Source organism: Shewanella sp. SR44-3, assembly GCF_014163735.1.
In the GTDB taxonomy this organism is placed as follows: domain Bacteria; phylum Pseudomonadota; class Gammaproteobacteria; order Enterobacterales; family Shewanellaceae; genus Shewanella.
The window spans coordinates 1-57,671 of sequence record NZ_JACJDV010000009.1; the positions used below are offsets into that span (position 1 = coordinate 1).

Here is a 57,671-nt window from a genome sequence, read left to right on the forward strand (position 1 = left end):
CTCGGATGGGTTCATGATAATACTCCTAGATAAATGCCTAATTGGCAGGGTCTAGTAAGTATTTATGATGAGTGGATAGCGGTGAGCTTTATCTTTACTGCCGCAAAGCGGCTTCGTTCAACAAGGCGTTTAAATGGAACAAAAACAGTGGATTACGTTTCGCTCCACTACACATTATAACCCACAATTTTTGTCCGTTTAACGCGGCGTTAGGCATACAGGGAGTGTTCAGTGTCAATTTCAGATAAAAACCGAAAAATACTTTGGGGTAAGTCTGGAAACAAATGTGCGACGTGTAGGCACACATTAGTTTTTGATAGTACTCAAAATGACAATGAATCTGTTGTGGGAGAAGAATGCCACATTATTTCAGGTGCTAACAAAGGTCCGAGAAGTAACTCTGACTTTCCTAGAGAAAAGATTAATGATGTAACAAACCTCATATTGCTCTGTCGTATCCACCATAAACAAATTGACGATCAGGTTGAAACTTACACTCCTGAATTATTGAGAACAATAAAAAGCAACCATGAGAAATGGGTTGAAGATAAATTAAAAGATCAACCTGAAATACCAAGAGTCCGAATAAAAAGAATTAAAGAAGAAATTCCAGATAAATTACCTGTGATTAATTCAGGGAAAGAAATGTTTAATTTAGCCGCTGGAGCATGTGCTTTTTATAACGATTACAGTGATGAGCTAACGGATGAAGAGTTAGATGCGGTTAGTAGTTTTATTCAAAATGTTAAAGACTGGGCTGAGTTAGCTCAGGAGATGGAACCAATCCAAAGAATTAATGCATCAAGAGATCTAGATAAAGAAATAAAGGCATTACGCCAATTTAATATTTTCGCTTTTGCCGCAGTAGAAAAACAAAAAATGGTTGGTGGCATCGGTGGTGAATCATCATTTCCTGTTCTTCATCTTTCAGTAAATAAAGCAAATGATTCAAATGTAGTAACTGGTGAGTAATCAGTAATGTATGCCTAACAAGGCACTCAAAAGGACAAATAACAGTTGGTTTTTGCTCCTTCGTCGCTTATTTTAACCAACTATTATTTGCCTCTTAGTGAGGCGTTGAGGCTGTAGAATTTCTCCCTAAAAGACGTTTTCAGCGACTTTTTACAAATAAAGATAATTGGTTGTTTTTTGAGCTTGTGGCGTGTCGATGTCTGTGATCTAATAGATATTATTCACCTACAGTAAATTGTTATGGCCAACTACAAGCCTGACTTATCCTGCCAAAGTAAATTCATTCCCATCAATTTTTCTGAGCAAATACTGCCTGGTACGTTTGAGTATGCCCTTTGTTATATTATCGAAAACAAACTCGACTTATCAGGGTTTGATGCCTGGTATCACAATGATAAAACGGGTGCAGCAGCGTATTCACCGGCTGTGATGTTGAAGATTATTTTACTCGGATATGCCCATCAATAAATGTGGACACCCACAATAAATAGCGTGTTTTAGCATCCTCTACTAGACTCAGTAAAAGTGTTAATGAGGAGAACTTGCTATGCCACGCCCTAGAAGAACTCAGATCAGTGTCGAAGACACTCCTTTCTATAGTTGTTGCAGCCGCGTTATTCGCCGCGCCTTCCTCTGCGGTGATGATCGCTATTCGGGTAAAAATTATGATCATCGTCGTGGCTGGATTGAATCGCGACTGCTTGAACTCGAAGCTGTTTTTGCCATCGATGTGGCAGCCTTTGCAGTGATGTCTAACCATCTTCATGTGGTGTTAAGAATTGATATTGAAATCGCAAATCGCTGGACAGATCGTGAAGTGCTTGAGCAGTGGCACAAGCTATTTAATGGTGATGAAATAACCCAAAAATTTGTTAAAGGTGAAGTCGTTGAAGCCCATGAAGTGCTCAGATTAAAGCATTCTATTGCCACTTATCGAAGCAGACTGTGCGACATCAGCTGGTTCATGCGCTGTCTTAATGAGCCAATTGCACGGCAAGCAAATCAAGAAGATAACTGTACCGGCCGCTTCTGGGAAGGCCGCTTTAAATCGCAGGCCCTGCTAGATGAGGCCGCAGTATTGGCCTGTATGGCTTATGTCGATCTCAACCCTATCAGAGCAAAGATTGCTGACACTCCAGAACGATCAGATCACACCAGTATTCAGCTCCGGATTAAGGCAGCCTTGAAAGGCGAACAACCTAACAGTTTATTACCTTTCATTGGCAATGAACGTCAACATCAGCCCAAAGGTATTGCATTTTCGGTGCAGGATTATCTCGAGTTGGTTGATGATACAGGACGAATTATTCGCAATGATAAGCGGGGTGCTATCAGTGCTAACAGCGCTAAGTTACTCACGAGATTGAACATTCCACAGGATAACTGGCTCAAACTCACCACTGAGTTTGGCAAGCTCTTTCACGGCCCAGTGGGCACACTTCAAGAGCTTACCCGCTACTGCGAGCATCTAGAAAAGCGTCGACGACATTTCGCCAGCTGTTGCCAGCACTTAAAAGCAGGCTAATCTCACACACCTGTTTATTATAGTTTCTTTCAAATCTGCCTAATCCCCTAATGGGATGGGTCATCATGGGTGGGAATCGCTACTTCTTAATGAAATTCATCTATTTAGCTAATCAGCTTACATAATTCCATGTCGTATTAACCGTCTAGTAGGGAAATCCCGCTAACTTGCTTGAGCACATGCCGAAAGTGCATTATGTTATTGTTTTATAATGGCTGGCCGATTTATTACCGTCTCTCTCTTCTTTATTATTCAAAATATAACAAAGATTTACCTACTGTTGATGACTGTGTTAGTACATGTCAGATTGCCATTCTTATCCTAATGCCAATAGCCATTTTCAGAGTTTAAGCTCTAAAATGTTTCTGTCCGAGCACGGTTTAGAGTGACCGCTCTAAGTTGTTATTGCCCGTGCGACGTGAAGTCGTATGAAGCGCTGTGCACCGCTTGATTTTAACGGTGCCACACATCGTTAAATTATTATTTTGATCTTTAAATCGAAAATCACACACTGAAGCCCAAAAGGTGAACCATGGTGATTTGCGAGACGACCGTCTGAGACAGGACGTCGAAGCGAGCTACATGGAAGTATTCACGCGTGTCGGCAAGTGAACACCCTGGCAAGCCTGTACTGGAATTATTTAGATAAATGCTATTTAGTCTTTAAGGCACGCTTAAATTTAGTGAGTGACAAATATCTATATTAGCGATTATCACCCATTTTATTTTGCTCTTTTGGCCGATTTCAAAGATCAAACTCAGGTTCAATCCCTACTCGGGCTCACCTTTTACTCAGGATCATAGTCAAGCACTGGTGCTAACCAGCGCTCGGTTTCTGCGACGCTCATTCCCTTACGTGCTGCGTAGTCTTCCACTTGATCGCGACCTATGTTGGTGACGCCAAAGTAGCGGGATTTGGGGTGGGCGAAGTACCAACCGGACACCGCTGCGGTGGGGAACATGGCATAGCTTTCGGTGATATTAAGTCCTATAGTCTCATCGGGTTTAAGTAGTTCCCATAACAAGCCTTTTTCTGTGTGATCAGGGCATGCCGGGTAGCCGGGTGCGGGGCGTATGCCCTTGTATTTCTCGCGAATTAACGCTTCATTATCTAAGGTTTCATCAAAAGCGTAACCCCAGAATTCTTTACGCACGCGCTCGTGCATTCTTTCTGCAAAGGCTTCTGCTAATCTGTCAGCTAAGCATTTAAGCATGATAGCGCTGTAGTCATCGTGATTGGCCTCAAAACGGGCCACATGCTCATCAATACCGTGGCCTGCGGTGACCGCAAACCCGCCCATGTAATCGGCAACGCCTGACTCTTTTGGCGCGACAAAATCGGCGAGGCAAAAGTTATCATTGCCCACACGCTCAAGCTGCATGCGCAGGTGATGGGTGGTCATGATTGGATTGCTTCGGTCCTCATCAGTGCCGTCACAAGCGTATAGCTCGATATCATCAAAGTTCACCGTATTGGCGGGAAACAGCCCAATGACCGCCTTAGCGGTGAGCCACTTCTCAGTGATGATTTGTTCTAGCATGGCTTTGCCATCCTCGAACAGCTTTTGGGCTTCAACGCCGACGATTTTGTCGTTTAAAATGTCAGGATAACGACCATGGAGCTCCCAACTTCTGAAAAAGGGGGTCCAATCGATACGCTCAACTAAATCGTTTAATGGATAATCCTCAAACACTTGGCGGCCCAGTATTTTAGGCTTAATCGGGGTGTAATCTTGCCAGTCGTGTTGGCAGCGGTTTTCTCGCGCTTTCGCAAGGCTGGTGATGGTTTTACGCTTAGTTTGCGATAAACGCTTTTCGCGCATCTCTTGGTATTCCACATAGGTGGCATCGATAGTGTCTTGGCGAGTTTGATTGCCAATCAGCTTTGCCACCATGGGCACAGCGCGGGAGGCATCGGCAATATAAATGGCGCCAGGGGGATAATGCGGGGCGATTTTCACTGCGGTGTGAATTTTTGAGCAAGTGGCGCCGCCTATGATAACCGGCAAGCTTAAGCCCTCGCGCATTAAGGTTTTTACGTTGTGCACCATCTCATCCAAACTTGGGGTGATAAGCCCAGACATGCCGATGATGTCGACCTTTTCAGCCCGTGCTACCTCGATGATTTTCTCAATGGAGACCATGACCCCAAGGTCTATAACCTCATAACCATTACAGGCCAATACCACGCCGACAATATTCTTGCCTATGTCGTGCACATCGCCTTTTACCGTTACCATCAAGATTTTGCCGTTGGACTGACCCTCAACCTTTTCAAGCTCAATATAGGGGTTTAAGTAGGCCACGGCTTTTTTCATTACCCGTGCGGACTTGACCACTTGCGGCAGGAACATCTTGCCCGAGCCAAATAAGTCGCCCACCACATTCATGCCATTCATCAAGGGGCCTTCGATGACGTCCAGCGGCCGCGCGGACTCAAGGCGGGCAGCTTCTGTGTCCTCATCGATAAATTCTGTGATGCCTTTAACTAAGGCATAAGATAAGCGTTCGGCCACTGGCAGACTGCGCCAAGCTGAGTCCTCTTTTTTGACCTCTTGACTGCCATCGCCGCGAAACTGCTCGGCGATGTCTAATAATTGCTCTGTGTTGCTGGAGTCCGCCACAGGGCAGGGCAAGTTAAGCACTACGTTTTCAACCCTGAATTTAAGCTCGGGGTCGATATCATCATAAATCGCCAGCTGCCCCGCGTTGACTATGCCCATGTCCATGCCCGCTTGAATGGCATGGTATAAAAACACTGCGTGTATGGCTTCGCGCACCGGATTGTTGCCGCGAAATGAGAAGGACACGTTGGAGACGCCGCCGGAAATCATCGCATAGGGCAGGCTCGCCTTAATGTCTTTGATGGACTCGATAAAATCCACCGCGTAGTTATCGTGCTCATCTATGCCGGTGGCGATGGCGAAAATATTAGGGTCAAAAATAATGTCTTCGGGGGGGAAGCCCACCACATCCACCAAAATGCGATAGGCGCGGGTGCAAATCTGGGTTTTACGCTTGCGGGTATCTGCTTGGCCGTCTTCATCAAAGGCCATCACGATAGCGGCGGCGCCATAGCGCTTCACTAAGGTGGCTTGTTTAATAAAGGCCGCTTCACCTTCTTTCATGGAAATGGAGTTAACGATGGCCTTGCCTTGCACGCACTTAAGCCCGGCTTCTATGACCTCCCATTTGGAGGAGTCAATCATGATGGGCACCCGTGAGATATCGGGTTCAGAGGCAATTAAGTTTAAAAACTGACTCATGGCCGCCACGCCATCTAGCATGCCTTCATCCATGTTGACGTCGATGATCTGGGCGCCGTTTTCGACTTGCTCGCGCACCACATCTAAGGCTTCTTCGAATTTCTCTTCTTTGATTAAGCGCAAAAACTTGGCAGAGCCCGTGACATTGGCGCGCTCGCCCACGTTCACGAATAAGGAGTTACTGTCTATGGTCAAGGGCTCAAGGCCAGATAAGCGGCAGGCGATGGCAATATCAGGCAAGGCTCTGGCATCGAATTTATCCACCGCCTCTGCGATAGCGCGAATGTGAGCTGGGGTACTGCCGCAGCAACCGCCAACGATATTCACCAGCCCCTCTTCGGCCCATTGGCCTATGATCTCGGCCATTTCCGCTGGGGTTTCATCATAGCCGCCAAACTCATTGGGCAGGCCAGCATTAGGGTGTACTGAAATATAGGTTTCTGAAATTCTTGCTAACTCTTCGACATAAGGGCGCAGCTCTTTTGGCCCTAGGGCGCAATTAAGGCCGATGGAAATGGGCTTGATGTGACGCAGTGAGTGATAAAAGGCCTCTGTGGTTTGCCCTGTGAGGGTACGGCCCGAGGCATCCGTTATGGTGCCAGACACCATCACAGGTAAGCGCTCACCTAAGACATCGAAGGCTTTTTCGATAGCAAACAGCGCCGCCTTGGCGTTTAAGGTATCGAATATGGTTTCCACCATGATGATGTCGGCGCCGCCTTGGATTAAGGCTAAGCAGGACTCAAGATAGGCCTCAACGAGTTGATCGAAACTCACATTGCGAAAGCTTGGGTCGTTCACATCTGGGCTGATGGAGCAAGTGCGATTGGTGGGCCCAAGGACGCCAGCAACATAACGGCGAATACCGGTTTGTGCGCTAATTTCATCGGCGGCTTCCCGTGCAAGGCGGGCGCCCACTTGGTTTATTTCAGCCGCCAATGACTGCATGTCATAGTCGGCCATGGCGATAGTGGTGGCGTTAAAGGTGTTGGTTTCTATGATGTCACTGCCGGCTAGCAGGTAATCTAGGTGAATTTGTTTGATGATCTGCGGCTGAGTTAACACCAATAAGTCATTGTTACCTTTGACATCGCAGTGCCAGTCTTTAAAGCGCTCGCCGCGATAATCCGCTTCTTCCAGCTTGTAGTCTTGGATCATGGTACCCATGGCGCCATCCAGCATCACTATGCGCTGAGCTAATAGTTCAGTGAGTTGGACTAAGGTGCTGCTGTGTGCTGCTGTTGCCATGAATTGTCTACCTTTTACTGCATAAAATAAGTGGCGCGATAACGACGCAAATCTAGCGACTTTATACTGTTCAATTGCATCTAGTGTCATTGGTATCACTGACGCTGCTGGGGTTCAGCAGGTCAGGCAAGATTGAATGTGATCTAGGATTTACGATTTAAAACTTTGATTCACAATTCATCAATTATCGCGGATTCATAGACATCTAGATGGCTATATTAATCAGCTTTTAACCCTAAGGGCAAGCACAAACTGTAATATTTACATGCTTTAGGTTTGTGCCTATTTAATATTAGTTGAAGGGATAAGTTTTAAGTCATCATTTATTAATGACTTGCATGGCATATCACGTACACTTAGGCCCAAGAGAGCCATGAAGCACGCATGGTTATAATGTACTCGCTAAAACACGGTTGATAGCACTTGGTTAATAAGGGGGCTGTTAATAAGATTGCTGTTTATCAGAGCGCGATTAAAAATAATGCAATTTATTACAAAAAGAGTGCGGTTAATTAAAAGGGGCCAAAGAAAGCCAAATGAATCACGGCGAACCATTAGCTGAGCTTGACCAAGCTAGCCTATTGAAAGATAAAGTATTAATAGTATCTGGACTCAGTTGGCAGGCAGGGCATAAGCAGGTGCTGGATAATCTGAATTTTAGCCTAGAGTCTGGCAGTATGCTGGGGCTTATTGGCCCCAATGGCGCAGGGAAATCCAGCTTATTACGCTGTCTGTATCGGTTTATTAAGGCAAGTGAGGGCCGTATTGAGTTGTTTGGCCGAGAGCTTGGTCAGTATTCTTCTCGAGAGCTTGCCAAGATGATTGCCGTGGTGCAGCAAGAAGCCACAGGCTCAGGGGAGTTAGCCATGAGTACAGTGCAGATAGTAAGCCTTGGGCTCACGCCCCACAAAGGTTTGTTTGATGGGCTAACTTCTGAAGATAAACAACGGGTAGACCAAGCTTTAGCTAAGGTTGGGCTTGAGGCTCAAGCTGAGCAACAGTTCAATCAATTGTCGGGTGGTGAGAAACAGCGCGCCTTGATTGCCAGAGCTATAGTGCAACAGCCCAGACTGCTTATCTTAGATGAGCCCACCAATCATTTAGACATACGTTATCAAATCCAAATCCTTGAGCTAGTCAAAAGCTTAGGGATTAGCGTAATGGCTTCCATTCATGATTTAAACCTTGCCAGCGCCCTGTGCGATAAACTGCTGCTTATTCATCAAGGTCGCCTCGTCGCCCATGGAAAGCCCGATGAAGTACTGACTCCCGCGCGCATAAGTGAAGTGTTTGGGGTTTGCAGCGATATTCGCCCTCACCCTCAACATGGTCAACCTTTGATCAGCTACTTTTATGGCTACAACGCCAGTGCTGATGCGTTATCCACTGCGACGGCCAATCTAAGGGCTGCCGAAAGGGACGCTGGTTTTGATGGAGCAGAGCAATGATGACTCAGGGCTGGGGTAAATCAATCATACTCTTGCTGGCATTCTTGCTTGTAATAGTAAGCCCGCTATTAGCGGCGAGCTTCGGCGCGGCGGATATTAGTCTTAGCCAAGTGATTGCGGCTTTAGCTCACAGTCTGTTGGGTCTTGGCGAAGTGAGCCCGTTAATCGAGCGCATCGTGATAGATTTGCGTTTACCGCGAATAGTATTGGCCATAGTGGCAGGGGCAGGATTATCCCTTGCGGGCAGTGTGTTGCAAACCGTGACCCGCAATCCCTTAGCTGATCCTTATTTATTTGGCATAAGCTCAGGGGCGGCGTTCGGCGCAGTAGTGGTGATGAGCTTGATGGGCACCTCCTTGCTGGTGGTGGGCGGCAACGTATTAAGCTGGAGCCACCTTTCTTTGTCTTTGGGGGCTTTTGTTGGCGCGAGTCTGTCGATTCTTTTAGTGCTCAGTTTGTCAGGTTTTGGCAGGGGCAATCAAATTGAGCGCATGTTACTCTCTGGGGTGGCAACCTCGTTTATGTTTGGCGCCTTGACCAGTTTGGTGTTGTATTTTTCAAGCCCGCAAGCCGCCGCATCAGTGCTGTTTTGGAGTCTAGGCAGCTTCACCAAAGCTTCTTGGTTATCCCTTATATTGCCAAGTGTTGTGGTGCTGTTGTGTGGTTTGGTGTTTATTGGCCTTAAGCGGCAGCTATTGGCGCTACAGGCGGGAGATGAAACGGCCCACACCTTAGGGGTGAATGTGGTTAAGCTGCGCCTTGGGGTTTTACTGCTATGCTCATTGATCACTGCAACGCTCGTAGCCAGTTGTGGCGGCATAGGTTTTGTCGGTTTAATGGTGCCGCATTTAGTGAGATTGCTGCTGCCACGGAGCCAAAGTTTGGTTTTGATTGCGCTTGTTGGTGCGCTGTTTATGTTGTGGGTGGACGTGTTTGCTCGCTGCATTTTAGCTAATCAAGAGTTGCCTGTAGGCATTATTACTGCCGCCATTGGCAGTGTGTTTTTCTTGGTGGTTTTACGCGGGCGCCGCTGAGTTGAGGCGTGGGATGAAGAGGCCACTTCAGTAGAGGCAAAGTTCATGCTAGGCATTATTATAATCGGTTGAAGTATTAGTAAAAGTAATGAAAAAAAGCTGAAATTGTTGAGTAATTAGGCGGCTTTACTTGTAAAATACTGCCGCTTAAGCAGATGGTTGAAAGTCTAGTGTGTCATCAATTGATCATCATTGCAGTACTAAAATAAATTGTAAGAATAGCAAAGCCGCCACAGCGTTAACGTGGTGGCTGAATAACTAAAAATAACCATCTTTATCTAAGCTTTACTGCTGTTTAACTAAGGAACACCTTGAATGTCGAATGAATATAACTGGTTAAGACAGTTGAATTTATTTTTTGTTGCTATGGGCTTTTTTACCCGTCTACCTATTCCTGCTTGGGTGAGGGCGGATGATAATGAGCTTAAGAAATCTAGCCGTTATTTTGGCTTAGTCGGGCTGCTAATCGGCTTTATTTGTGCGTTAGTGTATTGGTTTACTCAGCAATGGTTACCTACCAGTGTGGCTGTTTTATTGGCTATGGTCGCAGGCTTATTGGTGACGGGAGGCTTTCATGAAGATGGCTTAGCCGATACTGCTGATGGTTTTCTTGGCGGTAAGACCATTGAGGATAAGCTCAGGATCATGAAAGATGATCATTTGGGGAGCTATGGTGCCATGGTGCTGGCGTTAGCATTATTGCTTAGATGGCAGCTGCTGGTGGAATTGGCCTTATTTAGCCCGTGGGCAGCGATTACAGGTTTTGTTGTGGCTCACACCTTGAGCCGAGTGTTGGCATCAAGCTTAATCTTCAGTGTTAAATACGTCACCGACCTTGAGCTTGCTGAAGGTAAGCGCTTAAGTCATGACCAATCATTAAATGATTTATTTATTTTGCTGGCCAGTGGTATTTTTGTGCTGTTTTGGCTCAATGGTTTAGCGGCCTTTGTGCTGTTTATTTCCTTGTGGGCATTGCGCTTCTGTCTGTGTAAATATTTTAGAAGCCAGATTGGTGGTTACACTGGAGATACCTTAGATGCAGCCCAGCAAGTGAGTGAAATCATGTGTTACTTGGTGATCCTTGCTGTAGGCTTAAGTGCCTAAGGTTGAGTGCTTAGATTTGAGGGGTTAAGTTTAAGTGCCAAAAATCTCATCGACTCAACTGAGTCGTCAACACAAACATTAATAGCGTGCTCAAATGTACGCTATTAATGCCCACCTTATTTAGTGATAAACAAAGCAAGGAGCCGCCAGTGAGTTCAAACCAAGACAGGCATTCAAGCCCAGAAGCACTCGAGCTAGAGTCGGCTCCTGAAACAACGCCAGATAGCACCATGAGCACAATATCTGTGGATACTCATGCCGAGCGTCATAAAAAGCGCCAACAAAAAGTAAAGCTTGCCGTTGATGCTAAAGTCGCCGCCGCCCAAGACAGAAAAGGCATCTTGTTGGTGCTCACTGGCAACGGTAAGGGCAAGTCCACTTCAGGATTTGGCACCGTTGCCCGCGCCGTCGGTCACGGCCACAAGGCTGGGGTGGTGCAATTTATCAAGGGTAACTGGGAGTGCGGCGAACGTAACCTACTTGAAGGGGCTGGGGTTAAGTTTCATGTAATGGGTACAGGTTTTACCTGGGATACTCAAGATAAAGCCAAAGACACCGCCGCCGCGTTAGACGCGTGGCAAGCCGCTGAAGTGATGCTTAAAGATAAGAGCTTAAATGTGGTGATGCTCGATGAGCTGACCTACATGATAAGTTATCACTACTTGCCGCTTGAGCGGGTGATTGAAGCCTTAAATAACCGCCCCTCGATGCAGCACGTGATCATCACAGGTCGCAGTTGCCACCGCGCCTTAATCGAACTTGCCGATACTGTCAGTGAAATCGTTGCAGTCAAACATGCTTTCGATAACGGCATCGCCGCTCAGGAAGGCTTTGATTATTAGAGTCATACTATTCCCTGTGTCTGCACTATGTCACTGACCTATTCTGGGCATATGGGCTATATTACCTAGGCAAATTACCTAGGCAAAAAGTGTTTATAGCCCAAAGTTTCAGTCAAAAAAATGATTGTCTAGACTCCATCAGTATAAAATCTAACATTACGCTGTCTTTAATGGCAGCCCATTGGATTAAAGGGGGAGTTAATGCTGTTGTGGCCATTTTAGTAAAGAGTATATTTGTATAAATAATGGCTTACAAAAAATAAATAATGACATATTTTTCATATAGTAAGATAATTTCATTTTTATAGGATGTAGATTAATAGAGAGTGATATGAAAAAAGTAGTATTAACACTTGGGATGACGTGTTTACTGTTAGCTGGACTATCAGGATGTAGCAGCACTCCTAAACAAGCTGCGGTACAAACAACTGAGAAATTTAATCTTGGTAATATTTCATTAACGGTTAATCAATTTGTTACGCCTGAAATTGTATATCATAGCCATGACGAGATAAAAGACTTAGTGGTAGCTGGTATCAAATCAAATTTGAAACAGGCTGATTTAATAACAACAGATACGACGATGAACTCGTTAGACATAGTGATGATTTATAATCGACGCTTTGTCGGTGATGCGACAGCAATCCCCTCAGACTCATTAGCATATCCAATTTATGACTATGAGATAAAAGTGAAAGATGGCGATAAGTTGTTAACCACTATTTCAAGAAAAAATTTAGTATTTAACGGTGGTTTTGCGATGAATCTTAAGCTTATGGGCGGGTTATTAAGAGATAAATCCGATGAAACGGTTTTTATTGAAGCATTATCTAAAACCGTTGCAAAAAGCATTCAAGAATTAAAGGAAAATAACTAGCTTGAAATAACCTAATGGTATTTTAAGCAGTATAAGGGCTTCAATCGTAAAGGTTGAAGCCTCTTTTATTTATGGGCCTATAATTCAGTCCATGCCATTGTCCAGGATGCACCTACTCCAGGTTCAAAGGCGGTTGCTGATGGGGTCCATTGTTTGCAGTAACCGCTATAGGGGAAAGGTTTACATTGATAGACTTTCCCTGTTTTTGGTTGTAATACTGTGGTGCTGGCGGTATAGCTTTGTATTCCTTGTGGGAATATAAAGTCTGCTTCTGGCACTGGCGCTTTATCCTTTAAAAATAAGTCAAAATCCTGCTGGATAATATCACCTTGGGCCGGCTCACCTTTTACCTGTAAGTGATAATGGCCCGCTTTAGGGTTAACCACATCCAGCACTAAGCTGGCGCTAGTATTATTAATTGCTTGATTTACAAAGCCTGAAGCTGCGCCGTCATGGTCATATAAATAACCTGAGACTTGCATGTCGGTATTGGTTGTCACATCGAAACGGACTTGGGCGGTATTATCGACAATTTCAATATCAGCGCTTAATGAGGTCACATCTAACTGATTACCAGGGGAGGGAGCTAAATCAAATCCAATTTCGACCCTTTCTATGCTTGAGTTTGCCACAGTAAAAATATCGTTCTTACCGTAAACTGGCACTATGTCACCCGCTGCATTTTTTTGTCCAGCTTTAAGCTGAGTTTGTTCAGCATTAATGGTGCTGGCGAGCAGGAAAGGCCAGTTTTGCTTATCCCCTTGGGTGGCATCAGCAATAGTGATTAACGTTTGTTTCTCTGTTTTCTCACCATTAGCGTCAAACACGCGAGTCATGACTTTATCGCCAGCCTTAAGATCCAAAGAGGGGTTGATATCACCAATGTCTTGCCATTGATTGGGCACATTTGTGCCTAAATTGACGTCAATCGCGTTATAGAAGCTATTGCTGGTATCACCGATTTCCCATACGGCTAAAATGACCTGGTAACCACTGTGTCCCTCTGGCACGTAGCAATTATGGGTCACGAGTTTAGGTGGCTGGACCATGGCGCCATCGACCACACAAAAAGGGGCTAAATCAAAACTTGCACGGCTCAAAGCTTGGCTCTGATCCCAGTTTTGCTTGGTTAAATAGTAGCGCCAGTTACGGGTTACATGGTTAGCGGTAAATTGCCAAGTAAAGGCATTCCACCCTGAGGTGATAGCGGTTTTTGACCAGCGGCTTGGGCTTTGCACATCTAGAGGTGAAAATGCACCATTGGCCGCGCTGGCTAACTTGCCATCAGCGGGGCCAGCCTCTGGAAATCCAGAGGGGCCTTCAACACTTTGAGGCTCCCATTGCACTGCGCCACAGCTAGTGTTATTACCTGTTTTACAGGCGTAGGAACGTGACTCTGGCGCCAGCACATAGCCATGGGCTAACGCTGACTGGCTGGTCACAACTTGGCTTGCTATGAGCGAGGCGGTTATGATGCTGAGTTTTAAACAATGAGGTAAAACAGTAGGGTTTGCCACTTTAATGCACTCCATTTGCAGCCTAATTAGCTCACATTTAGCTATAGGCGTAGATATAAAAGTGGTATTTGGACAAACAACAGCATTAAAAAATGCGAGTTTATTTTTACAGAACCAGATACAAGATCCAGTTCTGCAGCAGCCCCGCTATCTTAGTTTGTGTAAAAGATTTTCTAAGAAATCCATTTACAACCTTAGACCGGAAGCTTTGCGTCCTAATTTTTCAATTAGTTTGCCAAACACTATGAGTGTTAGCTTGAGTCATATCCCTGATATCAGGGTCGTTGTCATGTGCAACAAAACTCCAGCTAACGGATTTAAGCTAGCAACAAAAACAAATACTGTCAAAGAAGCTCTGAGAATCAATACTAAGGCATTACGCTTAGGTGACACTAACAGGACAATGGGAATTATTTTCTTTTAAGTTAAATGTTTAGGTGTTTTTTTTCTGTATTCGTTATTGCCTAATCAACCTTGCTTCAATATGAATTTGTATGTAAATGGTGAGCTAAAGTCACAACGAAGGTTCCTGAACGAAGGTTTCAAGCCGTTATCCCCTTATGTAGGTGTTGTTCGGCTGAGTCAAGGGCCATTACGGCGGAAATTTTAAAGTTCATGGTGGGATAGATAGCGGGACTAACTCGCAGCTATTATTTCTAAAAGTGAGAAATGCTTTTCCCGAGTTAAGTTTATTCGTACGACATTTGCTAAATTAAGTTGTCGCTAATTGCTGAGGTCTAGGCATAACTACCCAAGCCGCTATGAAAATATCTTTATTAGCGATTTGTTGTGGTTTCTTTTTTTTGTTTTTATTGTCCATTGTTGTTTCAAGTTTAAGATACAAGTTTAATCGTTATTTCATAAATTTATTGCAGCTCTGTAATAGCTTTGATACATTCCTGCGCCACAAAGTTGTAATCTCATGTTTATGTAAATGGATAACATAAAGCGTCGATAATTTCTTGTGGAAATATTGAAAAAAGTAAGTATTTAATGGAATTTAAAAAATATAGGAAGTATTTGATGTCACATAATATTAAAATAGCGTTAGCTGTTTCAGCAGCATTGTCTTTGTCCGGTTGTTTAGAGGTTGAAGATAAGAATAACGATGGTGTTGTTGCTGCGCTAGAGGCTCAAAACAAATTATTACAAGGCCAAATTGACGCAAATATTGCACCGATTAATTTATCCGCAACAATTAAGGGTGCCAGTGCAGATGTTGATTTATCTGATGCCCAAGTTTCAATCAAGTTTAGCGGTGAATGGTCGGCGCCTGTTAATGTCACTAATGCCAAGGTGCTTCTGACTAAACAAGCTGCAAACAGTGATTTCTTATTGAAAGTGGCCAGCCCTTCAGCAGCGTTCGTTTCCATGACTTTCAAAGGCATGACAAAAATGAGCTCACAAGGTCAAGTCATCAGCCAAGATCTCGGTGAAATCTTAGTGGGTAAGCCAAAAGAAAAGCTACTTACACTGTTAGATACGGGCAAAAACACCTATGTTGAGAACTTAGAGATATATCCACAATATGTTGTAAACAATTCCCCGTACAATTACAGCCCTTATAACTTAGAACTACTTCAACAAGAGAGCTTTGCTGTCTACACGAAAGAGACTGGCGAGTACAAGCTGGTATTACCCGAAGGGATCTCAACTGAGTTGCATGCAAAACTCGATGTCGATAGCGATGGTGTTAGCGATTTCGAGTTGGAGCTTGGGCAGGACGGCTCTGCGACTAAGCTATTGAGTGCAAGCAAGGTATGGGCTGAAAATACCCTTTATCTAAAAGAAGTCAACCAGTTAAGGGAATATAATTTACGCTTGAGCTTGCTCGATGATGAGGGTTTAGCGTTAAAAGGAGCTAGAGTCTCAACAAGTGATAATGATAATGGCAATGCTTATTTTGCTTATGACACTGCCAGTTCTCAGTATGTCTTAGATACTCGGTACAGGGGAGCTCTTACGGTTAAAATACCTAGTTTTACTGTTGGTAACCTGAACTACACTAGCGCTGAAATGACAATTTATCCGACTGATTTTGAAAAGCAATACCGAGTTCAAGTCTCTGGCAATCAGCACCAAAATTTTGTTACCGAAATCGTAGATGGCAAACTTAATTTAGTTGTAGCTTTATCTACATTTAGTTACCAGTCACCTTCAATCACAGCGCTTTCACAGAAGGTTAAAGACAATAAACTTGAGATTTTTTATTCGGCGCCAGTCGAATTAATTAAAGAAAATGGCAAGCAGATTAGTGTGACATTAGCCTCTGTGAATGCATTGAAAGTTATACTTGGAAATACCACTAATGATCAGGGGGTCTCACCGGGTAGCACTTCGGTCAAACGTGATAATAAAACTCTTGAGTCGCAAGTCACGCTAACGTTAAACGGAACTAAACTGACGGCATCACCTAATCCAGCATCATTAGATGATGGTGAATATGAGTATCGGATCGGCAAGCTAGTTAATGTGATTTCTGGTCAACAGGAAGACGTTTCTAATGACAATTTAAGCAGATTTGATGTATACAAAAATAGCTTTAGCATTAATGATATTGTGTTGGATAACACAAATTACACTACCAATGGTGCACTCGTCGTTGGCAAAAATACTGCCGATGTTGCTGTATCTTGCAGTTGGTGCGGCTCTAACTCAAATGTTAGAGCATATTTCCCAATGTCTATTAATAGCTTAAGGGAGTTCACTCTCACTATGACCTCTTATACGACTAACGGAGTCAACATTGCTGCAAACAATGTGATCCAAGTCGTTCAGTCTGGTTACCTGGGAAATGTAAATAAGCAATACTTGTTAAAAGCGGCTCATAATGAAAATGTTATTTATGATTCTGTATCTCCTCTGAGGGGAACTAGCTTAGAATCCGGTTACAGATATTCAAGTAATGCTTACCTCTATCTAGAGGATGATACTGTAAGCCGTACAAATAGTGCTACATTTGATTATAGTTACACGACTAAGGCTGGTGAGAGTAAAACTGGAACTATTACCCTAAAAGTCATGTAATTAGTTTTCATAAGGTTGATTTCATCAGTTAGTAGAAACAAGCCCTGCAGATTCGCGGGGCTTTTTTTGCTAAGGGAGTAACCCTTAGGCCGCCCTGCAGCTATCCGATGAACCTTGGCAGCCGGATGAGCAAGATCTACAACGGCTAGAATTTTTAAAGCAACAGGTAGGAGAATAGGGGCTGTTATCCTTTTAGTGTGTATACCCTAGATCTAGATATGTTACTTTACACCCATTGAGAGACAAACAGAGCTGATGATGAAGAAAACGGCGATAGTTTTAGGGGCTACAGGCTTGGTTGGCCAATCTGTGGTTGAGCAATTAGTTAATGCTGCGCATATTGAAAAAATCATTAGCATAACCCGCAGCCCTGTGGCTTATTCATCCGCTAAGGTGGTGAATTATGTTGTTAACTTTGAACGTTTAGCCGCTTACAGCGCTGCTTTTAAGGGGGATATCTTGTTCTCGTGCCTTGGGACAACGCTTAAGCAAGCAGGCTCATTAGCAGCTCAGCGCAAGGTCGATATTGATTATCAATTTGAGGCAGCACAACTTGCGCTTAATAACGGCGTATCCCACTATTTATTAGTTTCATCCAGTGGCGCCAGTGAAAAAAGCAATAGCCCCTATTTAAAAATGAAAGGGGAGTTAGAAGTAAAAGTGGGCGCGTTAGGTTTTAATCGCATCAGCATTTTTCAACCCTCACTATTGCTGGGTGTTCGCAGGCAGTTTCGCTTAGGCGAAAGAATCGCAGCTTATATTCTCCCTGTGATTTGCAGCATCCCTTTTCTTAGGCGTTATCGCCCGATAACAGGCAATGAAGTGGCAAAAAAGATGGTGTTAGTTAGCCAAGAAGCTGGAGAACGATTGGAGACATTTAAATTAGATGAAGTTTTTGTCAAGAAGGGGCTATGGGCTCGAACATAGCATCCCAGCAGCCTAGCTCAATAGTTTAACTCGAACCATTTAGCGCCATGCTCTCGTATTGGCTCCAGTGTAACTTTTTAGCTTTAATCAAGAGGTATTAATTGAGCCGCTCATCGATAAACTTTGGCCGGAGTTCTAGCGCGTTTTGCCCCCCTATTGAAGACTATAAGTCATCTCCCAAGTACAAGCGGTGAGCTTTACCAACTTCGGCGACAAGTTCATCCATATCGCCAAAGGACACCAAACCGGATTGTTTCGCGTAATGCGACCAATTAGAAACTATTTCCACCACAGCCTTTACCACCTTCTTAGCTTTCGCTTTACCTATGTCAGCAAAATGTGCCACAGCTAATAAATCGTCCAACTGAATATCTCGTGTTTTACCATTAATGGTCATTTGATGCTTACTTGTCCAGCCAGTACCATTGCTATAAGTGATATCGTAAGCTGGCGACAGCTGCCAAACACCAGACTGATCCATTAAAAACGAAATGTTCTTTGTGTGATCATCTTGGTTAACAGACACCACATTGAAAACCATCCGCAAGTAGAACTGCTCAATGTCTTTGGCCGATAAACCAAGCTCACGCATAACGCCTATCGCCTGCTCATAAGAGTAGCCACTAGATACATTGAAATCATAGTGAACCATACCACACAGCGATTGCATATGAATCTTGTCACCACCGTTAAGCCTGTCAAAGCGCTTGGTCATAAAGTGAGAACGGCCGTTTTCTTCAAATAAACGACATTCACTCATTTCAACCCCAGCATCTCGTGCCATTAAGTAATACGCATATTCAAGTAAACCAAAACCTTTCGGATCTGACAGCAACTCCTTATCTCTATTGTCATCAACACCGTCAAACTTTAACAAGTAGTAATCGAAACCTTCACCAGCTGGAGCTTGACCAGTTTTAATGACATTGGTTTCTTTATTCCACGCAATAACCGCTTTTGCTCGCGCCCCACCAGCAGATGTACCAACTAAAATAATTTGCTCAACAGTTTTGCGCCGCGCTTCCTGACTCTCATGATCAAGCGTCGCATTTAACTCAGCTTTTTCTTGGAGCGCCTTATTCGCCAAATCAACAAGCTCACTTAATTGAATCTCAGATACGCTGTCTTTGAGCGCACCAACCGTCGGCCTAAACTCTAAACCACCCATACCACGAGAGCCGATATAACAAAGACGCTCTATTGAACTGAATGATCCTGGATCGCGAGAATTACGCTCTAGCCACTGGTCAATTAATCTGTTACCAAACTTGTCCGGCAAACTATCGGCCAACATTCCTGGCAAACCTTTAAAGGTTTCTTCTGATAAATCACCAAACGAATAAGACTTACCGCTTAGCGGCATTTTAATTGGCGACAACTCTATACCCGAACGCTGAAAGTGCTTTGAATACTCAAAGAACCCCAATCCCCTTTGCCAAGAGACTGAGCCTATCAATGTATCCCACAGATATACATCAGCCTTTTCGATTACTTCTGCCATTACTTGTCCTTATCCCCATGTAATTGTGAAATCGTTTTATTCCACTTAAAACCCGTTGACGGCTCTTTTTCACCCTTAGGTTTTGATACACGCTTACGCTTTTGATTTCTTGCTGTAAGCAAAGATGCTGACTTAATTGGCGGCTCCGGCATAAAGTTATCTATTTCATGTAACTTGCCTAAGGCACGCATTACAGCTAACACTTTTATCATTCCAACGCTTCGTTTACCGCTCTCTAAGCTCTGAACAGTTGAGACATTTACGCCAGCTTTATCAGCCAACTCCAGTTGCTCCAGCCCTTCATTGAGACGCGCCTGTAAGAATCGCTTTCCTATCACTTCCAAGATAGCTGTATTACTTTTTCTATCGAGTTCCATAATAGTGTTAATTTCCGTCATTGAGTCTAAATATTGAGATTATAGTGTAAAAAAACATTATTAGCCAAATTGTTTAATAGTGTAAAAAAGTATTGTTATGCAGCTAAAATCGACGGTGTAGCGCTTATTTCCACTATTAAAGATTCGAATTAATAGTGCTAGTCACGAATTAATAGTGCTAGTCATGTTTATGGATTTAAAAATGAAAGGGGAGTTAGAAGTAAAAGTGGGCGCGCTAGGCTTTAATCGCATCAGCATTTTTCAACCCTCACTATTGCTGGGTGAACGCAGCCATTTTCGCTTAAGCGAAAGAGTCGCGGCTTATATTTTCCCTGTGATTTTCAGCATCCCTTTTCTTAGGCGTTATCGGCCGATAACTGTCAATGAAGTGGCAAAAAAGATGGTGTTAGTTAGCCAAGAAGCTGGCAAGCGACTGGAGATGTTTAAATTAGATGAAGTTTTCGTCAAGTAATCATTGATTTTTCAATTAATACAGATGGTTAATTGCAATACAAACAGTCCCGGTAAGCTCGGGCACAGCATCCCAGCAGCCTAGTTCAATCGTTCTACTCGAGCCATTTAGCCTAACACCTTCCAGCCAGCATGAAGTTGCCATTTAGATCTACAATCAGCATGTTTCGTCTTGTGCATCATGATTAGGTTTTGGCACGTTTTAGACCCAAAGCTTGTTTGTAAGATGTCCAAGCTTCGCTTGGATTAACGTCGCGGGTCTTCAACCCACACCCGACCAAGAGGGAAAGTTCAACAGCAAACCCTCCCTCTTGGATCGCCCTCCATGCCGCCCCGACGAAGTTGTTGATCCTTATATTCAAGTAAAAATACCTAACGGCTCGACAGCACATCCTTGTGCTAACGAGCCTTAACCATCATCCCTGATGGTTACACGGCATTTTTACTTGAATATTTCGGCAACTTCGAGGGGGAGTTGGTGTAATCTTTGCCGGTAGTGTCAATTGAGGGCTTGACGTGTTGATTTTATGAGTTAAAACATCAAGCTCATGTGTAAGCTAAAGTGAGGTGCATAAGGTGATAAAGCTAAAACGATATCAAGTGATTACCTGCCAACTAGTATAAGAAATGACTACCTCGGAAAAGCAAATTCCTATAGCATACCAATTTACGTTGGGCGTGGCAGCGGCCAAGTCCAACACGCGATTTATGCTTTGCAAACGGCACAAGGCATAAATACTAAGACGTTAGGCTTCAAGAGGGAGTATGGACAGGAAATTATATTTATCAGTATCAAAGAAAACCGAAGGCGATTTGTCTGATTTTTTCGGGGAGCTGCATAAACACAAAATAGTAGACAAATATGATGTGGGTATTGTTTCTGATCCTGTTTACTATTTTAGGCAAAATTTTATAGATGAAGTTGTTAACAACGGCTTTAGTTCTATGCTCAAATTCTCAATTGCAATGGACGATATTACAACACCGAGCATGCATATTGACGACATAGAGCTTGTATTTCATAAGTTTGTTATGACACTCAAACCTATTAAAACGTTAATCATTATCGATCCTTATTTTTACCCGAAGATCTCAGATATTGACGAGATTTCAAAGAAGTTCATCGGCTTAATTTCGCCTATAATTAATGATTTGAAGAAAATCATCGTTATTTCAAATGGTAACAATAAGTTTTCGATAGATGGATATATTAGCAAGCTGCATGAAGTGAATCAGAACTTAGAGGTGAACAATCATTTTTCAAATGATTTTCACGATCGCTTTTGGCTCAACGCTGTGGAAAATAAAGGGATTGTTGTAGGGACATCGGTAAATGGTATTGGTAAAAAGATCTCCTTAGTTGATTCGCTAGCAAGTTCAGACGTTGAGCAAGTACTAAAAGAGCTATCTTCAATTATCGGAGATTAAAAGCCTAATCGGGTAGCCAGAGGTATCTAGCCTCCAGCTCCCACACCACCCTGCATGCGGCTCCGCACTGGGCGGTTCATTTAGAACGCCTAACCTAGACTTTCTGGTTAGGGTAATGAACTGCGATCCATCCATCTCTTAGTGAGCATAAACCCGCTTTCTTAAGATATTCATTACTCAGCGCTTGCTGTATCCCCGGAGTTTTTGAGCTTCGCCATGGACCCTTGCTTGTGATCCCACAGCCAACGGCCACTTGGATCCTGACACCACGTTTAAGTAAGTTTTGTACCTTAGTCCTTGGCTTTCGCCAAAAATGAGTTGGGGCTGAGTCTTGTGGGGACTGCCAAATGACTTAAAATAGGCTGTAATCTTTAAGTCTAATGGGCACACACAAACTGAAATGGTGAATCATGGTGATTTGTGAGACGACCGTCTGAGACAGGACGTCGAAGCGAGCTACAGGGATGTATATACGCGTGTCGTTGAGTAAATGCCATGGCGAGCCTGTATGGCAGAGTCTCAGTGACAGATTTATGGGTATTGATCTCACAAGAAGTCGGGGTGTCTATGAGACTTTTTTATGAAAGAAATGGGCCATGGCAAGCCTGTATGTGGGAATTTCAGTGATCCGCGTTTGAGATTTAAGCGTTCAGTACAAATTGTTTAGCACACTTATGTCGAAATCAATGCGCTAAAGCGCTAACTTTCTGCCATAAAAAAGGGCATCGAATTCGATGCCCTTTTGTTTGTCTGTGTTATGACTCTCGAACAGAGAGGCTTTACTTCACCATGCGCTTGTATTTCAGGCGGTGGGGTTCGACGATGTCGGCGCCGTAGGTGGCTTTGAGCCAAGTGGAGTATTCGGTGAAGTTGCCTTCATAGAAGTTCACCTTGCCTTCGTCACGGTAATCTAAGATGTGGGTGGCGATACGGTCGAGGAACCAACGATCGTGGGAAATCACCATGGCGCACCCTGGGAATTCCAATAAGGCTTCTTCCAGTGCTCGCAAGGTTTCAACGTCCAAGTCGTTGGTAGGTTCATCGAGTAACAGTACGTTACCGCCCGCTTGTAATAGCTTGGCTAAGTGGACGCGGTTACGCTCACCGCCGGATAAGGTGCCGATGATTTTCTGCTGATCGCCGCCACGGAAGTTAAACCGGCCTACATAGGCACGGCTTGGGATTTCCATGTTGTTGATGCGCATTATGTCTTGGCCGCCAGAGATTTCTTGCCAAACGGTGTTTTTGTCGTTCATTGAGTCGCGGAACTGCTCAACCGAGGCAATTTGTACTGACTCGCCCACTGAGATGCTGCCGCTGTCTGGCTGCTCATCGCCGGAAATCATTCTAAACAGGGTAGATTTACCCGCGCCGTTAGCACCGATAATGCCGACGATAGCGCCTTTTGGCACAGTGAAGGTCAAGTCATCAATTAAGACGCGATCGCCGTAGGATTTGGTTAGGTTAGTAATTTCAATCACCTTGTCACCTAAACGAGGCCCTGGCGGAATGAATAACTCGTTGGTTTCATTGCGTTTTTGGTAATCATTGGTGTTCAATTCTTCAAAGCGGGCCATACGGGCCTTGCCTTTAGATTGACGGCCTTTTGCCCCTTGGCGTACCCATTCCAATTCCTTGGCTATGGTTTTCTGACGGGCGCTTTCAGTGGCTGATTCTTGCTTTAGGCGATCATCTTTTTGCTCAAGCCACGATGAGTAGTTGCCTTCCCATGGAATACCTTCACCGCGATCAAGCTCTAAAATCCAGCCTGCTGCGTTGTCGAGGAAGTATCTATCGTGGGTAATGGCGACCACGGTGCCAGCGTATTCTTGTAAGAAATGTTCAAGCCAAGCCACGGATTCGGCGTCCAAGTGGTTGGTTGGCTCATCGAGTAACAGCATTTCAGGCTTTTCAAGTAGCAAGCGACATAAAGCCACGCGGCGACGTTCACCCCCAGACAGCACGCCGATTTTGGCATCCCACTCAGGAAGACGCAGCGCATCGGCGGCTCTGTCTAGAATGTGGTCTAAATTGTGGGCATCTTGGGCTTGGATAATGGCTTCAAGTTCGCCTTGCTCTTTGGCTAGGGCGTCAAAGTCCGCATCTGGCTCAGCGTAAAGAGCATAGACTTCATCGAGGCGTTTAATGGCATTTTTAGCTTCGCCGACCGCTTCTTCAATGGCTTCGCGCACGGTTTGCTCTTCATTAAGCTTAGGCTCTTGAGGCAAGTAACCAATTTTAAGGCCTGGCATAGGGCGAGCTTCACCTTCAATTTCAGTATCAAGGCCTGCCATGATGCGCAGTAAGGTAGATTTACCAGAGCCGTTAAGACCTAACACACCAATCTTGGCTCCGGGGAAAAAACTTAAGGAGATGTCTTTAAGGATTTGCTTCTTCGGCGGGACAATTTTGCCCACTCTAAGCATGCTGTATACAAATTGAGCCATGTGAGTTCTCTGCTGTTCTGAATAAGCGCTAGTTTATCAACTTGCTTGTCTATCTGCTAGATGAGTCAAGCAGGAATCATTTAGGATCTTATTAGTGAAATAAAAGCTTCATAGACTGTAGGTAAGATAAATTCATCTGGACTAGACCAGTGTTATCGGAGTCTATTTTGTCAACATTAAAATCAAGGCTAGCGAGTTCTCAATGGCTGTTAATCATCTATGCATCAAGTGCTGCCTTTATGACGTATTTCAGCATGTATGCGTTTCGCAAACCTTTTACCGCTACAGCTTACCTTGGCGTAGAAGGCTGGGAGTTTGCGCTAGATTATAAAGTCGCCTTAGTGCTTTCACAGGTGTTTGGTTACTTATTGTCTAAATTCATTGGTATTAAAGTGGTGTCAGAAATGCCTGCCTCAAGGCGGGCCTGCAGCATTTTAATCTTGGTTTTATTATCAGAAGTCGCGTTAATCGCCTTTGCCGTTTTACCCGCCCCTTATAACGTTGTTTGTCTCTTTTTTAATGGTTTGCCTCTGGGGATGATTTGGGGCTTAGTTTTTGCCTTTCTTGAAGGCCGCAGAGTCACTGAAGTGCTAGGTGCTTGTTTAAGCATTACTTTTATTGTGGCTTCTGGTTGGGTAAGGAGTATTGGCCGCTATTTAATTGTTGAGTGGCAAGTGCCTGAATTGTGGATGCCGGCGCTTACAGGGGTAATTTTTATCCCGTTATTGCTTATCTCTGTGCTTGGGCTCGCTAAGCTACCGCCGCCTGATGCTAAAGATATTGCCATGAGGGCTGAACGTGTCCCGATGGATGCCAAGGCTCGTTGGGCATTTTTCAGCCGTTATGCGCTGGGACTTGTGTTGTTGGTATTGAGCTTCACCTTGCTCACTGGGCTTAGGGATTTTCGCGATAATTTTGAAGCTGAGTTATGGCAAGCCTTGGGTTTTGGCCGTGAGAGCAACCTTTTTGCCTACACAGGAGTAAGGGTTGCCTTATTAGTGTCTGTGGTGCTGGGAGCTATGGTTTTGATCCGCTCTAATATCAAAGCATTATTTGCCAATCATTTTGTGATCTTGTTTGGCATTGGGCTTTTCGGTCTTTCCACTTGGTGTTTTGAGCTGGGTTTACTTGAAGCTAAAACATGGATGATTATGCTGGGCGCAGGGATCTACATTGCTTACATCCCCTATAACTGCTTTCTCTATGACAGACTTATCGCCTCGCTAGGGGTGACTGCTAATGCTGGATTTCTTATTTATCTTTCTGATTCTGCTGGCTATTTGGGTAGCGTTGGCATCTTGTTGTATCGCACTTTTTCTCAAGCTGATATGAGCTGGTTAGATTTTTTTATCACAACAACCTATGGGGTGGCTGTGGTTTCAGCAAGCCTGGTTGCCATGTCGTTAGTGTATTTTTCTGGAATATTGTCACGGCGACAGCCTGACATTGCTCCTTCGCATTCCTTAATATCAATTAAATAGAGGCATATTATGAAACATCTGCAAGCTGTTATTTTAGACTGGGCCGGAACGGTTGTTGATTATGGCTCAGTAGCGCCAACCAGTATTTTTGTTGAGGCTTTTGCTCGGGCTTATGATTTTAATGTGTCCTTAGCTGAGGCTAGGGTGCCGATGGGCATGGGCAAGTGGGATCACATTAAAGCGCTAGGGGCCTTACCTAGTCTTGATGCTCGCTGGCAAGAGCGTTTTGGTCAGTCGATGCAAACCCATGATGTTGATTTTATTTATCAAACATTTATGCCATTGCAAAAAGCTAAGGTCGCTGAGTACGCCGCTCCTATAGATGGCGCGCTAGTGGCAATAGCATGGATGCGTGAACAGGGGCTTAAAATCGGCAGTTGCTCGGGCTACCCCAAAGAGGTGATGGATATTTTAGTGGATGCCTCTGCGGCGCTAGGTTATAAACCTGATGCTGTGGTTGCCAGTGATGAGCTGGCGCCAGGCTCGCGCCCAGGCCCTTGGATGGCATTGGAGAATGTCATTCAGCTTGGGGTTAATGCTGTGTGGCGCTGCGTTAAAGTCGATGATGCTGCCCCTGGTATTGCTGAGGGATTAAATGCAGGCATGTGGACTATTGGCATTGTCAAAACCGGCAATGCAGTGGGGATGACGCAAGCTCAGTGGCAAGAGCAAACTCCTGAGCAGCAAGGTGCATTGTTAATCCATGGCCGTGCTGAGCTACTTGATGCAGGGGCTCATTATGTGGTGGACTCATTAGGCGATATCCCAGAAGTGCTACTTGAGATTAATGCTCGCGTCGCCAGAGGTGAGCGCCCTTGAGTTACCAGTCATTTTGGTTCGATGAGGCTTGTCGTCAACAGCAAGATCTATGTACCCCGCCTTTAGTGGGTGAGGTGCATGGGGATGTGGTTATTGTTGGTGGGGGCTTCACTGGCTTGTGGACTGCCATCATGCTTAAGCAGGCAACGCCTGAGCTTAAGATCATTTTGATCGAGCGCGACCGCTGCGGAGCTGGTGCATCTGGTCGTAACGGCGGCGCCATGCTGACCTGGTCGGCTAAATTTATGGCATTAATACGGGATTATGGGGTCGATGAAGCCATAGCGTTAGTGGCGGCCTCTGAGTCTGGCGTCGGCAATATGGCGCAGTTTTGCCAAGCTCATGGCATAGAGGCTGAACTGCGTCTTGATGGTTGTTATTACACGGCGACAAATATTGCTCAGCAAGGGGCAATGGCTAAGATTGCTGCATGCCTTACTGCCCATGGTATTAATCATTGGCAAAATGTTGATTTGAAAAAATTGTTAGCGGCCACGGGCTCAAAAGTCCACAGTGAAGGGCATTTTAATCCTAATGCGGGCAGTGTTCACCCAGGGAAACTTGTGCTGGGGCTTAAAAGGTTGGCGTTAAAAATAGGAGTTCAACTGTATGAGCAGTCAGCGGTGACACAGATGCAACTCAAGGCTAAATTTAAACGTATTATTACCGTTCACGGCTGCGCAATCGCGCCTAAAGTCGTGCTTGCTACCAATGCGTGGTTGCCCGAACTGGTACCTGAATTTACCCGCAACATAGTGTTAGTTTCTTCTGATATGGTGATCACTAAACCTATGCCTGATGCGTTACAGCGTTTGGGGCTAAACCATGGCGCAGCGGTTATCGATATGCGCACTTTTGTGCATTATTACCGGACAACAGCAGATGGCCGTTTAATGCTTGGCAAGGGGGGCAATCGTTTTTCTTGGGGCAATAAAGTCAGGCCATTTTTTGATGCAGCCAGTGCCTATGAAGGGCAATTGGCAAACAAGCTTAAGTGGTTATTTGGCGATCAACAAATGGAGATAGAAAGGAGCTGGACTGGGGCTTCAGATCGCTCCGTCAGCGGTATGCCATTTTTTGGCGAGTTAACCCATAGCCCTGGGGTATTTTATGGCAGTGGTTATTCAGGAAATGGTGTCGTGGCAAGTTACCTTGGCGGAGAAATTCTTGCCGCTTTAGTCACAGGTAAGCGCAGTGGGCTTGCTGCATCGGTTTTGGTTAATGGCCATTTAGGACGCTTTCCCTCGGAGCCGATACGCTTTATTGGCGCTAATTTAGTGCGTCAAGGGATCCGTGGTGGGGAAGAGCGAGAAGATGCAGGCCGCAGGGCACTGCCATGGCAAGCTTGGCTGGGAGGTTTTGCTGCTAGCGCTGGTAAAGCTTAAATGAAAGGGGCGTGAGGATGGAGCTTGTATCTGTCTTGAGCCTTAGACATAATCAATCGGCATTATATTAGCAGGAGTGGCTCGAGTTAATGTTGTTATATCAAAGAATTGCTAAGCATTTACAAGCGTTAATTAGCCGCGGCGAGTTTAATGTTGGTGCAAAGTTACCTTCAGAGCGAGATTTGGTTAGCCTGTTTGTATCAACAAGGATCACGGTTCGTGATGCATTATTGCGCTTAGAGGCTGAAGGTATTATTTATCGTCGTCAGCGCAAGGGCTGGTTTGTGTGCCCCAAAAGGCTAATTTGGGATCCAAGCGCTAAGGTTAATTTCTACGCATTAGCCCAGCAACAAGGCTTTAGTCCAGAAACTCAGGTGTTATTGTTAGGCCCATTACAGCAAGCTCAGTACTTAGATAAGAACTGGTTGACTGAATTTGGCGAGCTTGAGCTTACTCAGTTAGTGCGTAAACGCTTTCTTGATGGTAGGCCTGTGATGCTGGAAGAAATTCATTTCTCCAGTGACAAATTTCCCAATATTAACCAGCAGGATTTGAATGGCTCCATCACTGACATTATGGCAAAAGATTACGGCATTATAGTGGCATCAGAAACCAGCACGATTTGGGTCACCACTTTACCTGATGAATATAGCCAAGCGTTAGAAACCAATAATGGCGCCGCATGTTTGAAGATTATTCGCCGCCGCTTTGATCAAACTAATGCACTTGTGGATATTAATGTCGAGTACTGGCTTCACAGTGCCATACAGATGACAGTCAATAGCCATTAATAAAAGTCAAAATAGCCCAGATATTGTCTGGGCTATTTTGTGGCTTTTTACTTTAGATTAACTGCCTTAGCTTAACGGCCTTAGATGATGAGTTAACGCCACAGCTGCTGGGCATTATTTATGGCTTTAAGCAGCAAATCGATATCTTGTGGATGAATATCACCTATGTTGCCGATGCGAAAGCAGTCTGCTTTTGACACTTTCCCCGGATAAATCACATAGCCTTGTTGTTTTAATGCAGCGTAAAAGTCTTCAAATTTATAGCTTTTTTCCGTGGGTGCATGGAAAGAGCTGATAATAGGTGATTGCCATTCCCGTGCAAGTAAGGCACTAAAGCCTAGGTTTGCCATCCCTTCGACTAAGCGGCGCTGGTTTTCTTGGTAACGCAGGGCACGCGCAGCGACACCGCCTTCAGCATCTAATTCATTGAGAGCTTGCTGGAAAGCACGCACCACGTGGGTGGGGGAAGTAAAACGCCATTTTCCCTGCTGAGTCTCCATCATGTGCCATTGGGCGTAGAGATCAAGGCTTAGGGATCTTGCTTGGTCTTTACAGGCTTCAAGGGATGAGCGTTTGGCAATAATAAAGCCAAAACCAGGCACGCCTTGTATGCATTTATTGGCTGAGCTGATTAAAAAATCAATGCCAAGTTCGCCGATATCCATTTCAATGCCACCAAAACTGCTCATGGCATCGACAATAAGGCATTTATTATGCTGTTTTACTCGTTTTGCTATGGCGTTAATGGGGTTAAGCATGCCAGTTGTGGTTTCGCAGTGCACTAAGGCGACATGGGTAATGCTGGGATCACGGCTTAATATGGCTGCAATATCATCAGCTGCAGGAACACTCGTCTCAGGGTAATCAAGGCTTGTTAGCGCCACCCCTAATACCTGGGCGATTTGCTTCATGCGTGCCCCATAAGCGCCATTGTTAATCACAAGTAGCTTATCTTTTTTACCTAACGCACTGCCTATTACGGCCTCTACACTGGCGGTGCCACTGCCTTGCATGAGCACAGCGCTATAGCCTTTGCTGGCTGTTGCTAGTGACACTAAGCGGCTGCGGATATCTTCAACAACACCTGTGTTGTAATCCTTGTCCCAGGTGCACCAGTCTTTGAGCATAGTGGCTTTGACTGTGTCTGTGGTCGTCAGTGGTCCGGGGGTTAATAGTAAGTAATTACGTTCTTGTTTCATTTGTCTTCCATGGGTCGTTAATCAAGATTCCTCATTACTTTATCACTGGTCTAGTCCAGTATTATTGCAGTTTGATGAATTCATCTCGGTCACCTTTTTTGGGAAATAATAGCCATGCTGTTTTGCTAGCTGCTAGCTGCTAGCTGCTAGCTGCTAGCAGAGAATGCTCGTGGTTATCACAAAAATGTCATTAATTTGTCAATTAAAGCTTCTAGGATTTAACGCTTCTGGACTAGACCAGTTGACTTAATCTGAGGATAACTTGAAATGAATCATTTTCTCTGGCTTGTGCCTGCTTTGTTGGCACCATCTGTCATGGTAAGTGCGCAAACAAGCCAAGTGATGGGCACTATCACTGACGAACATTCACCTTTGCCTGGGGCTAAGGTGGCCATAGAAGGCAGCGATATAGTTGCGACTAGCGATTTTAAGGGCAGATTTTCCCTGACTCAATTAGCGCCAGGCGCCTACCGCTTAAGAGTGACTTATCTTGGGTTTGAACCACAAATAAAAGAGATTAACGTTAATTCCCAAGGGCTATTGCAACTGGGTGAAATTAACTTACGGCCCCAGCATCAAAAAATGGAAGTGCTTCAAGTTAGAGGGGCAATTCAGCGCGGGGAAATGCTGGCCTTAAACAGCCAAAAAAACAGTAACACTATGATTAATGTTATTTCAGCGAATGAGATAGGCAAGTTACCTGATAGAAATGCCGCAGAGGCTGTGCAGCGGATCCCTGGGGTATCCATTGAGCGAGATCAAGGAGAAGGCCGTTTTGTTGCGGTGCGCGGGTTACCCGCCCAGTGGAACAGCGCCACTTTAAATGGAAATCGCATTCCAACCGCAGAAGAAGAAACCGTAAGCCGAGCCACGGCGTTTGATTTTTTTCCCTCTGACATGATTGAGTTTGTTGAAGTCACTAAGGCGTTAACACCGGATCAAGAGGGCGATGCCATCGGGGGGAATGTTAACTTTATAACCCGTAAAGCGGCCACTAAGCAGACATTTAAGTTTAATGCTGCCGTGGGTCAACATCAACAATTTGACGATGGAGTGGATTATTCTGCCAATGCACTTTATGGGGATCGCACTGAGGATGGCAAGTTAGGTTTTATTATTAATGCCAACCTGTGGAAAAGAGATTGGGCCACAGATAACTACGAGCCAAGGCGCGACAGCGATGCCGGGATTTATCGCTTAGAGCTTAGGGATTATACCGGAACCCGCGAAACTTATGGGCTCAGTGGTGCAGCCCAATATGAGCTTGATGACGGTAAATTGTATGTGTCTGGCATGTATGGCTCTTTACGTGATGATGAATTGCACTATAAACACAGGTACCGTTTTGATAAGTCTCGCATTGAATTGCAGCACATTCGCAATGAATTAATTACTGAAATGACCGGCTTTGAATTAGGCGGCGAGCACTTTATTGGTGATGCCTCAAGCCTTGATTGGCAGCTGGCAAATTATGTGAATGATTTTCACTATGGCAATGTTCCATCTGCTGATGATGCCAGTTATTTCGTGGTGCGTTTTGATCAAAAAAATGTTGCTTATCAAGGGCTAGAAGATCGAGGTCAAGGGAATAATGCCTATAATATTATCGATGGCGGCAAAGATGATGGCAGCTGGCCGTCAACCCATTTAGACCGGGATTTCAATATGGATCCTGGGTCGATGAAGTTGTCTTGGGTTGAGCTATATAAGGTGGCAGTAACTGAGCGCGATAACATAGTGGCTCAAATAAACCTTAAACATGATTTAAACGACTCGCTGCGACTTAAATTTGGGCTTAAGTACCGAGATAAAGAGCGTGATGCTGACTTTGCTGATGAGTTTTATCGCTGGGATGAAACTAAAGGGTCAGTGCCAGTATTGGCCGATTTTACACTGTCAGATCAGCCTGGGAGAAAGGATTACCTTGCTGATTCAGGGGTTAACTATCAAGGGCAATTTTCACAGGTGGCGGACACCAACGCCTTGGCAGCTTTTTGGCAGCAAAATAAAAATAACTTCATATTGGATCAAGATGAATCAGAAATGCTTTCCAATGGTGGCGGCCTTGGACGTAACTTTGATGTTGCCGAGCAGCATATATCGGCCTATGGCATGGCAAGTTGGGACATTAATGAACAGTGGTTTCTGTTGACTGGTCTTAGGTTGACGCAAACGCGGACTAAGGTCAGTGGTTATAATTATATTGTCGATGAAAAGCGCTTAGTTGAAGCAAAGGAAACTAAAGATTACTTGTCTGTTTTGCCAGCTTTGCACCTGAAATATTCTCCTGATGAATTAAGCAATTGGCGTTTAGCCTTGACCCGCAGTTTTAGTCGCCCAGATTTTGGTGCCTTGTCGCCAGGGGCAAGCTATTCTGAGGCTGATAATGAGCTAACCAGTGGTAACCCTCAATTAGAACCTACCTATTCGGATAATGTAGACCTACTCTATGAGCACTTTTTTGAAGAGGTTGGTGTGGTTTCTGCAGGGCTTTTTTATAAGAAAATTCAAGATCCTATATTTATGGACACCATAATCGGTGACTATAAAGGCAAGTCTGGCATTAACATTAATCAACCTCAAAATGGTGATGATGCCAGTTTATGGGGCGCAGAGTTGACGCTTAATCACAGCTTTAGCTTTGTTCATGAATCTTTAGCTAATTTTGGCGCTATGGCCAATTATACTTGGATGGATTCATCCATGAGTCTGCCTAAACGCGATGACACTAGCCGCATCCCTCGTCAAGCTGAGCAGCTTTATAATGTCTCGTTATATTTTGATAATAATGAGTTTTCAGCTCGCATTGCCTTAAATCATAAGGGAGATTACATAGAATCTCATGGTAAAAGTGCCGCTTTTGACAGTTATTATGGCGCTTACACCAGTGTCGATTTTTCCGCGACTTACACTGTATCCCCAAGGGCGCAGGTGTATTTAGAAGTGAATAATTTAACCGATGAACCGCTGCAATACTTTCAAGGGGATAAAAGTCGTCCATTGCAAGTGGAGTATTATGGTGTACGTGGCATGCTCGGATTTAGTTATGGCTTCTAAACGTGAGAGGTTATAGATGTTAATCGTTGTTTTTTAGTGCTTAAATTAAGACTGCCTTCAGATTTTGAAGGCAAGTCTTAGGTTAGCCTTTGACTGATAAGTTTATTTTTATCTTCAGTTATTATGAACAGAGTTAACGGCTTATGAGACAAAGTTTCATCACCTTTCGGCTGGGATTGTTGCGCTTTGCAGAGTAGAATACCGCGCAACCTTATAATAAAAACTTGCAGTTGGAGTGACCAATGCTAAACAAAGCTATGAATATCGCGGATTATGATCCACAACTATTTCAAGCCATTGAAGATGAAACCCGTCGTCAAGAAGAGCACATAGAGTTAATTGCATCAGAAAACTACACCAGCCCTCGCGTGATGGAAGCTCAAGGTTCACAGCTTACCAATAAGTATGCAGAAGGTTACCCAGGCAAGCGTTATTATGGCGGTTGTGAATACGTCGACGTAGTCGAGACTTTGGCCATCGAACGTGCTAAAGAATTGTTTGGCGCAACTTATGCCAACGTACAGCCTCATTCAGGATCGCAAGCCAACAGCGCTGTGTACATGGCGCTACTACAACCTGGCGATACCGTGCTTGGGATGAATTTGGCTCATGGTGGTCATTTAACTCACGGTTCACCGGTTAACTTTTCTGGCAAGCTGTACAACATCATTCCTTACGGTATCGATGAAGCGGGCAAGATAGATTACGTTGAGATGGAGCGCTTAGCCGTTGAGCATAAGCCTAAGATGATGATTGGCGGCTTCTCAGCGTTTTCAGGCGTTGTCGATTGGGCCAAAATGCGTGAAATCGCCGATAAAATTGGCGCGTATTTATTTGTCGACATGGCTCACGTTGCAGGTTTGATTGCTGCTGGCGTGTATCCAAACCCTGTGCCTCATGCCCATGTGGTGACATCGACAACCCATAAGACATTAGCTGGCCCTCGTGGCGGTATTATTTTATCGGCAGCAGACGACGAAGACTTGTACAAAAAGCTGAATTCAGCCGTGTTCCCAGGTGGACAGGGCGGCCCATTGATGCACGTTATCGCGGGTAAAGCGGTTGCCTTTAAGGAAGCATTAGAGCCAGAATTTAAAGTGTATCAACAGCAAGTGGTGAAAAACGCTAAAGCCATGGTTGAAGTGTTCCTTAAGCGCGATTATAAAATCGTTTCTGGCGGCACAGATAACCACCTGATGTTGGTTGATTTAATCGGCCGTGAGCTTACCGGCAAAGAAGCCGACGCCGCCTTAGGCAGCGCTAACATTACTGTGAATAAAAACTCAGTGCCTAACGATCCTCGCTCTCCGTTTGTGACTTCAGGTGTTCGCTTAGGCACACCTGCTATTACACGCCGCGGTTTTAAAGAAGCCGAAGCTAAGCTACTTGCTGGCTGGATCTGTGATGTGCTTGATGATGCGCACAACACTAAAGTTATCCAGAGCGTTAAAGCTCAGGTACTTGCCCTGTGTGCTAAATATCCTGTATACGCTTAATTCTAAGGGCAATTTGATAGGTTTCAGTTAACCTTAACGCCCAAATAGGATAGACTTCAATGGCCGCAAAACTTAAGTCTTGCGGCCATTTTGTTTTTTGCGGGAGCCCCCAATGCATTGTCCATTTTGTAGTGCCACAGATACCAAAGTCATAGATTCAAGGCTGGTGGCCGATGGTCATCAAGTTCGTCGCCGCCGAGAGTGCACCTTGTGCCATGAGCGTTTCACCACTTTTGAAGGTGCTGAGCTTGTGATGCCTAGAGTGATAAAGCGTGACGATACTCGCCAACCTTTCGATGAAGATAAACTCAGAGGCGGTATGCTGCGCGCTGTCGAAAAGCGTCCAGTGTCTATGGATCAGCTCGAACAAGCTTTATCTAAAATCAAATCTACCTTGCGGGCAACTGGCGAGCGTGAAGTGAATTCAGAGATGATAGGCAACTTGATGATGGAGCAGCTGATGCACTTAGACAAAGTGGCTTATATTCGGTTTGCTTCAGTTTATCGGGCCTTTGAAGATGTTTCTCAGTTTGGTGAAGCCATAGCTAAGCTTGAAAAATAGCAGCCTTGAAATCGGCGATTTTGCCCATATTTAGGTGTGAATCCCAAGCTTTTTAGCCACTTTAAGCCCAAATCAACCATTAGGTGTTAACCATGCCAAGCTGGTCAAAATTTGACATTGAAATGATGAGCCGTGCCATCCAATTGGCAGAACGAGGCCGTTATACCACTCGCCCCAATCCCTGTGTGGGCTGCGTGATTGTTAAAGATGGCGTCAAGTTAGCCGAAGGTTACCATCAAAAAGCAGGCTTTGGACATGCTGAAGTTAATGCCCTTGCGGCCCTTAAATCCGCTAATTTATCCGCACTAGGCGCTACCGCCTACGTGACCTTAGAGCCTTGCAGTCATTTTGGTCGCACCCCGCCTTGCGCCCAAGCCTTAGTTGAAAGTGGTGTAAGCAAAGTGGTGGTCGCCATCACAGATCCCAATCCACAGGTTGCCGGTAAAGGCATTGCTATGCTGCGCGCAGCAGGCATCGAGGTTGAAGTCGGTTTATTGGAAGCCCAGGCTCTTGAGTTAAATTTAGGCTTTATGAAGCGTATGCGCACCGGCTTGCCTTGGGTAACGGTAAAACTTGCCGCAAGTCTTGACGGTAAAACCGCGCTTTCAAATGGGGTGTCTAAATGGATAACCGGCGATGCGGCGCGACGAGATGTGCAAAAACTGCGCGCCAGAAGTTGCGCGCTAATCACTGGCATAGAAACCGTATTAGCCGATGACCCAAGGCTTAATGTGCGCTATCAAAACCTTGGCAGTCTTAAAGATGAGCTTGATATTACAGAGCTTCACCAGCCAGTAAGGGTGATCCTCGACAGTAAAGCGAGGCTTACCACAGATAAGTCACTTTTTAGCATCATTAGCCCTATTCTTTTGGTCAGCACCCAAGACTATCCTGCGGATATTAAAGTGCAGTTTCCTGCCCATGTACAATGCCTAGTGTTAACGGCTGATACCGATGGCAGGGTACCGCTATTAAGCTTACTTGAGCATTTAGGAAAAACCTGTAATCAGGTATTAATTGAAGCCGGCGCCACCTTAGCGGGTAAGGTGCTCGAGCTTGGGCTTGGGGATGAATTATACCTATACCAAGCGATGAAGCTATTAGGCAGCCAAGGGCGTAATTTAGTGACATTGCCAGATTTTCAGGCCATGGATGATATTCCAAGCTTGCAGCTACAAGACAGTCGCCAATTGGGTGAAGATAGACGCTATATTTTTAGACTTGGAATAGAATAACGCGTTTAGACTTGCCAAGCGTTGTCGTGAAAATAGCGTCATGATAGATAACAGAATCTAAGATAAGTGAGCCAAACATGTTTACAGGAATAATCGAAGCCTTAGGGACGTTAACTAAGGTTGAGCGCCATGGTCAGGATATTCGCCTCACTGTGGATAGCGGCAAACTTGACTTAAGCGATGTAAAACTCGGCGACAGCATAGCCACCAATGGTGTGTGCTTAACGGTAGTTCAGTGCTTAAAGCAGGGCTATATGGCAGATGTGTCTGGTGAAACTGTGGCATTAACTGGTTTTGCCCGCTATAAAGTGGGCCAGAAAGTGAACCTTGAAAAGGCGCTTACCGCCACCACTCGTTTAGGCGGTCACATGGTCAGCGGTCATGTGGATGGCATGGCAGAGGTGATGCAGCGTCAAGCTCGTGGCAAGGCCATCGAGTTTTGGCTAAAAGCCCCCAGTGAGCTTGCCCGCTATATTGCCCATAAAGGTTCAGTGACCATAGATGGCGTGAGCCTTACGGTTAACGAGGTTGATGGCGACAGTTTCAGGCTGACTATCGTGCCGCACACGGCTGGCGAGACTACTTTGCTTGACTTAAATGTTGGTGACCAGGTGAACCTTGAGGTAGATCTTATTGCCCGCTACCTTGAACGCTTAATGGGCGCGAATGAACCCTCGGCCAAAGGCGGCGTGACCATGGAGCTACTGGCGCGCTCAGGATTTATGAAATAGTGATAGGGTAACGTATAACAGCTTGAATTAATGCATGACTAATTTTAACACTTCAACTTGATAGAAGGTCTCACAATGGCGCTACATAGCATAGAAGAAATCATCGAAGATATCCGTCAGGGTAAAATGGTTATTTTGATGGATGATGAAGACCGCGAGAATGAAGGTGATCTCATCATGGCAGCTGACTTAGTGACGCCTGAAGCCATCAATTTTATGGCGACCTATGGCCGTGGCCTTATTTGCCAGACCATGACTAAGGCGCGTTGTCAGCAGTTGAACCTTCCTTTAATGGTGACCAACAATAACGCCCAGTTTTCCACTAATTTTACAGTTTCTATCGAAGCGGCTACTGGTGTGACTACGGGGATTTCGGCCCACGATCGTGCTGTGACGGTAAAAGCTGCGGTAGCCAAAGATGCCAAAGCCGCTGATTTAGTTCAGCCCGGGCACATATTCCCATTAATGGCTCAAGATGGCGGGGTGTTAATTCGCGCAGGCCACACGGAAGCCGGTTGTGATTTGGCTCGCCTTGCAGGTCTTGAGCCATCTGGGGTTATCGTTGAAATTTTAAATGAAGATGGCACCATGGCCCGTTGTCCTGACCTTGAAATCTTCAGTGAAAAACACGGCATTAAGATAGGCACGATTGCAGACCTTATCGAATATCGCAACACTAAAGAAACCAGCGTAGTACGTGAAGCCGAATGTAAACTGCCGACTCGTTTCGGTGAGTTCAAGATGGTGACTTTCAGAGACACTATCGACAATCAATTGCATTATGCTTTGGTGAAAGGTGAACTTACTGGCAACCCATTAGTTCGAGTGCATTTACAAAATACCTTTAACGATTTATTGCATTCAGAACGAGACCAAAAACGCAGCTGGCCATTAGAAAATGCCATGGAGCGTATCGCTGCAGAAGGCGGGGTACTAGTGCTACTGGGTAATCGTGAACATTCAAGTGACATGCTGGCGAAAGTGAAAGCCTTTGAAGCCGAAGACAATGGCCAAGCGCCAGCATCAGCTAAATGGCAGGGAACTTCTCGCCGGGTGGGCGTGGGTTCGCAAATTTTGGCAAGCTTAGGGGTGAGTAAAATGCGCCTATTAAGTTCGCCTAAGCGTTATCATTCATTGTCAGGTTTTGGTTTAGAAGTGACTGATTATATTTCTGAATAATTTACTCTAGGCAAAATTTAACAATTCTCATTAATTGCATAGCGCTCGGGGCGTTTTGCTGTGATATCATAGCGCCTCTTTTCGCCCCGAGCGGGGTGCTTTAGCTAAAGTTAGGTAAGATAATGAACATAGTTCAAGGTAATATCGAAGCGAAAAATGCCAAAGTGGCCATCGTTGTGTCGCGTTTCAACAGTTTTTTAGTTGAAAGCTTACTCGACGGGGCGATTGATACCCTAAAGCGTTTTGGTCAAGTTGCTGATGAGAATATCACAGTGGTACGAGTACCAGGCGCAGTCGAATTACCCCTTGCGGCTCGTCGCGTTGCGGCTAGCGGTAAGTTTGACGGCATTATTGCACTTGGTGCAGTGATCCGTGGTGGTACTCCTCATTTTGATTTTGTTGCCGGTGAATGTAACAAAGGCCTAGCTCAAGTTGCACTTGAGTTTGATTTGCCTGTGTCATTTGGCGTGTTAACTACAGATACCATAGAGCAAGCTATTGAGCGCTCAGGTACTAAAGCGGGTAACAAGGGCGGCGAAGCGGCTCTAGGGTTACTCGAAATGGTTAACGTGCTGCAACAATTAGAACAACAGCTGTCATAGTAGGAAAAGTAATGAAACCTTCTGAGCGCCGCAAGGCACGCCGTTTAGCTGTGCAGGCTATTTATTCATGGCAATTAAGCAAAAACAATGTTGCTGACGTTGAACATGAATTTATCACAGAGCAAAATATTGATGGCGTGGATGTCGCTTATTTTCGTGAATTATTGGCCGGTGTTGCCTCTAAACATGAACAAATTGATGACTTGCTTAGGCCACATCTAGACCGTAAATTTGAAGATGTCTCTCCAGTGGAGAAGGCTATTGTACGTTTGGCGGCTTACGAGTTAACCTTCCGTAAAGATGTACCGTACAAAGTGGCCATCAATGAAGCGATTGAGCTTGCAAAAGCTTTTGGCGCTGATGATAGCCATAAGTTTGTTAACGGACTCCTAGATAAACTAGTTAGACGTTAAACTATAAGTAAAACGGTATCTTAGGATGCCGTTTTTCATTTTCACCCCATACTCAATTTGTAGAAGGTGGGCGGAGAGCTCCGCACCAGACGGTAAAGTGAAAGAATTCCAACTCATCGAGCACTATTTTCATCGCCAAAACCAGCAACGTCGTGACGTGAAGCTGGGCATAGGTGATGATTGCGCCTTAGTTCAAGTCCCCGAAAATAAAACCCTCGCAATCTCCTGCGACACCTTAGTCGAAGGTGTGCATTTCTATGCCGATATGCCAGCAAGAGAGCTAGGTTATAAATCCTTAGCGGTTAATTTATCTGACTTAGCCGCCATGGGCGCCGAACCTGCGTGGATGACTCTTGCCTTAACCTTGCCTGAAGTTAATCAAACTTGGCTGCAAGGCTTTAGCGAAGGCTTGTTTGAAGCTGCGGATTACTACGGCGTGAATTTGATTGGGGGTGACACCACCCGCGGACCGTTAAGTATCAATATCACTATCCATGGTTTAGTGCCTAATGACACCGCGCTCAAGCGCTGCGGCGCAAAAGTGGGCGATTGGATTTATGTTACTGGCACCTTAGGGGACTCAGCCTTAGGTTTGAATCTTTTAGCCGGTAAGGTGCAAGTGAATGCTGACAATAAAGACTACTTAATTGGTCGCCATTATCGCCCCACACCTAGAGTACTGGCGGGCCAGTCATTGCGCTCATTGGCAAGTAGTGCCATCGACTTATCCGATGGACTGATGTCCGATCTTGGCCATATTCTTAAGGCTTCACAAGTGGGGGCCATCATCGATGTCGGCAGTATTCCACTTTCTGAGGCGATGAAAGATAGCGTTAGCCAGGATGATGCTTTAAGTTACGGCCTCACTGGTGGTGAAGATTACGAGTTGCTATTTACTGTGCCTGAAGCGCAGCGTGGCGCACTGGATACTGCACTTTTGCATGCTGGGGTTAAGTTCAGCAAAATTGGTCAAATCTCAGCAGGGCGTGAACTTAAATTGCTCCTCGATGGCCAAGCTTTCATACCTAATTTCAGCGGTTTCGAGCATTTTTAATGAAGTTTCTCACCCAAGACAGTAATGTCGCCAAGTTATCCCTTGCTAACCCGGTGCACTTTCTTGCTTTGGGTTTTGGCAGCGGACTGGCAGCCAAAGCGCCTGGTACCTTTGGCACCCTTGCCGCCGTACCTCTGTATCTATTGCTGGCACAACTTAGCCTACCTTGGTATCTGGCCATCACGGTATTTTGCTGCGTTGTTGGCATCTATATTTGCGGAAAAGCGGCCAAAGACATGGGGGTGCACGATCACGGTGCTATCGTCTGGGATGAAGTCGCTGGGTTATTGATTACCATGATTGCCGCGCCACAAGGCGTTATCTGGCTAGCCATAGGTTTTGGCTTATTTCGTTTCTTCGATATTGTTAAACCTTGGCCGATCCGCTGGCTCGATGCCAAAATTCATGGCGGCTTTGGCATAATGATCGATGATGTGCTGGCCGGTGTATTTGCCTTCTTGAGCTTACAGCTCATTATCTTCTGGCTAGGCTAACAGGATTGCAGATAATCAATATTCAAACATAAAAATAGCCGCTCATAGAGCGGCTATTTTGTGTCAGTGAGCGTATCAATATTTACGCTGACTGCATAAGCTCCCTGGCGTTAGCTAAGGTATTTTCTGTGATCACATCGCCACCCAGTAGACGCGCTAGTTCTTGTACTCTTTGTTCATTATTCAAGGCTTGCATTGTGGTTTCAGTGCTGCCGGCTTTATTAAATTTATTCACAAACATGTGCTGATGACCATTGCCTGCCACTTGTGGCAAGTGAGTCACGCACAAGACTTGAGTTGAGTCCCCTAAACTTCTAAGCATACGGCCAACTACGGCCGCAGTGGGCCCCGAAATCCCTACGTCAACCTCATCGAAAATGAGCGTTGGGGTGGCGACTTTCTTGGCGGTAATGACTTGTATGCCCAACCCAATACGTGACAGTTCGCCCCCAGAGGCGACTTTTGCCAAAGGCTGTAACTCTTGTCCTGGGTTAGTGCTGACTAAAAACTCTACGTGATCACAGCCATTGCTGCTAAGCATTTGCGCATCAAAATTTACCGCTATGGTGAATTTCCCTTTAGGCATGTTCAACTCATGAATGGAGCGAGTCACCAGTTTATCGAGCTCCTTGGCATAGCGGCTGCGGCTCTGATTGAGTTTCTGGGCATGAGTTAAGTAGGCTTGCTTAGTGGTTTCTAGTTGGGCTGCTATTTCATTAAGCTTGGTTTCATCACCGTCAATGTCAGCCAGCTCTTGGGACAGTTGCTGATGATGAATCGCAAGCATATCGGCACTGACATGATGCTTTCTTGCCAACTGCATGGCCTTAGAAAGACGCTGCTCAAGCTGAGCAAAGTATTCAGGATCAAGCTCTAAATGACTTAAGTAATCTTCAAATTCACTGGCACTTTCTTGTACTTGGATCAAGGCTTCATTAAGCATTACAGCCACATTAGCAAGCTTTGGATCTAAGCCTGCTAAGGTCTCTGCCAAGGATACGGCTTTATTGAGCAAGCTCTCGATATTGGCTTCGTCATCTTCACACAATAATGACAGACCCGCTTGGCAGCTTTCAATTAATTCACTGCCATTGGCGAGGCGCTTGTGTTCTTGCTCAATTTCTTCAAATTCTTCCGGCTTTAGACCAAATTCATCCAGTTCTTCGACTTGGTATTGCAGTAATTGCTTACGGGCAATGCGCTCTTGCTGACTTAGTTGCAGTTGCTTAAGCTCGCTTTCAATTTGTTTGCTTCTTTGATAGCTGCTGCTGACAGCATCGAGCAAGAGCTTATGATTAGCGTAACTGTCTAATAGGGTAAGCTGGTGCTCACTTTTTAGCATGGCATGGTGTGCATGTTGGCCGTGAATGCCAATGAGCAACTGACCTATATGTTTAAGCTGAGCGACGGGGACAGGATTGCCGTTAATATAGGCGCGGGTGCGGCCATCGCTATTTAGGGTACGGCGTAAGATACATTCATTATCGAGTTCAAGATCGTTATCCTCGAGCCAGCGCTTGGCAAGCGGCACATCATCTAAGCTGAAACGGGCACTGATCTCGGCTTTGCTTGAGCCTGGACGTACACTATTGGCATCGCCTCGGTTACCAAGGCATAGGCCTAAGGCGTCGATGGCAATAGACTTACCAGCACCGGTTTCACCTGTGATGCTGGTCATACCGGCTCTGAAATCTAATTCAAGAAAACGTACAATGGCAAAATTATTAATGCTGAGTTGGCAAAGCATAGTCAAATCCCGTTCGATAAATGTACAAACACTGTATTGATAAACAGTATACACTGGTTTTTTATACAGTAAAGTGGGCTGAGTGATTTTTGAGTTATTTTTTATGCTTATCAAGTGTGAGTTTTGTATCTTACTGATATATATATTTTAGTGTTAATTCCTATTTAAGTTCTGTTGTCTTATCAACGATAAGCTCACTGTTTATATCAGTAGAGTTAGTGCCCCGTTTAAAAATTTACTTCAAGTTATGTGTAGTGTGTTGCCCATAGCATAATTTGGATGATTCTGATAAGTTCATTAAATACAGTTGATTAGCCGTACTCACTGGAGGGGATCTTATTGGAAGCACTTAAGGCGAAATTGATCGATTTAGAAGAATGCTTATTCGAGCCTAAGGTGAGGGGAACTTATGCCGAACTTGATAAGCTACTGGGGGATGATTTTATCGAAATAACTGCAGCGGGTAGCCAATTTGGTAAACAAGCCGCATTAGCGCGACTGCCTTTTGAGTCGCCACCCCTAATTCAAGCCCAAGATTATCAACTTAGACTGCTAGCAGCAGATTGTGCCCAACTCTTGTATCGCGCGACCATGGTAAAAGCGGGTGAAACTGAGGCAAATGTATCGCTTAGATGCTCCATTTGGCAGCTGAGAAACCAGCAATGGCAAATGGTTTATCATCAAGGTACTGCTATAAGCTAAGGTATCTTGACATAAGGCAAGCTCACTAAGTCATACAACACGGCGTTTATGTTTTGCCAATAGCGGATAAATACTCAAATCTTAGCTGTGATTTAATTGATAATTAACATGGGCTTAGCCTGTAGCTAACTAGGATGTGAAATATGCAAGATGAGAAATGGCTGTTTGACACTGCACTTAAAGGCAAGATAGTGACGTTAAAGCCATTACAGAGAGTGCATGCTGCGGCTTTGGTGGACGCTGCGTCTGAAGGCCAACTGTGGGACTTATGGTTTACCAGTATTCCAAATCAGGATTCTGTTGATGCTTATATTGATTTAGCTTTATCAGAACGAGCGCTAGGGCGGGCCTTGCCTTTCGTGGTGGTTGATAATCTCAGCCAAAAGATTATCGGCAGCACGCGTTTCTGCAATGCTGATTGTGCCAATAAGCGAGTGGAAATTGGCTATACTTGGTATTCAAAAAGCTATCAAAAAACTGCTGTGAATACAGAATGTAAATACCTTCTCTTGCACCATGCATTTGAACATCTCAAGGCGATTGCCGTTGAGTTTAGGACACATTGGTTCAATCAGGCTTCACGTACTGCAATTGCTCGCTTAGGGGCCAAACAAGATGGCGTGATCAGAAATGCACAGATAATGGCCGATGGCAGCTATCGAGATACCGTGGTGTTTTCGATAATCAACCATGAATGGTTAGCGGTGAAAGCGAATTTAGTGTTTAACATGCAAACTCGCAATAAATAACTGGCTGTTGAAACTTGTGAGTGTCAGAAGCGAGAAAGTGGCTTTTTAGCTTGCGCCACTCATTTTCGCGATTAACGAGCAGCGGCTAACACTGGATCACTCTTCATAGCTTTCGATGAGATTATTAACCGCTTTTGATATCAAGTCTTTTTTCATTGAAGTGCGGCAAACGCTCTGGTTAAACCAGAAACTCATGGGCTCATCGAAACCTATACCGTGCATATAGTTGTAGATAGCTTTACGTAGCCCCTCGCCAAGCATTTCATGATCTGTGCCTGTGGGATCGGTAAAGTCTACATCGTTTTCAGCGAATAAGATTTCAGGGCGCTCAGCTAGGGTAATACCAAATTGTTCAGGGTTCATGCCGATGGGGCTGTGAACCGTGGCGACAAAGCGGTGCCAGTAAGCTGACTGGAAACAGCCTAACTCCATCATCTGACGTACCATTTCAAGAGAATCAATGGTTTCTTGCTCGGTTTGGGTGGGGAAACCATACATCAAGTAAGCATGAACCATGATCCCTGCATCACTGAAGGCCTTGGTGACATGGGCGACACGCTCAACACTGACGCCTTTTTTCATCAGTTTTAAAAGGCGATCGGATGCCACTTCAAGCCCGCCGCTTACCGCGATACAACCTGAGTCTGCCAGTAGCTGGCAGCGTGCTGGGCTAAAGGTTCGCTCGAAACGAATATTGCCCCACCAACTGATCACCACACCGCGCTCAATTAAGCGTTTAGCAAAGGCAAATAAGGTCTTTGGCGGCAAGGCTTCATCAACAAAGTGAAAACCTGTTTGCCCAGTTTCTTCAATAAGTTGTTCGATGCGGTCAACCAGAATATCGGCGCCAGCGGTGTCGTAGCGGTCGATATAGTCTAGGCTGACATCGCAAAAGCTGCATTTACGCCAGTAACAACCATGGGCTATGGTGAGTTTATTCCAGCGACCATCACTCCAAATACGGTGCATGGGGTTGAGCATTTCACATAACGACAGGTATTCGCCCAAGGGCAGACCATCGTATACTGGCGCACCGACTTCACTTTGGGGAATATCGTGCAGCTGGGCATTTTGATTTAAGTGCACATGGGGCTGACCATTTTCATCCTCGGCGAGAAAGTAAGTGCGTACTAGCTCATCGATTTCGCGCTGGCCTTCAAAATATTCAAGCAGGGTGATAAAGGGCCGCTCACCATCATCGAGACAAATAAAATCGACAAATTCAAACACTCTAGGATCTTTCAGTGCCCGAAGTTCAGTATTAATAAAGCCGCCGCCTAGTACTATGGGGATTTCAGGATTGATGGCTTTACAGGTTTGCGCAATACGTAAGGCGCCCAGCATGTTACCGGGGAAAGGCACGGTTAATGCGACCACGCTTGGCTGGGTTTCTTCCAGATACTGCTCGACTAATTGTTCTAGAATTTCTGAGCTGAAGCTCGGTTCACCCATTAAGGTTTCGTAGAGATTATCAAAGCTTGGGTTAGCGGCGGCTAATTGCTCGCCATAACGGCTGACTTCAAAGTAAGGGTCAACCCCTTGCGTGATGACGGTCGACAGATCGTTAATAAACAGGGTCGCGAGATACTTGGCTTTATCTTGCACCCCAAGATTACCAAAGGCGGCTTGTAATACATCGCCGGATACCGCTTCCATTTGTGCAATCGCATCAAAGGCTGGGCCTTCGGGTAAAAAACGCCGCGAGTTAATCCGCATGGCAAGGCTTGGATCCTTGCCCTGCAAAAAGCGAATCGCGCTCTCAACGGTCAAATGATAACGGTCAAATTCAGCCAGAAAATTAAAGATGGCATCGGGCAATTCATCGTCTTCAAAATGTTCGAAATTTTCTTCCACATGCTGGCGAATGCTCTCAAGCGCTGGGGCCGTCATCATCTCAAGAAATAGCTCAATCGCAGGATCTCGCTGCACCGCCTCATAGCCACGTGAGCGTAAAAACCCCGTCAAATATGCCGTTGCCGGATAAGGGGTATTTAGCTGGGTCATAGGTGGAGTCATTAGAAGAACGGTCATAGCCTGCCTTGAGCGTAAAATCGGATAAAAATTGGCTCGCATTCTAGCAGTAAAAGTCACTCAAATCCCTTTAATTAAGGATGGTTTTGAGATAGCCGCTGCCAAGTTGGCGCATTTGTTTTTCCCCCCAGGCCACGCGTTGATGTAAATAGGGGCTTAAATGGTTAGGATTACGGCTGCGAGGGCTCGGCAACAGTACGGCTAGCCGAGCGGCTTGATTAATGGAAAGCGAGCGTGCCGATTGATTAAAATAATGCTGGCTGGCGGCTTCCACGCCATAAATCCCTTTACCAAATTCCGCCACATTCAAGTACACCTCTAAGATGCGTTTCTTGCCCCAAACCGCTTCAAGACTCACCGCTAGCAGGGCTTCTAGACCTTTGCGAATAAAACTTCGCTCCGGCCAAAGCAAGAGGTTTTTTGCGGTTTGTTGAGTGATGGTACTGGCGCCGCGCAGGCCTTGCCCCTCTTCATGCTGGTTAAGGGCTTTAGTGATGGCGGTAAAATCCATACCAAAATGCTTAGGAAACAGCTGATCTTCAGCGGCTATCACGGCCAGCGGCAAGTGCGGTGGCAGTTCATCTATACTTACCCAATGTTGGGATACTGGATATGCGCTTTGCAGCATAAATGAAGTGGTCGGCGGCGGTACAAACCTTAGCAGCAGTAGAAATAACGTCATCACTAGTAAAAAACGCCATGTGGCAAACCAAGTCCAACCAAAAAAACCGCGTTTACGAGCTGTCATTAACTGCCTTATCTAATGGTGAATGAGCCTATAGGGCTGTGGGGGCTTTAATGTGCAAGAGTATAGGGTATTGCGCATTAAGACCCAAGGTGAATAAAGGGCTTAACAATATCTTGTAGTGATAACCGTGCCAGTCATGTTTATTGATGTTTATTTAACTTTAACTTATTGATTTGTTTTTTTGAAAAACTGTTTGTTTACGTTAATTATTTATCTCATTGAAATAACCTGGGAGCACTTGCGATAAGCAAGTTTATCCTTGTTCTGTGATTGCTATTTTTTTTTGCTCTTTTATCTATTTCATTGTTACTCGGCGTCAGCAAACCATCGGTAATTAATTTTTGTATTGTCCGTGTCATAACAGGTCTTAATACATCGAGATGGACGGCTATTTCGTGAGCATAGAGGCTGGTTCTATCGGGTTCTCGGTCAATAACAACGAGAATTAAAAATCTAAGTTGAGATAAATTATTGGCAGAAAAGTAATTTTCAATATTTGTTACTAACAGGCTCACTTTGCGCATTATAGCTAGCGCTTCTAAAACTGAATCCTGCTCCTGATGGGATAAGTCAGTAGCATAATTAGCCAGCATCACCTTTGTTGGTAACTCTTTGAGAAAAACATAATTATTTAATCTTTATCCTAGCTTAGTGAGTGTGGTTATTTCAGGAGGGCAGGCTAACCAGTCGTTATAGGCTTCAAAAACAGCTTGGGTATATTTCATCTCATGATGATTTTGCAAAGCTTTATCATCAAGCCACTCTTCATAAAGAAATAAATTGCCCTTAGTGTCTTGATGCAGAGCAAACTTCAGGCAGCCAGGCTCTATCAAGGTTGTGGGAATGATGTTCATTATTGCTGCTTTTGCTAGATCAAAACATTCAGTTTTAGGGGTGATCTTGGCAAGAATAAATGTGTGTTCAGTCATAGTATTATTTTCCACTTAGTACAAATGTAGTTATCACGGGAACTACATTTGTCGTTGAGTCAAGATAAGCAGCGTCGAGTATTGGAAACGCAGCCCGTCCATACCCAAGATGATGAAAAATATTAAAAGAAAAAGCGCTAAGTTTCCCTAGGCATTCTTTTAGGCTTTAGGTATAAAAGTAGTCCTCTTTGTTGAACATTTTAGGTGTTAGGTAAATGCTTATGGCGTATCGCCGCGTGGTGATTAAATTGGGAACGTCTGTGTTGACTTCTGGTAGTAAAAAGCTGGATAAGGCGCACATGGTGGAGCTGGCTCGGCAGATGTCAGTATTGATGAAAGCGGGCGTGGAGGTGGTCTTGTGTACTTCGGGCGCTATAGCCGCGGGGCGTGAGCATCTTTCTTATCCCATATTACCGGACACCATGGCTCATAAACAATTATTAGCCGCAGTGGGTCAAAGTCAGCTAATTTTAGCTTGGTCGCAACTGTTTAGCCTCTATGGCATCTATGTGGGGCAACTGCTGTTGACTCGTGCTGATCTTGAAGACAGGGAGCGCTACCTCAATGCTCGTGACACTATCAATACACTGATAAGTAACAATATAGTGCCCATCATTAATGAGAATGATGCGGTTGCTACCAATGAAATTAAAGTGGGTGATAACGACAATTTATCGGCGCGGGCGGCGCTTTTGTGTGACGCGGACTTGCTGATTTTATTGACAGACCAAAAAGGTCTGTTTGACAGTGACCCAAGAAACAACCCTAACGCTAAGCTGATTGCCCAAGTGCAAAATATCGATGATAGTTTGCGCTTGCTCGCAGGTGGCTCGGGTTCTGCCCTTGGCACCGGCGGCATGGCAACCAAATTGGAAGCCGCTGACATTGCTCGTCATGCGGGCATTGAAGTCGTGATAGCCTCAGGGCACCATGAAAATGTGATCATTAAAGTGGTTGAGAAAGAGTCAGTTGGCACTCACTTTAGCGCCATCGATAGCCCACTTGAGAGTCGTAAACAGTGGATTTTAGCCGGTCCCGCCGCCAAGGGCTGCTTAGTGATTGATGATGGCGCAGCGAACGCTGTGATTAATCAAGGCCGTAGTTTATTGTCTAAAGGGATTATTAGAGTTGAGGGGGAGTTTGCTCGTGGGGTGACCCTGCGTATTGTTGATATTAATGGCAGAACCTTAGGCCGAGGCATAAGTCGTTATTGTGCTAAGGATGTCAGTCAGATTTGCGGTAAACATTCCGATGAAATTGAATCAATCCTAGGTTATGACTATGGCGATGCCGTGGTGCACCGTAATGACATGGTGGTACTGGACAGCTAGTCCTTATTACGCGATGAACTTACAGATGAGCAGATAATCCATCGGATGAATAACGAACTGACGGATAATAAGGTGAATAGGGGGGATTGATATAAAGCGTCAGTAAGTCCTGACGCTTTATTTTACTAAAAGTTTATTGGGAATGAAGATAGGCGCTGGGCAAGGCTTCTAGAGTGATGCGATTTACGGTGGTCACTCCCCAAACACCAATAAAAGCCAGGCTCATTATGACTGAAGCCAAGCGGATCGCTTGGGCATACTCCATCACATAGGTGAAGTATTTACGCTGAACTTGATTAGTAAAATAGACCGCAGGCCAGATAAATACTGCGAGGTACATGGCTGGATACTGGGTTGAACTATCGCCATAGAATTTTTCAAAAGTGATGATGACAGCTGTCATCAATAATGCCACCATTCTTATTTTGTGCTCGGTTTGCTCCGAGAGTTCCCATCTGGGCAGTCCTGTTGCCATGTGTCCTCCTGAATCTCAAGTGATTAATCCGTTAACACCTCTTTAGTTATAATGTGCTTCTGCTGGATTTTCAACCTGACAGTCTAGGGACTTAATCATTTTCAATAATTTTTTACTTCAGCCCTTGTAATTGTTTGTCATGTCCCAATATAGGGTACTAAGGAAGATATGAGTGGCAATGATTAAATCAGGCTTGCGCACTTGAAAAGCATAACCCTGCGCCCCATATCGATAAACAGTAAACAAAAATTAGATTGAACTACCGGAGAACCTCATGGGCAAAATTATTGGTATCGACTTAGGCACAACAAATTCATGTGTGGCTGTCCTTGACGGCGGTAAAGCACGCGTTCTAGAAAATGCAGAGGGCGATCGTACAACGCCTTCTATCGTTGCTTATACCGATGATGAAATTATTGTTGGCCAACCTGCAAAGCGTCAGGCTGTGACTAATCCAACGAACACATTCTTTGCTATCAAGCGTCTAATCGGTCGTCGTTTTAAAGATGACGAAGTTCAACGTGACGTTGATATCATGCCATTCAAAATCATTGGTGCTGATAACGGCGATGCATGGGTTGAGCAGCGTGGCAACAAGATGGCGCCACCACAAGTGTCTGCTGAAATCTTGAAAAAGATGAAGAAAACCGCTGAAGATTTCCTCGGTGAAGAAGTGACCGAAGCGGTAATTACCGTTCCTGCATACTTTAACGATTCACAACGTCAAGCCACTAAAGATGCTGGCCGTATCGCAGGTCTTGAAGTTAAGCGTATCATCAACGAGCCAACAGCAGCAGCATTAGCTTACGGTATTGATAAAAAGCAAGGCGACAACATAGTTGCAGTATACGATTTAGGTGGTGGTACATTCGATATCTCTATCATCGAAATCGACAGCAATGATGGCGACCAGACTTTTGAAGTACTAGCGACAAACGGTGACACCCACTTAGGTGGTGAAGATTTCGATAACCGTTTAATCAACTATTTAGCTGATGAGTTCAAGAAAGATCAAGGTCTTGATTTACGTAAAGATCCTTTGGCTATGCAGCGTTTAAAAGAAGCCGCTGAAAAAGCAAAAATCGAACTTTCAAGCACCACACAAACTGAAGTTAACCTGCCTTACATCACAGCAGATGCAACAGGTCCTAAGCATTTAGTGGTTAAGATCACTCGTGCTAAGTTAGAGTCTTTAGTTGAAGATTTAATCCAACGCAGCCTTGAGCCATTAAAAGTTGCGCTAGCAGATGCTGACTTATCCGTTTCTGAAATCAACGAAGTGATTTTAGTCGGTGGTCAGACGCGTATGCCTAAGGTACAAGAAGCAGTAACTAACTTCTTCGGCAAAGAGCCACGTAAAGACGTTAACCCAGATGAAGCCGTTGCTGTTGGCGCAGCAATTCAAGCAGGTGTATTGTCTGGCGAAGTAAAAGACGTACTACTACTTGACGTTACACCACTATCTCTTGGTATCGAAACCATGGGTAGCGTAATGACTAAGCTTATCGAGAAGAACACCACTATCCCGACTAAAGCACAGCAAGTATTCTCAACCGCTGACGACAACCAGAGCGCTGTGACTATTCACGTGCTTCAAGGTGAGCGTAAGCAAGCGAGCGCTAACAAATCTCTAGGTCAGTTTAACCTTGAAGGTATTGAGCCAGCACCACGCGGCCAGCCACAAGTTGAAGTGATGTTTGACATCGATGCCGATGGTATCTTACATGTGTCAGCGACTGACAAGAAAACCGGTAAGAAGCAAAACATCACCATTAAAGCTTCTTCTGGTCTGTCTGATGAAGAAGTTGAGCAAATGGTACGTGACGCTGAAGCTCACGCCGATGAAGATGCAAAATTTGAAGCCTTAGTTCAAGCGCGTAACCAAGCTGATGGCTTAGTTCACGGCACTAAGAAGCAAATTGCAGAAGCTGGCGATGCGCTACCCAGTGACGAGAAAGAAAAAATCGAAGCTGCAATGGCCGCTGTTGATGAAGCGAGCAAAGGCAAAGATGCTGAAGCTATTGAAAAAGCCACTCAGGCACTGATTGAAGCTTCTGCTAAATTGATGGAAATCGCTCAAGCTAAGTCTCAAGCTCAAGGCGGCGAAGAAGCGCAAGCTAAAGATGCTGGCCAAAGCAATGACGACGTAGTAGATGCTGAGTTCGAAGAAGTTAAAGACGACAAGAAGTAATTAACTGTTTTAACAGTTAGCTTCACTACTACGGGCGTTGAGGTCTACCTCAAACGCCCGTTTGTCCAATTAATTTAAGCTAAGTTTTACCACTTATCTTGAGATATTCGAGAAAAACAACACTATGTCAAAGAGAGACTATTACGAAGTATTAGGCATGGGTCGCGACGCAAGCGAACGTGACATCAAGAAAGCCTATAAGCGCTTGGCCATGAAGTATCACCCGGATAGAAATCCAGGTGATAAAGCGGCTGAAGCTAGCTTTAAAGAAGTCAAAGAAGCCTATGAAATTTTAACTGACGGCGATAAGAAAGCCGCCTATGATCAGTTTGGTCATGCAGGCGTTGATCCAAATCGTGGCGGCGGTGGTCATGGCGGCGGTGATTTCGGTGACATCTTTGGTGATGTTTTCGGTGATATTTTTGGTGGTGGTCGCCGTGGCGGTGGTCAACGTCAAGCCGCCCGTGGTAGCGACTTACGTTACAACCTAGAATTGTCTTTAGAAGAAGCGGTTCGTGGACTCACCAAAGAACTGCGTATTCCGACCTTAGCAGCCTGTGATTTATGTGATGGCAGCGGCGCTAAAAAAGGCAGCTCAGCCACGACTTGTGGTACCTGTCATGGCCAAGGCCAAGTGCAGATGCGTCAAGGCTTCTTTGCAGTGCAACAAGCCTGCCCAACCTGTCATGGTCGCGGTAAGATCATTAAAGATCCTTGTGGTAAGTGTCACGGTGAAGGTCGCTTCGAGAAGAGCAAAACCTTATCAGTTAAGATCCCTGCTGGCGTAGACACGGGCGATCGTATCCGTTTAGCTGGCGAAGGTGAAGCGGGTGAATTTGGTGCCCCAGCTGGGGACTTATACGTTCAAGTGAGCGTACGCGAGCATGGGATTTTCACTCGTGATGGCAATAACTTGTACTGTGAAGTACCGATTTCATTCAGCAAAGCTGCTTTAGGTGGTGAGATTGAAGTACCGACATTAGACGGCAAAGTCAGCCTTAAGATCCCAACTGAAACTCAGACAGGCCGTATGTTCCGTTTACGTGGCAAAGGCGTTAAGTCGGTTCGTAGCCATGCTATTGGCGATTTACTCTGTAAAGTTGTGATGGAAACTCCGGTTAACTTAAGCGAACAGCAAAAAGAGTTGTTGCGTGAGTTTGAAGCAAGCATGACTGGCGCCTCGAAAAAACACAGCCCAAAAGCTGAAGGTTTTTTCGATGGGGTGAAGAAGTTTTTTCAAGACTTAAATAGCTAAGCCGTTTAGTTATTCAGCCATACTTAAGAAGCCACTCAGATGATGAGTGGTTTTTTTATGCCCAAATGGGTAGACTGCGCGTCTCGCTCTCTTGAAAATGTCCATTGAATGTCATCATCTAACGCTACTGTTTCAGCCAATTCCCCCGCTATTCACACTGTTACTCATTCAGGTACTCATTCGGCTGATGCCGTTAAATCAGTCGCTTTCAATGAGCTTGGTTTATCAGACGCCTTGGTCAGTGTGTTACCTGCAAAGCTCAGTACTGCCACCCAAGTGCAATTACTGGCTATACCGCCGGCACTTGCTGGAAAAGACATCTTAGCCTTAGCGCACACGGGTAGCGGTAAAACCTTAGCCTTTGGCTTAGTGCTATTAGAAAAGCTGCTTTCACAATTAAAGAATGAGCCCTATAAGGGCGCACAGGCCCTAGTGATAGTGCCCACTCGCGAGCTTGCCCAGCAAGTGTTTTCAGTGCTTGACGCTTTGGCAAACAAACTGGGCATACGCTGCCAACTTTTGTGTGGCGGCTTGGATGTTGAAGCCCAGCACTTAGGGTTAAAGCTGCAACCCCAACTTATTGTTGCCACCCCAGGTAGGCTGCTGGCCATGGCCCAAGGCAAGAGCCTTCTGCTTGATGAGAGCCTTCAGCGAGATGATAGCCATCAGCGTGATAAAACAAGTCTTCAGCGTGATGATAGCGGCCTTCAGCCCATCGAAGAACGGCTTAAATTAACCGAGATTAAGTATTTAGTGCTCGATGAAGCAGACCGATTATTGGAAATGGGCTTTTGGCCTGATCTGCAAAAAATCATCGCCTTTATGCCCGCTAGTTGCCAAAAATTGCTGTTTTCGGCGACCCTGCCAGCGCCATTGCGAGAACTTGGTGACAGTTTGCTCTACAAACCCCAGCGAATTGAAGCAAAAGCTGCCAGCACCCAAGTATCTGAAATAGAAGAGCGGGCCTATTTAGTCAATAAAGGCAGTAAGGCTCAGGCGCTGATCGCTCTGCTAAAAGATGCCCTGCTGAAACAAGCAGATAATAAACAAACAGGCATTAAACAGCCATCGCTGCAGACCTTAGTGTTTATTAACGGTAAAGATGATGCCGACAGCCTAGCCAAAAAGCTCAACAAGGCAGGACTGAATGCCAAAGCCCTCCATGGTGATAAAGAGCAAAACATCCGTGATCAGACGCTAGCAGAATTTAAGCAAGGCACAGTCACTGTGCTGGTGGCCACAGATTTACTGGCAAGAGGGATACATTTGTCAGAGTTGCCCCAAGTGATTAACTTTGCCTTGCCAGAGGCTGGGGCCACCTACGTGCACCGTATTGGCCGCACAGGTCGTATGGGGGCTAAAGGCTTAGCTATTTCGCTGGTGTGCCATGGTGAGTCTCAATACCTTAAGGCAATAGAAGCCTTTACTCAAAGACCGCTTAGGCTCAATGCCTTAGAAGGGTTTCCTGTCACGGATAAACCTGCCCCAGAAACGGCGGCTAATGCTAGTCATACCGACAAACCTAAGCGTGCCCCAAGGGATAAACAGGCTAATCGACGCAGCATGAACAAGAAGAGCATTAAAGATTTTCAAAGCAAAAAGTAACTCGGCAAGATAGCAGTTGATCACTGTTTTTATATACAGTAATATGAGTTTCCCTCATTACTGTGATTAACCTATGCGTAAGATCATTCATATCGATATGGACTGCTATTTTGCCGCCGTTGAAATGCGTGACTTTCCTGAATTTAAAGGAAAACCTTTGGCCGTGGGTGGCCGAAGTGATCGCCGAGGTGTCATCAGTACCTGTAATTATGAGGCAAGAAAATTTGGGGTGCGCTCAGCCATGTCGAGCCACAAGGCTTTGCAGTTGTGCCCTGACTTGGTATTAGTGCCAGGCCGCATGGAGGTCTACAAGTCAGTCTCAGCGCAAATACGTAGCGTGTTCACCCGCTATACTGACATCATAGAGCCCCTGTCCTTGGATGAAGCCTATCTGGACGTCACAGACAGCCCTTACTGTAAAGGCAGCGCTACCCTGATGGCCAAGGCCATACGTGAAGAGATATTCGAACTCACAGGGCTCACGGCTTCAGCCGGCATAGCGCCGATTAAGTTTTTAGCCAAAATCGCCTCAGATTTAAATAAACCCAATGGCCAATATTTGATCACCCCAGAGCAAATCCCTGCATTTGTAAAAGACTTACCCTTAATTAAAATTCCTGGTGTAGGCAAGGTGACCGCCGCTAAGCTTGAGGTATTAGGCCTGCTTAATTGCCAAGATGTGCAGCAATACCCCAAAGATAAACTGATCAATGCCTTTGGTAAGTTTGGCGTTGTGTTAATCGATCGCGCCCATGGCATAGATCCCAGAGGACTGAGTATGGATAGGCTGCGAAAATCCGTCGGGGTAGAAACCACCTTAGCCCAAGATATTTATACCTTAGAGCAATGCCATCAAATTCTGCCAGGGCTTATTCAAGAGCTGGCAACCCGCTGCACAAAAAGCGCTAAGCAGAGGCAAATTCACAAGCAAGTGGTGAAACTTAAGTTTTCAGACTTTAAACAAACCACCATAGAGCACAGAAGCGATGAGCTAAACATTAACTTGTTTTACCAGTTACTGTCCCAAGCGTTAGCCCGCAGTCAAGGTCGTGGGATACGCTTATTAGGGGTGAGTGTGGGCCTGAGTGATAGCCAAGTCAGTGAGTACACGCCAGCCCCTTACGGTGCCCAGCTTGATCTAGGGCTTTAGTCACCGCAAACTTTCCCCTCATAATCCACTCGATAATAGGCGCTCAATGATAGGTAAACTAATGAAGGTTAGTGCAGTGCTTATCAAGATGGCAAAGGCGCTTTGAGCGGTATGAATTTGATAGCGCTGCGCTAATAAATATACGCTTGCTGCAGTGGGCAGTGAAGCCAAAATTACTCCCATGGTGAGCCATTGGCCTTCAACCTTAAATAAACACAGTAAGGCATAGGCGGTTAATGGTTGAAGGATAAGCTTGAGAACATTAATCAGACTAAGCTCAATGACTAATGCCTTGTCCCAGCGCTGACTGCCAGAATCTCTATGCATGGCTTTGGTAAGCACCATGCCGATGGCAAACAGGGCACAAGGGCTTGAGGTGTTACCCACTTGATGCAGCATTTGGCTGAGGCTCTGTGGAAGGCTTAAGGCCGCAGCAGAGACCGCAACGCCTAAAATACTGGCGATAACGATGGGGTTTGAACCTAAGGCTTGTAGCATGATCATTAGTGGGTGTAGCCGGGGACTACTGGGGAGGACCGTGGGCTCAACCTCGGTATATTTAGCCGCTTTGCTGGTGGCAATTTCTATGCTCACTAAGGCAAAGGCGAACATGATAACAGACAATAGACTGGCGATAGCTGCAGCCACTAAGGCACTTTTATCTTGGGGAAATAGCATAGTCAGTAAAGGAATGCCGATAAAAGCTGTGTTGCCAAAGGTGGCATTCAGGGCTCGAATTGCCCCAAGTGCCGATTGTTTGGGATTAGCCCAAAGCGATAATCCTAGCGCAATCACATAGGTGGTCACCATGCTCAGGCTTAAGGCAAAGATAAAGCCCCACTGGGTGATGGAGGCGAACGGGGTTTGCGCTAATGCGATAAACATGATGGCGGGAAATGCCACATAATACACATATTGATTGAGGACGTTATCGCTGTCGCTGGGAAGGACTTTGCTTTTTTGAACTAAGGCCCCAAGTAACATAATGCCAAAAACGGCGGCTATGGGTGTGAGGATAGGGCTCATGACTAGGTCCTGCTATTGGTTATATACACATTAATATTTTTGGTATCAATGCATTAGGTGAAGAATATGAATCACCTAATGCAGGGCCGATTAATGCGAAGCTAACCTTTAGCTTATAAGCTGATGCCGATGTTAGACACACCAGCGTCTATGACATCTTTGCGTAGGCCTTTTACTAGCTCTGCATTGATATCAGGATTGGCTTCTATGATCGCTAATAAGGCATCTTGAAGTTCCTTTTCTTCTTGCATGACTTCGTGGGCAAACACATAGTCATCCAAGGCATCATCGGTTAAGCTTTCATCACTAAGGGCTTCAATGTAATTTGCCACAGTACTCGATGATAGTTTACTGATATTAATGATATCTTCTTCATTTTTACCATCAATAGCAGCCATCAACATTCCTATGCCAACGGCTGCATCCATAGCAGGATAAACCCCGTAGGCTTCAAACTGACTTGGATCTGGAGTGTTGTCTTCGAGGCGCTGTAGATGTACGTCTATATTAAACTTAAGTTTCTTATCGTACTGCGACTGCCATAACAATTCTAAGGCAGTAGACAATACTTTTGGCTCACCAAATTCACAAACTTCGCTAAAAAGTTGGTAGTTAGGCAGCATGCGCTGGCACAGAGCAATGGCAAAAAGTTGCTTTTGTGGTAGCGAGAGGGCTTTAAGGCGTTTGAAAAAACCTTGTTTATTGGTCATGGTTAATATCCGCTGATAGCTGTGTTATCACTTGATTTGCGGCCGATTCTACCTTAGTTAACTCATCAAGTAACTCTAGTATTTCCGGTTCAAGATCAAGAATAGAGGTTTGTTTCTTCAGTGAAGACTCCAATGCATGGCAGAGCTTCTGAGTATTTGGCACCCCGCAATAGAGGCTTGCGCCATGTAATTTGTGTACCGTATAGAGCATTTTGTCTTGATCTTGGTCCGCAAAAGCCTGTTCGATTTGCGCTATGGTCTCAGGGAGCGATTTAACCAACATCTTGAGCATCTCTAAGGCTAAATCTATTTTTTGATTCACTTGCGTCAGACAAAGCTCCCAGTTAAGGGTTTGCAAGTCAAAATGGGTAAACTTAGGCTTACTGATCCAGCGCTCAATAACGGCTTTAAGTGATTTTTCGTCTATGGGTTTTGGCAAGTAGCCATCCATGCCGCTGTTTAAAATACTCTCCTTTTCCTCCGCCAAGGCATGGGCTGTGACCGCGATTATAG

Annotated in this window: 48 protein-coding genes, 1 pseudogene and 1 riboswitch (1 of these 50 running past the window's edge); of the genes and pseudogenes, 33 read left to right on the top strand and 16 right to left on the bottom strand. The window is 45.2% G+C overall.

Translation table 11 applies throughout. The annotated features are described in order from the left end of the window. Positions 1-231 precede the first annotated feature (231 nt). The 3 genes from H5073_RS07030 (at position 232) to H5073_RS07040 (ending at position 2,497) form a co-directional block, all read left to right on the top strand. On the top strand, positions 232-972 hold the full coding sequence (locus tag H5073_RS07030; protein ID WP_182678332.1) for an HNH endonuclease signature motif containing protein: 741 nt from the start codon (positions 232-234) through the stop codon (positions 970-972). A 240-nt stretch (positions 973-1,212) separates the two neighbouring features. Continuing rightward, complete coding sequence (locus tag H5073_RS07035; protein WP_182678334.1) at positions 1,213-1,440, top strand: transposase; 228 nt, start codon at positions 1,213-1,215, stop codon at positions 1,438-1,440. Positions 1,441-1,519: 79 nt separating this feature from the next. Beyond that, on the top strand, positions 1,520-2,497 hold the full coding sequence (locus tag H5073_RS07040) for a transposase (RefSeq protein ID WP_182678336.1): 978 nt from the start codon (positions 1,520-1,522) through the stop codon (positions 2,495-2,497). A gap of 788 nt (positions 2,498-3,285) precedes the next feature. On the opposite strand, the gene metH is transcribed toward H5073_RS07040, so the two are convergent. Further along, positions 3,286-7,011: a methionine synthase gene (metH, locus tag H5073_RS07045; protein WP_182678338.1), complete on the bottom strand. Its 3,726-nt coding sequence runs from the start codon at positions 7,009-7,011 to the stop codon at positions 3,286-3,288. Positions 7,012-7,547: 536 nt separating this feature from the next. Between metH and H5073_RS07050 the strand changes: the two genes are divergently transcribed. The 5 genes from H5073_RS07050 (at position 7,548) to H5073_RS07070 (ending at position 12,316) form a co-directional block, all read left to right on the top strand. Continuing rightward, a complete protein-coding gene (locus tag H5073_RS07050) occupies positions 7,548-8,459 on the top strand; it encodes an ABC transporter ATP-binding protein (RefSeq protein WP_182678340.1) in 912 nt (303 codons plus the stop codon). Further along, a complete protein-coding gene (locus H5073_RS07055; RefSeq protein WP_182678342.1) occupies positions 8,456-9,493 on the top strand; it encodes an iron ABC transporter permease in 1,038 nt (345 codons plus the stop codon). The genes H5073_RS07050 and H5073_RS07055 overlap by 4 nt, the downstream gene beginning before the upstream one ends. 315 nt (positions 9,494-9,808) lie before the next feature. Then, on the top strand, positions 9,809-10,597 hold the full coding sequence (locus H5073_RS07060) for an adenosylcobinamide-GDP ribazoletransferase (RefSeq protein ID WP_182678344.1): 789 nt from the start codon (positions 9,809-9,811) through the stop codon (positions 10,595-10,597). A gap of 230 nt (positions 10,598-10,827) precedes the next feature. Next, a complete protein-coding gene (gene cobO / locus H5073_RS07065; protein ID WP_182678506.1) occupies positions 10,828-11,439 on the top strand; it encodes a cob(I)yrinic acid a,c-diamide adenosyltransferase in 612 nt (203 codons plus the stop codon). A 331-nt stretch (positions 11,440-11,770) separates the two neighbouring features. Next, complete coding sequence (locus H5073_RS07070) at positions 11,771-12,316, top strand: hypothetical protein (protein ID WP_182678346.1); 546 nt, start codon at positions 11,771-11,773, stop codon at positions 12,314-12,316. 77 nt (positions 12,317-12,393) lie between these two features. Here H5073_RS07070 and gbpA read toward each other — a convergent pair whose 3' ends face one another. Further along, complete coding sequence (gbpA, locus tag H5073_RS07075) at positions 12,394-13,833, bottom strand: N-acetylglucosamine-binding protein GbpA (RefSeq protein ID WP_182678348.1); 1,440 nt, start codon at positions 13,831-13,833, stop codon at positions 12,394-12,396. A gap of 134 nt (positions 13,834-13,967) precedes the next feature. Next, positions 13,968-14,080, bottom strand: a riboswitch (cyclic di-GMP riboswitch). A 776-nt stretch (positions 14,081-14,856) separates the two neighbouring features. On the opposite strand from gbpA, the gene H5073_RS07080 reads away from it, so the two are divergent. Next, positions 14,857-16,860: a hypothetical protein gene (locus H5073_RS07080; RefSeq protein WP_182678350.1), complete on the top strand. Its 2,004-nt coding sequence runs from the start codon at positions 14,857-14,859 to the stop codon at positions 16,858-16,860. Positions 16,861-17,118: 258 nt separating this feature from the next. Then, positions 17,119-17,787 carry an NAD(P)H-binding protein gene (locus tag H5073_RS07085; RefSeq protein WP_182678508.1) on the top strand — a complete coding sequence of 223 codons (669 nt, stop codon included), beginning with the start codon at positions 17,119-17,121 and terminating at the stop codon, positions 17,785-17,787. A gap of 163 nt (positions 17,788-17,950) precedes the next feature. On the opposite strand, the gene H5073_RS07090 is transcribed toward H5073_RS07085, so the two are convergent. Beyond that, positions 17,951-19,288 carry a type II toxin-antitoxin system HipA family toxin gene (locus H5073_RS07090; protein ID WP_182678352.1) on the bottom strand — a complete coding sequence of 446 codons (1,338 nt, stop codon included), beginning with the start codon at positions 19,286-19,288 and terminating at the stop codon, positions 17,951-17,953. Beyond that, positions 19,288-19,686 carry a helix-turn-helix domain-containing protein gene (locus H5073_RS07095; protein WP_182678354.1) on the bottom strand — a complete coding sequence of 133 codons (399 nt, stop codon included), beginning with the start codon at positions 19,684-19,686 and terminating at the stop codon, positions 19,288-19,290. The genes H5073_RS07090 and H5073_RS07095 overlap by 1 nt, the downstream gene beginning before the upstream one ends. Positions 19,687-19,867: 181 nt before the next feature. Between H5073_RS07095 and H5073_RS07100 the strand changes: the two genes are divergently transcribed. After that, positions 19,868-20,137 carry a hypothetical protein gene (locus tag H5073_RS07100; RefSeq protein ID WP_182678356.1) on the top strand — a complete coding sequence of 90 codons (270 nt, stop codon included), beginning with the start codon at positions 19,868-19,870 and terminating at the stop codon, positions 20,135-20,137. A 764-nt stretch (positions 20,138-20,901) separates the two neighbouring features. Continuing rightward, positions 20,902-21,564: a hypothetical protein gene (locus H5073_RS07105; RefSeq protein WP_182678358.1), complete on the top strand. Its 663-nt coding sequence runs from the start codon at positions 20,902-20,904 to the stop codon at positions 21,562-21,564. Between the two features lie 94 nt (positions 21,565-21,658). On the opposite strand, the pseudogene H5073_RS18350 reads toward H5073_RS07105, so the two are convergent. Further along, a pseudogene (locus tag H5073_RS18350) lies at positions 21,659-21,874 on the bottom strand (group II intron reverse transcriptase/maturase); the annotation flags it as partial. A gap of 469 nt (positions 21,875-22,343) precedes the next feature. Next, complete coding sequence (ettA, locus tag H5073_RS07110) at positions 22,344-24,011, bottom strand: energy-dependent translational throttle protein EttA (protein ID WP_182678360.1); 1,668 nt, start codon at positions 24,009-24,011, stop codon at positions 22,344-22,346. Between the two features lie 167 nt (positions 24,012-24,178). Between ettA and H5073_RS07115 the strand changes: the two genes are divergently transcribed. From H5073_RS07115 to H5073_RS07130, 4 genes are all read left to right on the top strand, one after another. Beyond that, positions 24,179-25,492, top strand: a complete 1,314-nt coding sequence (locus tag H5073_RS07115; RefSeq protein ID WP_259394845.1) for a DUF5690 family protein — start codon at positions 24,179-24,181, stop codon at positions 25,490-25,492. Positions 25,493-25,501: 9 nt separating this feature from the next. Further along, a complete protein-coding gene (gene phnX, locus H5073_RS07120) occupies positions 25,502-26,311 on the top strand; it encodes a phosphonoacetaldehyde hydrolase (RefSeq protein ID WP_182678362.1) in 810 nt (269 codons plus the stop codon). After that, positions 26,308-27,696 carry an FAD-dependent oxidoreductase gene (locus tag H5073_RS07125; RefSeq protein ID WP_182678364.1) on the top strand — a complete coding sequence of 463 codons (1,389 nt, stop codon included), beginning with the start codon at positions 26,308-26,310 and terminating at the stop codon, positions 27,694-27,696. The genes phnX and H5073_RS07125 overlap by 4 nt, the downstream gene beginning before the upstream one ends. An 89-nt stretch (positions 27,697-27,785) precedes the next feature. Then, positions 27,786-28,487 (top strand): UTRA domain-containing protein, encoded by a 702-nt coding sequence (locus H5073_RS07130; protein ID WP_182678365.1) that lies wholly within the window; start codon positions 27,786-27,788, stop codon positions 28,485-28,487. A 92-nt stretch (positions 28,488-28,579) separates the two neighbouring features. Here the strand turns inward: H5073_RS07130 and phnW are convergent, their stop codons facing one another. Further along, entirely contained in the window at positions 28,580-29,686 is a 1,107-nt protein-coding gene (phnW, locus tag H5073_RS07135; protein WP_182678367.1) for a 2-aminoethylphosphonate--pyruvate transaminase, read from the bottom strand. A gap of 267 nt (positions 29,687-29,953) precedes the next feature. On the opposite strand from phnW, the gene H5073_RS07140 reads away from it, so the two are divergent. The 10 genes from H5073_RS07140 to H5073_RS07185 all read left to right on the top strand — a co-directional run bounded on the left by H5073_RS07140 (position 29,954) and on the right by H5073_RS07185 (position 40,509). After that, positions 29,954-32,743 carry a TonB-dependent receptor gene (locus tag H5073_RS07140; RefSeq protein ID WP_182678369.1) on the top strand — a complete coding sequence of 930 codons (2,790 nt, stop codon included), beginning with the start codon at positions 29,954-29,956 and terminating at the stop codon, positions 32,741-32,743. 242 nt (positions 32,744-32,985) lie between these two features. Beyond that, positions 32,986-34,239 carry a serine hydroxymethyltransferase gene (gene glyA / locus H5073_RS07145; protein ID WP_182678371.1) on the top strand — a complete coding sequence of 418 codons (1,254 nt, stop codon included), beginning with the start codon at positions 32,986-32,988 and terminating at the stop codon, positions 34,237-34,239. A gap of 112 nt (positions 34,240-34,351) precedes the next feature. Further along, positions 34,352-34,801, top strand: a complete 450-nt coding sequence (nrdR, locus tag H5073_RS07150; RefSeq protein WP_182678373.1) for a transcriptional regulator NrdR — start codon at positions 34,352-34,354, stop codon at positions 34,799-34,801. Between the two features lie 92 nt (positions 34,802-34,893). After that, on the top strand, positions 34,894-36,036 hold the full coding sequence (gene ribD, locus H5073_RS07155) for a bifunctional diaminohydroxyphosphoribosylaminopyrimidine deaminase/5-amino-6-(5-phosphoribosylamino)uracil reductase RibD (protein WP_182678375.1): 1,143 nt from the start codon (positions 34,894-34,896) through the stop codon (positions 36,034-36,036). Between the two features lie 77 nt (positions 36,037-36,113). Continuing rightward, positions 36,114-36,767 carry a riboflavin synthase gene (locus H5073_RS07160; RefSeq protein WP_182678377.1) on the top strand — a complete coding sequence of 218 codons (654 nt, stop codon included), beginning with the start codon at positions 36,114-36,116 and terminating at the stop codon, positions 36,765-36,767. Between the two features lie 75 nt (positions 36,768-36,842). Further along, complete coding sequence (gene ribBA / locus H5073_RS07165; protein WP_182678379.1) at positions 36,843-37,946, top strand: bifunctional 3,4-dihydroxy-2-butanone-4-phosphate synthase/GTP cyclohydrolase II; 1,104 nt, start codon at positions 36,843-36,845, stop codon at positions 37,944-37,946. Positions 37,947-38,068: 122 nt separating this feature from the next. Further along, on the top strand, positions 38,069-38,548 hold the full coding sequence (gene ribE, locus H5073_RS07170) for a 6,7-dimethyl-8-ribityllumazine synthase (protein ID WP_182678381.1): 480 nt from the start codon (positions 38,069-38,071) through the stop codon (positions 38,546-38,548). Between the two features lie 11 nt (positions 38,549-38,559). After that, a complete protein-coding gene (nusB, locus tag H5073_RS07175) occupies positions 38,560-38,961 on the top strand; it encodes a transcription antitermination factor NusB (RefSeq protein WP_182678383.1) in 402 nt (133 codons plus the stop codon). A gap of 97 nt (positions 38,962-39,058) precedes the next feature. After that, entirely contained in the window at positions 39,059-40,015 is a 957-nt protein-coding gene (gene thiL, locus H5073_RS07180) for a thiamine-phosphate kinase (protein ID WP_182678385.1), read from the top strand. Beyond that, positions 40,015-40,509: a phosphatidylglycerophosphatase A gene (locus H5073_RS07185; RefSeq protein WP_182678387.1), complete on the top strand. Its 495-nt coding sequence runs from the start codon at positions 40,015-40,017 to the stop codon at positions 40,507-40,509. The genes thiL and H5073_RS07185 overlap by 1 nt, the downstream gene beginning before the upstream one ends. 82 nt (positions 40,510-40,591) lie before the next feature. Here H5073_RS07185 and recN read toward each other — a convergent pair whose 3' ends face one another. Next, positions 40,592-42,256 (bottom strand): DNA repair protein RecN, encoded by a 1,665-nt coding sequence (recN, locus tag H5073_RS07190; RefSeq protein ID WP_182678389.1) that lies wholly within the window; start codon positions 42,254-42,256, stop codon positions 40,592-40,594. A gap of 339 nt (positions 42,257-42,595) precedes the next feature. Here recN and H5073_RS07195 point away from each other — a divergent pair, with 339 nt between their 5' ends. Together H5073_RS07195 and H5073_RS07200 are read left to right on the top strand one after the other, a co-directional pair. Next, positions 42,596-42,958: a DUF4440 domain-containing protein gene (locus H5073_RS07195; protein ID WP_182678391.1), complete on the top strand. Its 363-nt coding sequence runs from the start codon at positions 42,596-42,598 to the stop codon at positions 42,956-42,958. 143 nt (positions 42,959-43,101) lie between these two features. Next, positions 43,102-43,707 (top strand): GNAT family N-acetyltransferase, encoded by a 606-nt coding sequence (locus tag H5073_RS07200; protein ID WP_182678392.1) that lies wholly within the window; start codon positions 43,102-43,104, stop codon positions 43,705-43,707. A 96-nt stretch (positions 43,708-43,803) separates the two neighbouring features. On the opposite strand, the gene H5073_RS07205 is transcribed toward H5073_RS07200, so the two are convergent. The 4 genes from H5073_RS07205 to H5073_RS07220 form a co-directional block, all read right to left on the bottom strand. After that, positions 43,804-45,738 carry a B12-binding domain-containing radical SAM protein gene (locus tag H5073_RS07205; RefSeq protein ID WP_182678394.1) on the bottom strand — a complete coding sequence of 645 codons (1,935 nt, stop codon included), beginning with the start codon at positions 45,736-45,738 and terminating at the stop codon, positions 43,804-43,806. A gap of 70 nt (positions 45,739-45,808) precedes the next feature. Beyond that, positions 45,809-46,486, bottom strand: coding sequence for a monofunctional biosynthetic peptidoglycan transglycosylase (gene mtgA / locus H5073_RS07210; RefSeq protein WP_182678396.1), 678 nt, complete (start codon positions 46,484-46,486; stop codon positions 45,809-45,811). A gap of 215 nt (positions 46,487-46,701) precedes the next feature. Continuing rightward, positions 46,702-47,079 (bottom strand): helix-turn-helix domain-containing protein, encoded by a 378-nt coding sequence (locus H5073_RS07215; protein ID WP_259394848.1) that lies wholly within the window; start codon positions 47,077-47,079, stop codon positions 46,702-46,704. Between the two features lie 45 nt (positions 47,080-47,124). Continuing rightward, entirely contained in the window at positions 47,125-47,415 is a 291-nt protein-coding gene (locus H5073_RS07220) for a putative quinol monooxygenase (RefSeq protein WP_182678398.1), read from the bottom strand. A gap of 221 nt (positions 47,416-47,636) precedes the next feature. On the opposite strand from H5073_RS07220, the gene proB reads away from it, so the two are divergent. Beyond that, positions 47,637-48,746, top strand: coding sequence for a glutamate 5-kinase (gene proB, locus H5073_RS07225; protein WP_182678400.1), 1,110 nt, complete (start codon positions 47,637-47,639; stop codon positions 48,744-48,746). Between the two features lie 133 nt (positions 48,747-48,879). Here proB and H5073_RS07230 read toward each other — a convergent pair whose 3' ends face one another. Then, the gene (locus H5073_RS07230) at positions 48,880-49,221 is read right to left on the bottom strand and encodes a hypothetical protein (RefSeq protein ID WP_182678402.1); all 342 of its coding nucleotides are present in this window, start codon (positions 49,219-49,221) and stop codon (positions 48,880-48,882) included. A gap of 274 nt (positions 49,222-49,495) precedes the next feature. On the opposite strand from H5073_RS07230, the gene dnaK reads away from it, so the two are divergent. From dnaK to dinB, 4 genes are all read left to right on the top strand, one after another. Continuing rightward, positions 49,496-51,412, top strand: a complete 1,917-nt coding sequence (gene dnaK / locus H5073_RS07235) for a molecular chaperone DnaK (RefSeq protein WP_182678404.1) — start codon at positions 49,496-49,498, stop codon at positions 51,410-51,412. Positions 51,413-51,536: 124 nt separating this feature from the next. Continuing rightward, entirely contained in the window at positions 51,537-52,667 is a 1,131-nt protein-coding gene (gene dnaJ, locus H5073_RS07240) for a molecular chaperone DnaJ (RefSeq protein WP_182678407.1), read from the top strand. A gap of 108 nt (positions 52,668-52,775) precedes the next feature. Further along, complete coding sequence (locus H5073_RS07245) at positions 52,776-54,272, top strand: DEAD/DEAH box helicase (RefSeq protein WP_182678409.1); 1,497 nt, start codon at positions 52,776-52,778, stop codon at positions 54,270-54,272. A 73-nt stretch (positions 54,273-54,345) separates the two neighbouring features. After that, positions 54,346-55,422: a DNA polymerase IV gene (dinB, locus tag H5073_RS07250; protein WP_182678411.1), complete on the top strand. Its 1,077-nt coding sequence runs from the start codon at positions 54,346-54,348 to the stop codon at positions 55,420-55,422. 18 nt (positions 55,423-55,440) lie between these two features. Here the strand turns inward: dinB and H5073_RS07255 are convergent, their stop codons facing one another. From H5073_RS07255 to barA, 3 genes are all read right to left on the bottom strand, one after another. Beyond that, positions 55,441-56,448 carry an AEC family transporter gene (locus tag H5073_RS07255; protein WP_182678413.1) on the bottom strand — a complete coding sequence of 336 codons (1,008 nt, stop codon included), beginning with the start codon at positions 56,446-56,448 and terminating at the stop codon, positions 55,441-55,443. 113 nt (positions 56,449-56,561) lie between these two features. Continuing rightward, a complete protein-coding gene (locus H5073_RS07260; protein ID WP_182678415.1) occupies positions 56,562-57,158 on the bottom strand; it encodes a YjaG family protein in 597 nt (198 codons plus the stop codon). Further along, positions 57,148-57,671, bottom strand: partial view of a two-component sensor histidine kinase BarA gene (gene barA / locus H5073_RS07265; RefSeq protein WP_182678417.1) — the 3' portion only. It continues 2,329 nt past the right edge of the window; the window shows 524 of its 2,853 coding nt (coding positions 2,330-2,853); its start codon lies beyond the right edge, outside the window; the stop codon is at positions 57,148-57,150. Before barA ends, H5073_RS07260 begins: the two co-directional genes overlap by 11 nt.

Coding starts and splice junctions, on each gene's coding strand:
- H5073_RS07035 (WP_182678334.1), top strand. CDS start 1,213: ATGGCCAACTACAAGCCTGACTTATCCTGCCAAAGTAAATTCATTCCC.
- H5073_RS07040 (WP_182678336.1), top strand. CDS start 1,520: ATGCCACGCCCTAGAAGAACTCAGATCAGTGTCGAAGACACTCCTTTC.
- metH (WP_182678338.1), bottom strand. CDS start 7,011: ATGGCAACAGCAGCACACAGCAGCACCTTAGTCCAACTCACTGAACTA.
- H5073_RS07050 (WP_182678340.1), top strand. CDS start 7,548: ATGAATCACGGCGAACCATTAGCTGAGCTTGACCAAGCTAGCCTATTG.
- H5073_RS07055 (WP_182678342.1), top strand. CDS start 8,456: ATGATGACTCAGGGCTGGGGTAAATCAATCATACTCTTGCTGGCATTC.
- H5073_RS07060 (WP_182678344.1), top strand. CDS start 9,809: ATGTCGAATGAATATAACTGGTTAAGACAGTTGAATTTATTTTTTGTT.
- cobO (WP_182678506.1), top strand. CDS start 10,828: ATGAGCACAATATCTGTGGATACTCATGCCGAGCGTCATAAAAAGCGC.
- H5073_RS07070 (WP_182678346.1), top strand. CDS start 11,771: ATGAAAAAAGTAGTATTAACACTTGGGATGACGTGTTTACTGTTAGCT.
- H5073_RS07080 (WP_182678350.1), top strand. CDS start 14,857: ATGTCACATAATATTAAAATAGCGTTAGCTGTTTCAGCAGCATTGTCT.
- H5073_RS07085 (WP_182678508.1), top strand. CDS start 17,119: ATGAAGAAAACGGCGATAGTTTTAGGGGCTACAGGCTTGGTTGGCCAA.
- H5073_RS07090 (WP_182678352.1), bottom strand. CDS start 19,288: ATGGCAGAAGTAATCGAAAAGGCTGATGTATATCTGTGGGATACATTG.
- H5073_RS07095 (WP_182678354.1), bottom strand. CDS start 19,686: ATGACGGAAATTAACACTATTATGGAACTCGATAGAAAAAGTAATACA.
- H5073_RS07100 (WP_182678356.1), top strand. CDS start 19,868: ATGAAAGGGGAGTTAGAAGTAAAAGTGGGCGCGCTAGGCTTTAATCGC.
- H5073_RS07105 (WP_182678358.1), top strand. CDS start 20,902: ATGGACAGGAAATTATATTTATCAGTATCAAAGAAAACCGAAGGCGAT.
- ettA (WP_182678360.1), bottom strand. CDS start 24,011: ATGGCTCAATTTGTATACAGCATGCTTAGAGTGGGCAAAATTGTCCCG.
- phnX (WP_182678362.1), top strand. CDS start 25,502: ATGAAACATCTGCAAGCTGTTATTTTAGACTGGGCCGGAACGGTTGTT.
- H5073_RS07130 (WP_182678365.1), top strand. CDS start 27,786: ATGTTGTTATATCAAAGAATTGCTAAGCATTTACAAGCGTTAATTAGC.
- phnW (WP_182678367.1), bottom strand. CDS start 29,686: ATGAAACAAGAACGTAATTACTTACTATTAACCCCCGGACCACTGACG.
- H5073_RS07140 (WP_182678369.1), top strand. CDS start 29,954: ATGAATCATTTTCTCTGGCTTGTGCCTGCTTTGTTGGCACCATCTGTC.
- glyA (WP_182678371.1), top strand. CDS start 32,986: ATGCTAAACAAAGCTATGAATATCGCGGATTATGATCCACAACTATTT.
- nrdR (WP_182678373.1), top strand. CDS start 34,352: ATGCATTGTCCATTTTGTAGTGCCACAGATACCAAAGTCATAGATTCA.
- ribD (WP_182678375.1), top strand. CDS start 34,894: ATGCCAAGCTGGTCAAAATTTGACATTGAAATGATGAGCCGTGCCATC.
- H5073_RS07160 (WP_182678377.1), top strand. CDS start 36,114: ATGTTTACAGGAATAATCGAAGCCTTAGGGACGTTAACTAAGGTTGAG.
- ribBA (WP_182678379.1), top strand. CDS start 36,843: ATGGCGCTACATAGCATAGAAGAAATCATCGAAGATATCCGTCAGGGT.
- ribE (WP_182678381.1), top strand. CDS start 38,069: ATGAACATAGTTCAAGGTAATATCGAAGCGAAAAATGCCAAAGTGGCC.
- nusB (WP_182678383.1), top strand. CDS start 38,560: ATGAAACCTTCTGAGCGCCGCAAGGCACGCCGTTTAGCTGTGCAGGCT.
- H5073_RS07185 (WP_182678387.1), top strand. CDS start 40,015: ATGAAGTTTCTCACCCAAGACAGTAATGTCGCCAAGTTATCCCTTGCT.
- recN (WP_182678389.1), bottom strand. CDS start 42,256: ATGCTTTGCCAACTCAGCATTAATAATTTTGCCATTGTACGTTTTCTT.
- H5073_RS07200 (WP_182678392.1), top strand. CDS start 43,102: ATGCAAGATGAGAAATGGCTGTTTGACACTGCACTTAAAGGCAAGATA.
- H5073_RS07205 (WP_182678394.1), bottom strand. CDS start 45,738: ATGACCGTTCTTCTAATGACTCCACCTATGACCCAGCTAAATACCCCT.
- mtgA (WP_182678396.1), bottom strand. CDS start 46,486: ATGACAGCTCGTAAACGCGGTTTTTTTGGTTGGACTTGGTTTGCCACA.
- H5073_RS07215 (WP_259394848.1), bottom strand. CDS start 47,079: ATGCTGGCTAATTATGCTACTGACTTATCCCATCAGGAGCAGGATTCA.
- H5073_RS07220 (WP_182678398.1), bottom strand. CDS start 47,415: ATGACTGAACACACATTTATTCTTGCCAAGATCACCCCTAAAACTGAA.
- proB (WP_182678400.1), top strand. CDS start 47,637: ATGGCGTATCGCCGCGTGGTGATTAAATTGGGAACGTCTGTGTTGACT.
- H5073_RS07230 (WP_182678402.1), bottom strand. CDS start 49,221: ATGGCAACAGGACTGCCCAGATGGGAACTCTCGGAGCAAACCGAGCAC.
- dnaK (WP_182678404.1), top strand. CDS start 49,496: ATGGGCAAAATTATTGGTATCGACTTAGGCACAACAAATTCATGTGTG.
- dnaJ (WP_182678407.1), top strand. CDS start 51,537: ATGTCAAAGAGAGACTATTACGAAGTATTAGGCATGGGTCGCGACGCA.
- H5073_RS07245 (WP_182678409.1), top strand. CDS start 52,776: ATGTCATCATCTAACGCTACTGTTTCAGCCAATTCCCCCGCTATTCAC.
- dinB (WP_182678411.1), top strand. CDS start 54,346: ATGCGTAAGATCATTCATATCGATATGGACTGCTATTTTGCCGCCGTT.
- H5073_RS07255 (WP_182678413.1), bottom strand. CDS start 56,448: ATGAGCCCTATCCTCACACCCATAGCCGCCGTTTTTGGCATTATGTTA.
- H5073_RS07260 (WP_182678415.1), bottom strand. CDS start 57,158: ATGACCAATAAACAAGGTTTTTTCAAACGCCTTAAAGCCCTCTCGCTA.